At 64.9% G+C, this 57,671-nt stretch carries 42 protein-coding genes and 4 tRNA genes (1 of these 46 cut by a window edge); 30 read left to right on the top strand and 16 right to left on the bottom strand.

Annotated elements, in window-relative coordinates; translation table 11 throughout:
- On the bottom strand, positions 1–997 hold the 5' portion of the coding sequence (ribD, locus tag WH303_RS13340; protein WP_339519070.1) for a bifunctional diaminohydroxyphosphoribosylaminopyrimidine deaminase/5-amino-6-(5-phosphoribosylamino)uracil reductase RibD. The gene continues 128 nt to the left of window position 1, outside the view; only the first 997 of its 1,125 coding nucleotides appear in the window; it begins with the start codon at positions 995–997; its stop codon lies off the left edge, out of view.
- Between the two features lie 208 nt (positions 998–1,205).
- Between ribD and WH303_RS13335 the strand changes: the two genes are divergently transcribed.
- The 6 genes from WH303_RS13335 to WH303_RS13310 are packed head-to-tail and all read left to right on the top strand — an operon-like array spanning position 1,206 to position 8,236.
- Entirely contained in the window at positions 1,206–1,757 is a 552-nt protein-coding gene (locus WH303_RS13335; protein WP_339519068.1) for a GspH/FimT family pseudopilin, read from the top strand.
- Between the two features lie 3 nt (positions 1,758–1,760).
- Positions 1,761–2,459: a type IV pilus modification protein PilV gene (gene pilV / locus WH303_RS13330; RefSeq protein ID WP_339519067.1), complete on the top strand. Its 699-nt coding sequence runs from the start codon at positions 1,761–1,763 to the stop codon at positions 2,457–2,459.
- A gap of 1 nt (position 2,460) precedes the next feature.
- Positions 2,461–3,360, top strand: coding sequence for a PilW family protein (locus tag WH303_RS13325; RefSeq protein ID WP_339519066.1), 900 nt, complete (start codon positions 2,461–2,463; stop codon positions 3,358–3,360).
- The gene (locus tag WH303_RS13320) at positions 3,357–4,148 is read left to right on the top strand and encodes a pilus assembly PilX family protein (protein ID WP_339519065.1); all 792 of its coding nucleotides are present in this window, start codon (positions 3,357–3,359) and stop codon (positions 4,146–4,148) included. Before WH303_RS13325 ends, WH303_RS13320 begins: the two co-directional genes overlap by 4 nt.
- Before the next feature lie 9 nt (positions 4,149–4,157).
- A complete protein-coding gene (locus WH303_RS13315) occupies positions 4,158–7,796 on the top strand; it encodes a pilus assembly protein (RefSeq protein WP_339519064.1) in 3,639 nt (1,212 codons plus the stop codon).
- A gap of 11 nt (positions 7,797–7,807) precedes the next feature.
- Positions 7,808–8,236 carry a type IV pilin protein gene (locus tag WH303_RS13310; protein ID WP_339519063.1) on the top strand — a complete coding sequence of 143 codons (429 nt, stop codon included), beginning with the start codon at positions 7,808–7,810 and terminating at the stop codon, positions 8,234–8,236.
- Positions 8,237–8,280: 44 nt separating this feature from the next.
- Here WH303_RS13310 and WH303_RS13305 read toward each other — a convergent pair whose 3' ends face one another.
- Genes WH303_RS13305 through WH303_RS13295 form a run of 3 tightly spaced genes read right to left on the bottom strand, consistent with a single transcriptional unit; the run spans position 8,281 to position 10,850 of the window.
- Positions 8,281–8,706, bottom strand: coding sequence for an RNA-binding S4 domain-containing protein (locus WH303_RS13305; RefSeq protein WP_239809138.1), 426 nt, complete (start codon positions 8,704–8,706; stop codon positions 8,281–8,283).
- Entirely contained in the window at positions 8,693–10,162 is a 1,470-nt protein-coding gene (locus WH303_RS13300) for a sensor histidine kinase (RefSeq protein WP_339519057.1), read from the bottom strand. The genes WH303_RS13305 and WH303_RS13300 overlap by 14 nt, the downstream gene beginning before the upstream one ends.
- Complete coding sequence (locus WH303_RS13295) at positions 10,152–10,850, bottom strand: response regulator transcription factor (RefSeq protein WP_339519056.1); 699 nt, start codon at positions 10,848–10,850, stop codon at positions 10,152–10,154. The genes WH303_RS13300 and WH303_RS13295 overlap by 11 nt, the downstream gene beginning before the upstream one ends.
- A gap of 134 nt (positions 10,851–10,984) precedes the next feature.
- Between WH303_RS13295 and WH303_RS13290 the strand changes: the two genes are divergently transcribed.
- The 4 genes from WH303_RS13290 (at position 10,985) to WH303_RS13275 (ending at position 15,334) form a co-directional block, all read left to right on the top strand.
- Positions 10,985–11,944 (top strand): Bug family tripartite tricarboxylate transporter substrate binding protein, encoded by a 960-nt coding sequence (locus WH303_RS13290; RefSeq protein ID WP_021026980.1) that lies wholly within the window; start codon positions 10,985–10,987, stop codon positions 11,942–11,944.
- 157 nt (positions 11,945–12,101) lie between these two features.
- Positions 12,102–12,686 (top strand): tripartite tricarboxylate transporter TctB family protein, encoded by a 585-nt coding sequence (locus WH303_RS13285; protein ID WP_021026981.1) that lies wholly within the window; start codon positions 12,102–12,104, stop codon positions 12,684–12,686.
- Positions 12,686–14,200 (top strand): tripartite tricarboxylate transporter permease, encoded by a 1,515-nt coding sequence (locus WH303_RS13280; protein ID WP_339519053.1) that lies wholly within the window; start codon positions 12,686–12,688, stop codon positions 14,198–14,200. The genes WH303_RS13285 and WH303_RS13280 overlap by 1 nt, the downstream gene beginning before the upstream one ends.
- A 192-nt stretch (positions 14,201–14,392) precedes the next feature.
- Positions 14,393–15,334 (top strand): DedA family protein/thiosulfate sulfurtransferase GlpE, encoded by a 942-nt coding sequence (locus WH303_RS13275; RefSeq protein WP_339519051.1) that lies wholly within the window; start codon positions 14,393–14,395, stop codon positions 15,332–15,334.
- Positions 15,335–15,345: 11 nt separating this feature from the next.
- On the opposite strand, the gene WH303_RS13270 is transcribed toward WH303_RS13275, so the two are convergent.
- The 6 genes from WH303_RS13270 to WH303_RS13245 form a co-directional block, all read right to left on the bottom strand.
- Positions 15,346–16,593: a putative Na+/H+ antiporter gene (locus WH303_RS13270; protein ID WP_021026984.1), complete on the bottom strand. Its 1,248-nt coding sequence runs from the start codon at positions 16,591–16,593 to the stop codon at positions 15,346–15,348.
- A gap of 230 nt (positions 16,594–16,823) precedes the next feature.
- The gene (locus WH303_RS13265) at positions 16,824–17,867 is read right to left on the bottom strand and encodes a transporter (RefSeq protein WP_021026985.1); all 1,044 of its coding nucleotides are present in this window, start codon (positions 17,865–17,867) and stop codon (positions 16,824–16,826) included.
- A 101-nt stretch (positions 17,868–17,968) separates the two neighbouring features.
- A complete protein-coding gene (locus WH303_RS13260; protein WP_021026986.1) occupies positions 17,969–18,133 on the bottom strand; it encodes a hypothetical protein in 165 nt (54 codons plus the stop codon).
- A 16-nt stretch (positions 18,134–18,149) separates the two neighbouring features.
- Entirely contained in the window at positions 18,150–19,247 is a 1,098-nt protein-coding gene (locus WH303_RS13255) for a YeeE/YedE thiosulfate transporter family protein (RefSeq protein ID WP_339519048.1), read from the bottom strand.
- A gap of 83 nt (positions 19,248–19,330) precedes the next feature.
- Positions 19,331–20,290: a sulfurtransferase gene (locus tag WH303_RS13250; RefSeq protein ID WP_339519046.1), complete on the bottom strand. Its 960-nt coding sequence runs from the start codon at positions 20,288–20,290 to the stop codon at positions 19,331–19,333.
- A 136-nt stretch (positions 20,291–20,426) separates the two neighbouring features.
- Entirely contained in the window at positions 20,427–20,972 is a 546-nt protein-coding gene (locus WH303_RS13245) for a DUF4256 domain-containing protein (RefSeq protein ID WP_339519044.1), read from the bottom strand.
- Positions 20,973–21,079: 107 nt separating this feature from the next.
- Here WH303_RS13245 and WH303_RS13240 point away from each other — a divergent pair, with 107 nt between their 5' ends.
- On the top strand, positions 21,080–21,970 hold the full coding sequence (locus WH303_RS13240; RefSeq protein ID WP_339519042.1) for a plasmid replication/partition related protein: 891 nt from the start codon (positions 21,080–21,082) through the stop codon (positions 21,968–21,970).
- Positions 21,971–21,982: 12 nt separating this feature from the next.
- On the opposite strand, the gene WH303_RS13235 is transcribed toward WH303_RS13240, so the two are convergent.
- From WH303_RS13235 to hemH, 3 genes are all read right to left on the bottom strand, one after another.
- Entirely contained in the window at positions 21,983–24,814 is a 2,832-nt protein-coding gene (locus WH303_RS13235; RefSeq protein WP_339519040.1) for an AAA family ATPase, read from the bottom strand.
- Positions 24,815–24,906: 92 nt separating this feature from the next.
- Positions 24,907–25,374 carry a GNAT family N-acetyltransferase gene (locus WH303_RS13230; protein ID WP_339519038.1) on the bottom strand — a complete coding sequence of 156 codons (468 nt, stop codon included), beginning with the start codon at positions 25,372–25,374 and terminating at the stop codon, positions 24,907–24,909.
- 46 nt (positions 25,375–25,420) lie between these two features.
- A complete protein-coding gene (gene hemH, locus WH303_RS13225; protein WP_339519036.1) occupies positions 25,421–26,470 on the bottom strand; it encodes a ferrochelatase in 1,050 nt (349 codons plus the stop codon).
- 129 nt (positions 26,471–26,599) lie between these two features.
- Between hemH and WH303_RS13220 the strand changes: the two genes are divergently transcribed.
- From WH303_RS13220 to WH303_RS13205, 4 genes are all read left to right on the top strand, one after another.
- The gene (locus tag WH303_RS13220) at positions 26,600–27,343 is read left to right on the top strand and encodes an HAD-IA family hydrolase (RefSeq protein WP_027011011.1); all 744 of its coding nucleotides are present in this window, start codon (positions 26,600–26,602) and stop codon (positions 27,341–27,343) included.
- A 126-nt stretch (positions 27,344–27,469) separates the two neighbouring features.
- Positions 27,470–28,444, top strand: a complete 975-nt coding sequence (locus tag WH303_RS13215) for a quinone oxidoreductase family protein (RefSeq protein WP_339519034.1) — start codon at positions 27,470–27,472, stop codon at positions 28,442–28,444.
- 105 nt (positions 28,445–28,549) lie between these two features.
- The gene (locus WH303_RS13210) at positions 28,550–33,508 is read left to right on the top strand and encodes an RHS repeat-associated core domain-containing protein (RefSeq protein ID WP_339519033.1); all 4,959 of its coding nucleotides are present in this window, start codon (positions 28,550–28,552) and stop codon (positions 33,506–33,508) included.
- A gap of 1,075 nt (positions 33,509–34,583) precedes the next feature.
- Positions 34,584–35,519: a LysR family transcriptional regulator gene (locus tag WH303_RS13205; RefSeq protein WP_339519031.1), complete on the top strand. Its 936-nt coding sequence runs from the start codon at positions 34,584–34,586 to the stop codon at positions 35,517–35,519.
- A gap of 7 nt (positions 35,520–35,526) precedes the next feature.
- On the opposite strand, the gene hpnE is transcribed toward WH303_RS13205, so the two are convergent.
- Both hpnE and hpnD read right to left on the bottom strand, forming a co-directional pair.
- Positions 35,527–36,843 (bottom strand): hydroxysqualene dehydroxylase HpnE, encoded by a 1,317-nt coding sequence (hpnE, locus tag WH303_RS13200; RefSeq protein ID WP_339519029.1) that lies wholly within the window; start codon positions 36,841–36,843, stop codon positions 35,527–35,529.
- Position 36,844: 1 nt separating this feature from the next.
- Entirely contained in the window at positions 36,845–37,687 is an 843-nt protein-coding gene (hpnD, locus tag WH303_RS13195) for a presqualene diphosphate synthase HpnD (protein ID WP_021027453.1), read from the bottom strand.
- A 578-nt stretch (positions 37,688–38,265) separates the two neighbouring features.
- Here hpnD and WH303_RS13190 point away from each other — a divergent pair.
- From WH303_RS13190 to WH303_RS13170, 5 genes are all read left to right on the top strand, one after another.
- Positions 38,266–38,949, top strand: coding sequence for a response regulator (locus tag WH303_RS13190; RefSeq protein WP_339519025.1), 684 nt, complete (start codon positions 38,266–38,268; stop codon positions 38,947–38,949).
- Entirely contained in the window at positions 38,946–40,283 is a 1,338-nt protein-coding gene (locus tag WH303_RS13185; protein ID WP_339519023.1) for an ATP-binding protein, read from the top strand. The genes WH303_RS13190 and WH303_RS13185 overlap by 4 nt, the downstream gene beginning before the upstream one ends.
- 132 nt (positions 40,284–40,415) lie before the next feature.
- Positions 40,416–41,384 carry a Bug family tripartite tricarboxylate transporter substrate binding protein gene (locus WH303_RS13180; RefSeq protein ID WP_339519021.1) on the top strand — a complete coding sequence of 323 codons (969 nt, stop codon included), beginning with the start codon at positions 40,416–40,418 and terminating at the stop codon, positions 41,382–41,384.
- Positions 41,385–41,391: 7 nt separating this feature from the next.
- The gene (locus WH303_RS13175) at positions 41,392–43,041 is read left to right on the top strand and encodes a thiamine pyrophosphate-binding protein (RefSeq protein ID WP_339519020.1); all 1,650 of its coding nucleotides are present in this window, start codon (positions 41,392–41,394) and stop codon (positions 43,039–43,041) included.
- A 92-nt stretch (positions 43,042–43,133) separates the two neighbouring features.
- Positions 43,134–44,681, top strand: coding sequence for a DegQ family serine endoprotease (locus WH303_RS13170; protein WP_339519018.1), 1,548 nt, complete (start codon positions 43,134–43,136; stop codon positions 44,679–44,681).
- A 164-nt stretch (positions 44,682–44,845) separates the two neighbouring features.
- Here WH303_RS13170 and hpnC read toward each other — a convergent pair whose 3' ends face one another.
- Positions 44,846–45,736, bottom strand: coding sequence for a squalene synthase HpnC (gene hpnC / locus WH303_RS13165; RefSeq protein WP_445228283.1), 891 nt, complete (start codon positions 45,734–45,736; stop codon positions 44,846–44,848).
- A 205-nt stretch (positions 45,737–45,941) separates the two neighbouring features.
- Between hpnC and WH303_RS13160 the strand changes: the two genes are divergently transcribed.
- The 10 genes from WH303_RS13160 to WH303_RS13115 all read left to right on the top strand — a co-directional run bounded on the left by WH303_RS13160 (position 45,942) and on the right by WH303_RS13115 (position 57,669).
- A complete protein-coding gene (locus tag WH303_RS13160) occupies positions 45,942–47,144 on the top strand; it encodes an efflux RND transporter periplasmic adaptor subunit (protein ID WP_339519016.1) in 1,203 nt (400 codons plus the stop codon).
- A 9-nt stretch (positions 47,145–47,153) separates the two neighbouring features.
- Complete coding sequence (locus WH303_RS13155) at positions 47,154–50,399, top strand: efflux RND transporter permease subunit (RefSeq protein WP_339519014.1); 3,246 nt, start codon at positions 47,154–47,156, stop codon at positions 50,397–50,399.
- Between the two features lie 133 nt (positions 50,400–50,532).
- Positions 50,533–50,619 (top strand) — tRNA-Leu (locus tag WH303_RS13150).
- Between the two features lie 490 nt (positions 50,620–51,109).
- Positions 51,110–52,423 (top strand): trigger factor, encoded by a 1,314-nt coding sequence (tig, locus tag WH303_RS13145; RefSeq protein WP_021027444.1) that lies wholly within the window; start codon positions 51,110–51,112, stop codon positions 52,421–52,423.
- A gap of 153 nt (positions 52,424–52,576) precedes the next feature.
- A complete protein-coding gene (gene clpP, locus WH303_RS13140; protein ID WP_021027443.1) occupies positions 52,577–53,185 on the top strand; it encodes an ATP-dependent Clp endopeptidase proteolytic subunit ClpP in 609 nt (202 codons plus the stop codon).
- A 101-nt stretch (positions 53,186–53,286) separates the two neighbouring features.
- Positions 53,287–54,558 (top strand): ATP-dependent Clp protease ATP-binding subunit ClpX, encoded by a 1,272-nt coding sequence (gene clpX / locus WH303_RS13135; protein ID WP_021027442.1) that lies wholly within the window; start codon positions 53,287–53,289, stop codon positions 54,556–54,558.
- A gap of 197 nt (positions 54,559–54,755) precedes the next feature.
- A complete protein-coding gene (gene lon, locus WH303_RS13130) occupies positions 54,756–57,215 on the top strand; it encodes an endopeptidase La (protein WP_021027441.1) in 2,460 nt (819 codons plus the stop codon).
- Positions 57,216–57,353: 138 nt separating this feature from the next.
- Positions 57,354–57,429: transfer RNA gene (locus WH303_RS13125), tRNA-Gly, on the top strand.
- Between the two features lie 40 nt (positions 57,430–57,469).
- Positions 57,470–57,543, top strand: a tRNA-Cys gene (locus WH303_RS13120).
- 50 nt (positions 57,544–57,593) lie between these two features.
- A tRNA-Gly gene (locus WH303_RS13115) sits at positions 57,594–57,669 on the top strand.
- Positions 57,670–57,671 lie beyond the last annotated feature (2 nt).

Raw genomic sequence — 57,671 nt, 5'->3', positions numbered from 1 at the left:
GGCCCTGGCCGAGCAGCTTGGGTGCCAGGTAGAGCAGGCACTCGTCGACGAGGCCTGCCTGCAGCAGCGCGCCATTCAGGATGCCGCCCGCTTCGACATGCAGCTCGTTGACTTCCCGTCTGCCCAGGTCTTGCATCAAGGCCGCCAGGTCGATGCGGGCGTTGGGACCTGCGGAGGCATGACCGGGCAGGCGCACGATGGTGGCGCCCGCCGCTTGCAGCGCTGCCTGGCGCGCGCTGTCTTCGCTGTGGGTGTAGACCAGCACTTCGCGCTCTGCTGCAAAAATGCGGGCCTGCGGGGGGGTGCGCAGCTGGCTGTCCAGCACCACCAGGCGCGGCTGGCGTGGTGTCTCCACATAACGCACATCCAGCGCCGGGTCATCGGCCAGCACGGTGCCCACGCCCGTCAGGATGGCGCAGGCCCGGGCGCGCCAGTGGTGGCCATCGGCCCGGGCGGCTTCGCCAGTGATCCACTGGCTGCTGCCATCGGCCAAGGCGGTTGCGCCATCGAGTGACATGGCGGCCTTGAGCCGCACCCAGGGCTGCTTGCGCACCATGCGGATGAAAAAGCCAATGTTCAATTCGCGTGCGACATCGCCACCGTCTTCCGGCGCACAGACCACGACCTCCACGCCAGCGGCGCGCAGCCGGCCAAAGCCCATGCCCGCGACCAGCGGGTTCGGATCGGTGATGGCGCCCACCACCTTGGCCACACCGGCGGCGGCCAGCGCATCGCAGCAAGGCCCCGTGCGGCCCTGGTGTGCGCAGGGCTCCAGGGTGACATAGGCGGTCGCGCCTGCGGTGCTGTGGCCACGGGCCGCCGCATCACGCAAGGCCATGATTTCCGCGTGCGGCCCCCCCGCGCGCTGGGTGTGGCCCTGGCCGATGACCTGGCCATCGGCGGCAACCAGCACGCAACCGACGCGGGGATTGGGGGAGGTAATGAACAGGGCGCTGGCAGCCAGTTCCAGCGCGGTTTGCAGGTGTTGATCAGTCATGGAGCTTGGTCGCAATAGGGCTGGTACGGAGGGGCAGGGCATGGAGGCTCAGGCCCGCTGGCTGATTATCGGCGCAACACCGCGCCGGCTCTGTATTGGCAATGCTGTCCGCCCAAGCGCATTTAATTTTTAAATCGAAAAAGGCTTTACGCCGCCGGCTGAAGATTAAATAATCAATCGCATGAATTCAATAGTTTTAAATAATTTATTGAAGTATCAACGCGGGCGCGGGCACAGCGGGCTGACCGCGGTCGAGCTGATGGTGGTGGTCAGCGTGCTGGCCATTATCGCGAGCCTGGCCGTGCCCAGTGCGAGCGGGCTGCTGCAGCGCTGGCGTGTGCGGCAGTCGCTGGAGGCCATGCATTCGGCGGTATTTCTGGCGCGCTCCGAAGCGATCAAACGCAGTGGCCTGGTCGCCTTGCAGAGGATTGCCGACAGCGGCCATTGCCAAGCCCAGGCCAGCAGCAGTGACTGGAGCTGTGGCTGGCAGGTCTGTGTGCATGCGCTGGGCCAGCAGCAGTGCGCCGACGATGCGCCGGTGCTGCAGCGCTTTGAAACGCCGCCGGGCCTGCAGGTGCAGCGCAACAGCCTGGGTGAAGGTATCCGCTTTGACCGCTGGGGCATGCCCGTAGCCGGTTTTGCCTTTGCACTGCTCCCGGAGGGGAAAACGGTAGAGCACCCGGCCACCAAGGGCCTGTGCACCAGCCGGGGCGGCCGCGTACGGGTCGTTGACGGCCCCGGCTGCAGCTCCAGGAGCTAAGCCATGCGCATTGCCGTGCCCACCCACCCGCAGGCCTCCCTCTCAGGCGGCATCAGCTTGCTGGAGTCACTGGTGGCCCTGGTGGTGCTGGTTCTGGGCGTATTGGCGATGCTGGCCATGCAGCTGCGCACGCTGGCCGATGTGCAGACCAGTACCCGGCGTGTGCAGGCCATTCGCCTGATCGAAGACCTGGGCGAGCGCATACGCGCCAACCCCCATGCCTGGGACCAGCTGGAGCACTATCTGAGCGATTGGCAGGATGCAGCACCAGCCCCTCAGGCCAGGTCTTGCGCGGCGCAGGCTTGCAGCGCCGCTGAGCTGGCCCAGCATGAGTTGGCGCAGTGGCGCCTGCAGGTGGCGCGCAGCTTGCCGCTGGGGCAATCCCGGATTTTTCTCGCACCCGGCGAAGAGGTGGACGCCAACCGGCGCCAGCTGGGCGTGATGGTCCGCTGGCGCGACAGCACGCATGCCCCGCAAGGTGGCACCGATCCGGCGCTGTACTGGGACCTGGTCGATGCCACCCGCAGTGTCGGCGAGGGCCGGGGCGCGGATGCGGTGGATGAACGCGGCGGCGAGGTGGTCTGCCAGGATGGCGATGGCGATCTGCGCTACAGCTGCCATCTGCAGTACCTGGCCTTGAACGCACGCTGCACAGCAGAGCGCATGGGCAGCGCGCTGCACTACCACTGCGGGGGGACTTGAGATGCCGCATCCCCTCCATCCCCTGTGGGCGTTGGATCGGGTCGGCGGGCGCTGCCGTGCAAGGGGGCGCGGGCAGCTTGGCTTTAGCCTGGTCGAGCTGATGGTGGGTCTGGCGCTGGGCCTGCTGGTGGTGGCTGCGGCCAGTGTGGCCTTGCTGACCTCGCGCAGCCTGGCGGGCACCGTGAGCGACGCCAGCCATCTGCAGCAGCAAGCCAGCTATGCCTTGCGCGTCATCGGCCAGCAGTTGCGCCCATCGGGCAGCCTGTACCTGAACCTGCAGCTGCCCGCCGCTGCGGACCCCTCGCTCAGCGCTGCGTTGACGCCAGCGGCTTTTGAGACCGCAGCCCCCGCGGCGGGCAGCGCCCGTGGCTATGCGCCGCGCGCCGATGCCTTGCGGGGCAGCGATAGCAGCCTGGCGGCCGGCTTGCGGCGCTACAAGCAGCCCGTCTTTGCGCAGTCCGGTCTGGCTGCGCAGGCGCGCAACTGCCTGGGCGGGCCGGTGGATGCCAGTCCCGATCTGCGGCTGGAATCGCACTTCAGTCTGCGTGGTCAGGTGCTGCGCTGTGGCGGCAACGATACCGCTGCATCGCCGCAGCCCTTGGTCGACAACGTGGCGGCCTTTCGCCTGCGCTATTTGCGTATGCAGGCGGCGGGCACGGCGCAACCGCAGCTGCAGTACGTCAATGCGCAGCAGGCCAGCGGCGATTGGTCGCAGGTCGTGGCGGTCGAGGTCTGCCTGGTGCTGTTTGGCCGCCAGTCCGGCCCACTGCCTGCCGTCAGCGGCTACACCGGCTGCGACGGTGAATGGGTGGAGCTGGCCGGCCTGCCCGGCGCGCGCCAAGGGCGCATGCACCGCAGCTTTCGCAACCTGTTTCAGCTGCGCAGCCAGGGCAGCCTATGACAAGCCCCCGCCACGCCCGCTATTGCCAGGGCCGGCATCGCGCCCGGGGCGCAGCTTTGTTGACGGTGCTGGTCTTTGGCATGTTGTCGATGCTGCTGGTCCTGTGGTCGGCGCGCACGGCCTGGTATGGCGAGCTGGTGGCCGGCAACGATGCCGACTACCAGCGGGCGTTTGAGGCCGCAGAGGCCTTGCTGCACGATGCCGAACTGGATATCCGTGGCGAGCGGGCCGATGGCCGGCCCTGTGCCCATGGCGGCCTGCCCCGGGGCGCCTCGGCCCAGGTGTGCCGCCGCGCCGGCACCGCCAGGGTGCCGTTGGAGAACGCCGACTTGCCGGTGTTTTTGGCCCGGCTCAGTGCCCAGCCGCAGCGCTGCATCGAGGCGCTCTGTGCCAAGCGGGTGGGCCGCCAGGATATCTGGAATGCGCCGGCGCCAGGCACGGCTGGCCGGCGCGCGGGTGAGCAGGACCTGTTTGCGCTGCTGCGGGCCGGCACCGGCGCGCGCTATGGCCAGTACACCGGCGCGCAGCTGGGCGATGCAGACCGCCCGGCCCATCCCATCCTGGCGGACCGGACGGCGCCTGACGCCGGCGGCTGGTACTGGATCGAAGTCATTCCCTATATCGACAGCAAGCCCGGGCTGATCAGCAATGCGCCCGCCCACCAGCTGGAGCTCGCAGGGCTCAGCCCGCATGTGGTCTACCGCATCACTGCGGTGGCCTTTGGCAGAAAGCCCGATTCCCTGGTGGTGCTGGAGCAAAGCTACGCCCGCCCCCGGCGCAAAGACTGAGAGGCAGCTATGGATGGCACAAGACCAAGCTGGGTTGTACTGCCCAATTCCGCAAGCCAGCGGCAGGCTGCGCTGCTCAGCCTGGCGCTGCTGCCTGCTGCTGCCTGGCCCTTGGAGCTGGCCACCGCGCCTGCCGGCGGTGCCAGCGCCTGGGTGGCGCCCAATGTCATCGTCTCCATCGATGACTCTGCCGCCATGCAGCGCCGCATGGGTAGCGCCGAGCAAGGTGTTGCCAGCATCACCGCGCCGGATGGCGACGGCCGCTGGGATGCGCGGGCACAGCGCATCGCCGTGCTGCGCCATGCGCTCAAGGATGTGCTGGGCGATGGGCAGCAGCTGCCCGATGGCGCCATTCGCCTGGCCTGGCAGGCGATGTGGAACCATGGCGCTGCGCCTGGTGGCGGGCCCGGTGGCATGGTACAAGGCCAGCGGCGCAGGCCCGGGGCCAGCACGGTCAACAGCCCGCGTTTGGCCACCAACGGCATGCAGGCGCTGCAGGGCCGCCATCGCCAGCAATTTCTGGCCTTTGCCGATTCGCTCCGTACCGGCCACAGCAGTGACCTGCACCACCTGCTCGGCCAGGCCGATGCCTACCTGCGCCGGCCCCTCAGCCCGCAAGGGCCCTGGGCCAGCCAGCCGGGCGCTGCCACCGGCGCCAGCAATACCTACCTGGGCTGCCGCCGCAACTACCACATTGTGCTGGCGGGCAGCCGCTGGGCTGGCCCGGCCACCGGTGGTGCGCAAGACGACCACACCCGTGCCAAGGTCCTGCCCGATGGCCAGGTCTACGGCAGTGGCAGCGCCGCGCAAAGGGCTGCCACCCAGCTCTACAGCGATGCGGTGCCGAGCACCCTGGCCGACTGGGCGTTTCGCAGCTGGGCCGACCCCTTGCAGCGGGCAGGCCTGAGCGGTAGTCTGGCACCTGACTCCGATTACCGCCAGGCACCGCCCCGCGAGCGTTTTGCCGATGGCGGCGGCCAGCCTGCCGTGCTGGAGCGCTACTGGAACCCGCGCTACAACCCTGCCAGCTGGCCGCATCTGCAGACCTATACGGTCGGCATCGGCCTGGATGCCAGCACCTGGCCCGGCGCGCCGCAGATTCTGGCGCCTACGCAGCAACTGCCCTTGGGCTTTGACGGCAGCTTTGCAGCGCTGGCCAAAGGGGATGCCGTTTGGCCCGATATGCAGGCGCAGGGCGAGGGCGTGCGCGCGCTGGATCTGTGGCATGCGGCGCTCAATGGCCGGGGCCGTTTTTATGCGGCGGCCCATGGCCAAGATGTAGCGGCTGCGCTGCGCAGTATCCTGGCCGATATACAGGCCCCGCATGCAGGTGGCGCGCTGGGCGCCGCCACAGCCAGCACAGTGGCCGTCAGCGCCAGCCAGGCCATTGCGCAGGATGCCTTGCTGTTCAGCGCCAGCTACGACCCGGGCCGGGCCTGGTCCGGCGCCATCCAAGCGCAGGCGATTGGCAGTGATGGCCGCTTGCAGCCGGCGCCCGGCTGGGGTGGGCAGACAACGGCGGACAAGCTCGATGCCATCGCCTGGCAGCAGCGCATGGTGCTGACTTGGGGCGATGTGCAGCAGCGCGGCGTGCCTTTTCGCTGGGCGGCCGATGAGAGCCATTGGAGCGCTGCGCACAAGCGGGCCCTGCAAGGCCCTGCCGATGGCGCGCAAGGCCAGGCCAGCGGTGAGCAGCGCCTTAACTACCTGCGTGGCGAGCGCAGGCATGAGGCGCAGCATGGCGGCAGCCTGCGCAACCGGCATTCGCGCCAAGGCGATATTGTGAACTCGCAAATCTGGTACCTGGGCAAGCCTTCGGCCCGCTACCACGAGGCGAGCTATCTGGACTTTGTGCTGCGCCACCAAAACCGCCTGCCGATGCTCTATGTCGGCGGCAATGACGGCATGCTGCACGGCTTCTCGGCCCATACGGGCGAGGAAAAAATAGCCTATGTGCCCCGGGGCGTGATCCCCAGCCTGCAGGGCTTGACCAGCCCGGCCTACGATGGCCAGCACCGCTATTTTGTCGATGGCTCGCCGCTGGCCGGCGATGCCAACCTGGGCAGCGCCAGCAGCCCGCGCTGGCGCAGCTTGTTGGTGGGCACCCTGGGCGCCGGGGGCAAGGGCTATTTTGTGCTCGATGTCACTGAACCGGAGACGGCCTTTGCCGAGGCGCAGGCGGCAGAGCGGGTGCTGATGGACCGCAGCTGGCATGCGACGGAATCTGCGCCGCGCTGCGATGCGGAGACGGGCGCCGCGCTGCAGGCTTGCACACAGCTGGCCGAGGCCTTTGCCGATATCGGCCATATCACCGCCAGCCCGTCCCGCGACGACATCGACCCGCAGCGTACAACGCAGATCGCACAACTGAACAACGGCCGCTGGGCGCTGGTGCTGGGCAATGGCTACAACAGCGCCAACGGCAGACCGGTGCTGCTGATCCAGTACCTCGATGGCGGGCGTGAGCTGCTGCGCTTGGTGGCGACCGGCAATGCATCGGCGCAGGCCTGCAGGCAGCAAACGCCGCCCCAGCCCCATTGCAGCCAGCTGGAGGACAACGGCCTGTCTGCGCCCAGGCTGGTGGATATCAATGGCGATGGCCGTCCCGATGTGGTCTATGCCGGCGACAACCAGGGCAATCTCTGGAAGTTTCTGATCAACGCAGACGATGACCGCGAATGGGGTGTGGCGCAGTGGGGCGCAATGGCGGCCACCACCAGCAACCAGTCGACCATGGGCGTGCCGCTGTACCAAGCGCGCGGGGGCCAGCGCAGCACGCCAGGCCAGCGCACAAAGCCCCAGCCCATCAGCACCGCACCGCTGGTGCGCAGCAATGACCGCCTGCGCAGCCTGCAGCAGGCGGGTGGTCAGCGCCAGGTGCCCGTCGGTGGCTTGGTGGTCGCCTTTGGCACCGGCCGCAATGCCAGCCGCCAGGATCCGCAAGACGACAGCGTGCAGAGCCTGTATGCGGTGCTCGATACCAGCCGCTACAAACGCGTGGGCGAGCGCGGTGAGCGGGTGGCGGTCTGCGCCTCCGTGGCCGATGCGGATTGCCAGTCGGCGCTGGGCGGCGATGCCGATCTGCCCGGGCCGGTGGCGCACAGCCAGCTGCTGCAGCGCCGCATCAGCCCCCGCCCCGTGCAGGCGCGCAGCAGCGACCGCCGCATGTTCTGGCGCACTGACGAAAGCGAAGGCGCCGATGCGCTCGATTGGAGCCGCCACCGGGGCTGGTTCCTGGATTTGCCCGAGGCAGGCGAGCGCCTGCTGCAGCCCCTGCGCTTTTACAGCGGCAGCAACCTGCTGGCGGTGATCAGCGAGGTGCCGGCGCATGCCAGCCATGGCGCCCAGGGCGAGCCCGGCGATGAGCGTTGCGAGCCCGCGCCAGGCACAGCGCAACGCCAGTTTTTCAGCCTGCTCAATAGCATCGATGGCCTGCGGCCGCGCTTGCAGCTGCTCGATACCGATGGCGATGGGCTCTTTGATCCGCAGGCCGATGGCCAGGCCTCGCGCATGTCGCTGGGCGCGGGCCCGCATGCGCTGCTGCGCGTGCGCGATGACGAGGGCCAGCAGCGCATCCGCATCGATGGTGAATCGCTGCGCGACCTGCCCGAAGTTCCGATCCGGCCCACCTGGCGCCAGGCGCGATGAAAGGGGGAACCATGCGAAAACATCTTTTTACGGCGCGCGCAGGTTGGACCTTGGTGGAGCTGATGGTGGTGCTGGCCATCATCGGCATCCTGAGCGCGGTGGCCTGGCCCAGCTACAGCGAATACCTGCGCCGGGGCCACCGCACGGAGGCCCGCACGGGGCTTTTTCAGGCCGCACAGTGGCTGGAGCGTGCCGCGACGGCCAATGGTGTCTATCCGCTGGAGCTGCCCACCCAGCTTAGCTGGCAGGACCTGCCCGACAAGCGCTACACCATCGGCTTTGCCGAAGGCAACAGTGCTGCGCGCTACACCCTGGTGGCAATGCGCCGGCAGGGGCCACAGCAGCGGGACCGCTGCGGCAACTACACGCTGACCCAGGATGGCCGGCAGGGCAATTTGCAGCTGGCGCAGGGCAGCAGTACCGCCGATTGCTGGCGCTGATCTGCTGGCGGCTCAGGTCACCGCATGCGCCCGACGAAGCGCGCCTATTGCGCGCTCCAGCGGTCGTTCCAGCTGCGCAGCTCCTGCATGTCGCGGCGGTCTTTCTTGGTGGGGCGGCCGGCCTGCAGGCTGTTGGCAGGCTCGGGCGCCAGGCGGCGCTGCTCGCTCAGCACTTCGCGCTGGCGGATGCTGTCGGCCGTTTCCTCGTACATCTGCTGGGCCACCGGGGCGGGGCCGCGGGTGGCCGCCATGCCGAGCACGGCAACGGTGCGCGGTGTCTGCGCCTGCAGCAGCTCGACGGTGTCCTGCGCGCGCACTTCCTTGGAGGGTTTGGCGACTGTGCCATTGACCTTCACATGGCCCTTGTGGATGGCCTCGACGGCAATGGCGCGGGTCTTGTAGAAGCGGGCGCACCACAGCCATTTGTCGATGCGCATGGTGGGAGTCTGGTCGGTCTCAGTATGGGCCATCTTCGGCGGGTGGTTGGACATTCGGTTTGAACTCTACTACAGCATCGAAACCTTGGACAAGCCCCTGGTGCAGGCGGTTGTGCAGTGACAGGCGCGCGCCCAGTGCCGTCACGATGGAGTGGCAGATCGCCAGGCCCAGGCCCGAGCCGTCGCGCAGGTTGCCGCTGACAAAGGGCTCGGTCAGGCGCGCCTGCATCTCGGCGCTGACGCCCGGGCCCCAGTCGCTGATGCGCAAGCTAGCCGCCGGGCCTTGTTGCGTCAGCTGCAGCAGCAGCGGTGCGTCGGGCGGCGAATGCTGGATCGCATTGTGCAAAAGGTTGCGCACCAGCTCGCGCAGCATCCAGGGGTGGGCGGCCAGCAGCACCTCGTCGCTTTGCAGCTCGAACTGCAGGTTCTTGTCGGCCAGCAGCGGCGACAGCTCAATCACCATGTCGCGCACGATGGCCGTCAGGTGGGCGGTCTGGGGGTGCTCGGACTGGTGCAGCTGCTCGACCTTGGCGAGCGACAGCATCTGGTTGGCCAGTAAGGTGGCGCGGTCCACCGTGGCGGCAATCTCGCGCAGCGCCTGCTCGGGCTCCACATCGCCGCGCTGGGCCGACTGCACCTGCACCTTGAGCACCGCCAGCGGTGTGCGCAGCTGGTGCGAGGCATCGCGCACAAAGCGCTTTTGGTGCTGCACCAGGTGCGACAGCCGCGCCATCACGCGGTTGGTCGCATCGACCAGCGGCAGCACTTCTGATGGCGTCGCCGCCGGGGTCTTGAGGGGCTGCAAGGCATGGTCGCTGCGCGCATTGAGCTGGTCGCTCAGCTGCAGAATCGGCAAGGTGGCGCGCCGCACCACGGCGACCACCACGGCGGCAATGCAGCCAAACAGCAAGGCCTGCTGCACCAGCGTGCCCCAGAGAATGTCGCGCGCCAGCGATTCGCGGATCTCCAGCGTTTCTGCCACCTGGATCAGGGCCATGCCCCGGCCGGTGGCGCTGGCCACCGGCTGCAGCAAGGCGGCCATGCGCACGGGCATGCCCCGGAACTCGGCATTGTAGAAGTCGACCAGCGCGGCATAGGGCGGCTGCTGGGCAATGCGGCCGCGCCAGATGGGCAGCTCGGCAAAGCCGCCGATGAGCTCGCCGCTCATGTTGGAGACGCGGTAGAACAGCCGCGACTGGTTGTCCGCCTCGAAGGCCTCCAGCGCCGAATAGGGCACGGCGGAGTCGACAATCGCCAGGTCGTCATAACCGGACACGGTCAGCTGCTCACCAATCACCTTGGCTGAAGCGAGCAGGCTCCGGTCGTAAGCGGTGTTGATGGCCTGCAGCGACTGGCGGTAGAGGCTGCTGGTGTTGTAGATGATGAAGACCACCACGGGCAGCAGGATGCCCAGCAGCAGGTTGCGGCGCAGCGAGCGTATGCGCGGCGCCTGGGATCGGCCCGAGGCCTTGCTGCTGTCAGGCACCATCGGCGGCACCGGGCTTGAGCAGGTAGCCCAGGCCGCGCAATGTCATCAGCTGCATATGCGTGGGCGCGAGCTTTTTGCGCAAGCGGTAGGCCACCACTTCCACCGCTTCGAGCTGCACATCGCTCTCGCCGGCAAAGACGGCGCTGAACAAGCGCTCCTTGGTCACGGCCTGGCCCATGGGCTGGCTCAGCACGCGCAAAAAAGCCACCTCGCGTGGTGTCAGCTCAAACAGCGTGCCACGCCAGTAAAACGATTCGGAGGCCTTGTCATAGCGCAGTGCCATGCCGGGGGGCTGCGCAGCCGGTGCAGCGGGCTCGGCCACCAGCGGCTGCGCGCGGCGCACCAGCGCGCGGATGCGCGCTTCGAGCTCGTCCAGGTCAAAGGGCTTGGCCAGGTAGTCATCGGCGCCCGAGTTCAGGCCCAGAATGCGGTCGCCGACGGTGCCGCGTGCGGTCAGGATCAAGGTCGGGGCGGCCAGGCCTTCGCTGCGCGCCTGGGCGATGATCTCCAGCCCGTCCATCGTTGGCAGGCTCAGGTCCAGCACCACCACATCGGGCTCGAGCTTGCGCCAGGCCGGCAGCGCTGCACCGCCATCGGTGATGGGCGTGACCTCCATGCCCCGCCGGCGCAAGGTGCGCTGCAAGGTGGTCTGCATGGTGGGGTCGTCTTCGATCAGCAAGAGGTGCATGGCGGGAGTGTGCACCAATTCCCCAGCGCCTCCGGGCTCGGTGTTTTCCCTAGCTCTGAACAGCCTGGCTGACAGCCATTTGACAGCTAGCGCAGCGATGATTCAGGCACTAACAACACGATCAGGAGACAACCATGCGCCGTGATGCGTTCCTCAAATCTTTGCTGGCCATGGCCGCTGCCGGCGGCCTGCCGATGGTTGCCCAGGCAGCCACCAACGTCAAAATGCTGCTGCCCGCCAACCCCGGCGGCGGCTGGGACACGACAGGCCGCGCGCTGGGCAAGGCGCTGCAGGATGCCGGCGTAGCTGGCTCCGTGACCTATGACAACAAGGGCGGCGCGGCGGGTGCCATCGGCCTGGCGCAGTTCGTCAACGGCAGCAAGGGCGATCCCAACGCGATGATGGTCATGGGCGCGGTCATGCTGGGCGGCATCATCACCGGCAAGCCGCCGGTGGACCTGAACCAGGCCACGCCGCTGGCGCGCCTGACCAGCGAATACAACGTCTTTGTGCTGCCTGCCAACTCGCCTTACAAGAGCATGGCCGAAGTGGTCGCCCAGCTCAAGAAGGATCCTGGCTCGATCAAATGGGGCGGCGGCTCGCGAGGCTCCACCGAGCACATTGCTGCGGCAATGATTGCCCGCGCCGTGGGTGTTGATCCAGCCAAGATCAACTATGTCGCCTTCCGGGGCGGCGGCGAGGCGATTGCTGCGGTGCTGGGTGGCAATGTCACCGTCGGCGGTAGCGGCTTTAGCGAATTTGCCGAGTACATCGCCACCGGCAAGATGCGCCCGATCGCGGTCACCTCGGCCCAGCGCCTCGAAGGCTCGACCGTGCCCACGCTCAAGGAGCAGGGCATCGATGTGGAAATCGGCAACTGGCGCGGCGTCTATGGCGCGCCCGGCATCTCGGCCGACCAGCGCGCGCAGCTGATCGCGATGCTGGAAAAGGCCACCAAGAGCGCCAGCTGGGCTGAGTCGATGAAGAAGAATGACTGGACCTCGGCATGGCTGGCAGGCGACGCCTTCAGCCAGTTCGTCACGGCCGAGTTCGCCAATCTCAAGGACACCATGACCCGCGCAGGCATGGTCTAAGTGCAGCACGCATGGCCCTGGGCGGCCATGCCCCGCGCATTGCGCTCCCCCCCCGTTCAGCTGATGGAGGCACCGGCCTGGCCCGGTGCCCGGCTGGGCTGTTGCCGCCTGATGGGTGGCGAGGGGGAGGCGCCGTCATCTTTTCAGGAGTTTCGACATGAGCAACACCGCAGATTCTTCGGGGCCGGCCGCCAACGGCGCCGCCGCGCCTGCGCCGGAGGCTTTCGAGCATGCGCACACACCGCGCACCACCTCGCAGCTGCTGGTCGGCATAGCGGTCTTGGTGATCGCCGGCCTGCTGTCCTGGGGGGCATTGCACATCCCCTCGCAGGCGGGCTACAGCGGCGTGGGGCCGGATTTTCTGCCCTGGCTGTCAGCCAGCGTGCTGGGCCTGTGCGGCATCTGGCTGTGCTGGGAGGCGCTGACCGGCGGCTATCACCACCTCGACGCGCCCGATGGCGCCCAGCATGGTGACTGGGGTGCGCTCACCTGGGTGTGCGCAGGGCTGCTGAGCAGCGCGGCGCTGATCACCACCTTGGGCTTCATCCTCAGCTGCAGCCTGTGCTATGTGCTGGCCACGCAAGGCCTGCGCCGCGCCACCGGCCAAACGCAGGCGGGCTCGTTCAAGACCATGGGCAAGGACCTGGTGACGGGTCTGCTGATTTCTGCGCCCGTGTTCTGGGCCTTTACCCAATTCCTGGCAATCAACCTGCCTGGACTGACCGAGACAGGGTGGCTGTGATGGAAATTTTCAATGCACTGATTCAAGGCTTCATGACGGCGGCCACGCCGGTGAACCTGCTCTGGGCGCTGGTGGGCTGCGCCCTGGGCACGGCCGTGGGTGTGCTGCCGGGCATTGGCCCTGCCGTGGCGGTGGCCATGCTGCTGCCGATCACCGCCAAGGTCGAGGTGACCGCCTCGATGATCTTCTTTGCCGGTATCTACTACGGCGCCATGTATGGCGGCTCGACCACCTCGATCCTGCTCAACACCCCGGGTGAGACGGCGAGCATGGTGACGGCGATGGAGGGCAACAAGATGGCCAAGAGCGGGCGCGCTGGTGCGGCGCTGGCGACCTCGGCCATCGGCTCCTTTGTGGCCGGCACGATTGCGACCGTGGTCGTGACCCTGTTTGCGCCCACCGTGGCCGAGTTTGCCGTGCGCCTGGGCCCGCCCGAGTACTTCATGCTGATGGTGCTGGCCTTCACCACCGTGAGCGCGGTGCTGGGCAAGAGCAGCCTGCGCGGCTTGACCGCCTTGTTCCTGGGCCTGGCCATCGGCTGCATCGGCATGGACCAGATCACCGGCGCAGCGCGCTACACCATGGGCAAGCCCGAGCTGCTCGACGGCATCGACATCGTGCTGGTGGCCGTCGGCCTGTTCGCCGTGGCCGAGGTGCTGTACTTTGCGCTCTACGAAGCCAAGACCCGCGATACGCAAAACACCATGGGCCGTGTGCACATGACGCGCCGCGACTGGAAGCGCTCGGTGCCCGCCTGGATCCGTGGCACGGTCATCGGTACGCCCTTTGGCTGCATCCCTGCGGGCGGCACCGAGATCCCGACCTTTCTGAGCTATGCGGCCGAGAAAAAGCTGGCCAAGGGCGATGACAAGGCCGAGTTCGGCACGAGTGGCGCCATCGAAGGCGTGGCCGGCCCAGAAGCCGCCAACAACGCCACGGTGACGGCGGCACTGATTCCGCTGCTGACCCTGGGCATTCCGACCAGCAACACCACGGCTGTGCTGCTGGGCGCATTCCAGAACTATGGCATCAACCCCGGCCCCCAGCTCTTTACCAGCTCGGCGGCGCTGGTGTGGGCGCTGATTGCCTCGCTCTACATCGGCAATGTGATGCTGCTGGTGCTGAACCTGCCGATGGTGGGCATGTGGGTCAAGCTGCTGAAGATCCCCAAGCCGCAACTCTATGCCGGTATCCTGATTTTCGCCACCGTCGGCGCCTATGGCATGCGCCAGAGCACCTTTGACCTGTTCCTGCTCTTGGGCATTGGCGTGCTGGGTGTGGTGATGCGGCGCTTTGACTTCCCCACCGCACCGGTGGTCGTCGGCATGATCCTGGGCCCGTTGGCCGAGGCGCAGATGCGCAACGCCGTCGCCATTGGCGAGGGCAGTTGGACCATCTTCCTGCAGCGCCCCATGTCGCTGACCCTGATCATCATCGTGCTGGCGGTGCTGATTGTCCCCCGGGTTCTGAAGTGGATGGGCAACAAAAAGGCGCTGCAGGCCGCAGCGGCTTGATGCCCAGACCTGGCAAAGCATCCTTCTCTTGGCACCCTGCGGGGTGCCTTTTTTATGGTGTTCGCGGCGCTAGCGTTCTAAAGCTGCAACACTGTATTGCCCATTTGCGGGCTAGGCAGCCGCCTGCCCATGGCCTAGTATCGACAGATCAAAAACTGGCGCTGCCCCGGCAGCGATGAATGGCTTGTTTCCATGGATCTGATTGTCGCCCTGGTGCGCGAATACGGTATTGGTATCGTCTTTCTCAATGTGCTGATCGAGCAATTGGGCGCGCCCATCCCTGCCTATCCGGTGCTGATGGTGACCGGCGCCATCCATGGCCATTCGCTGGCGCAGCAGCTGCTGCTGATTGCGGTGGCCGTGCTGGCGGCGCTGATCGCCGATGGCGTCTGGTATGCCATGGGGCGGCGCTATGGCCGGCGCGTGCTCGCCAGGGTGTGCAAGGTCTCGCTCTCGCCCGATTCCTGCGTGCAGAACACCGAATCGCTCTACGGCCGCTGGGGCGCCAAGTCGCTGCTGATTGCCAAGTTTGTGCCCGGCTTTGCGTCGATTGCCAGTGCGCTGGCAGGGGCCGTGGGCACGACGCCCGCCCGTTTTGTGCTGTTCGATGGCCTGGGCGCGCTGCTGTGGGTGGGCTCGGCGGTGCTGCTGGGGGGGCTGTTCAGCTCCACGGTCGAGGACCTGCTGGCGGTGCTCGCGCAACTGGGCCAGTGGGGCTTGCTGCTGCTGGGGCTGGCGTTTGCCATTTTCATCGCGCGCCGCTGGTGGAGCCGGCGCCAGGTGATCCGCTCGCTGCGCATGGAGCGGCTCACGGTCGATGAACTCAATGACCTGCTGGGCGGCAGCGATCTGCCCGTCATTCTCGATGTGCGTGCCGGCACGGCGTTCGAGGCATCGCATATCCCCGGCGCGCATTCCTACGACCCGCATGCCAAGGGCGCGCGGCTGCCAGCCATTGATCCCGAGGCCTCGGTGATCATCTACTGCGCTTGCCCCAATGAGGTATCGGCTGCCCGCATTGCCCAGCTGCTGCGCCGCGCCGGCATCCAGCGGGTGCGGCCGCTGCTGGGCGGCATCGATGCCTGGATCGATGCGGGCTACCAGGTGCATGGCAGCAGCGCTGCGCCCGCTTGATCAGCAGCGATTTATAGGCAGAGGAAGGCCAGCGCCGCAATGGCGGTGGGCAACAAGGCGCCCAGCAACAGGCCACCAATGCTGATGGTCGCGTTGCTGAAACCGTGCTTGAGCAGCGCCACACCGGCAGGGTTGGGCGCATTGGCAATCACCGTCAGGCCCCCGCCGGCGACGGCACCGGCCATCAGCATGTACTTGGCCGCATCGCTCATGCCTTCGATCTGCGAGCCCAGGTAGGTGAGGGCGGCGTTGTCGGTGATGGCGGTCAGCCCCAGTGCACCAAAGAACAGCGCGAGCGGCGCCATGCTGGCCACCAGCGGCTGCAGCCACCAGCTTTGCAGGCCGCCCAGCACCACCAGGCCCGCCAGGAAAAAGCCCACCAGCAGCGCTTCCTTGAGGATCAGCGGGCTCTGGTACCGGGCATAGGCATGGGTGTAGCCGAGAAACAGCAGAAATACGCCGAGGAACAGCACCGGGTGGTGGGCCAGCACGACCACCGCTGCCAGCAAGGCCGCATGCACGGCCACCACACCCAGCGGCATGGTCGCTTGCGCATCCTCGCTTTGCGGTGCTGTCGCCAGATGGCCGCGCATGCACCAGGTGGCGATGCTGGCGTTGACCAGCACGGCAATCACCGCTTTCCAGCCAAACTGGCTCAGCATAAAGGCGCTGTCCCAGCCCCAGGTAGCGGCCACCATCAGCACCGGCGGCGCCGCATAAGAGGTGAGCGTGCCGCCAATCGAGATATTGACGAAGAGCACGCCCAGCGCCAGGTACTTGAGGCGGGTGGGCATGCGCGGGGTGAAGACCAGCGGCGCCAGGGTCAGTGCGGCAATGGTCATCGCGGCCGGCTCGGTGATCAGCGAGCCCATCAGCGGCACGGCAGCCAGGCCCAGCCAGGCCAGGCTCAGGGCCGTCGGCAGCGGCGTGGCGCTGGCCACAGCCGCCAGCGTGCGCTGCACCGTCATCACGATGGGGCGGGACGCGGCCATGACCATGACAACAAAGACGAAGAGGGGCTCGGTGTAGTTGCGCGACTCGGCGTAGTCCACCGCCTGGGCCGGCCCGCTGGCCAAGGCCATGACGCCTATCAGCACCATGGCCCAGAAGCCAAAGACAATCTCGACCTCGCCCAGCAGATGGAAAACGCCGGCATGGCGCGGGTAGCGGTGCGACAGGCGCTCGAACTGCTTGGCAAGAAAGGTATGGGCCAGCGCGATGGCAAAAATGCCAGCCGCCAGGTGCTCAATGGCAAACATGGTGTGCTCCGGTGCGAAGCATGCAGCCGTTTGCAGGCCGTTGGGCGCGCACGGGGGTGTCAGCGCCCCGCAGGCTAAACGGTGCAGGCAACAGGGTTCCAGCGAGGCGGCCCGACCTTCGCTCACAACCTGCCGCTACACCCTATGTGACGACACCCAAGCCTTCCATTTTACAAAAAAATAATCAGTGATGGGTTTTCAATGTCTTTTTGCAGACGCTCAGCAGGCTCTCAGGCCGGCGGGTTGCGGCGCTTGCTGCGCAGCCACCAGGCCGCGATCAGTGAGAACAGCACGATGACCCCCACCAGCAGCCAAAAGCCCAGCGGATCCTGGCTGAGTGGGATACCGCCCACATTCATGCCGAACAGGCCGGCCATCATGTTCACCGGCAGGGCCAGCACGGTGATCATCGTCAAGGTGTAGAGCGAGCGGTTGGTGTCTTCGTTGATGCCGGCGGCAATCTCTTCCTGCAAGAGCTTGATGCGCTCTTCGAGCGACTGCATGTCGCGCAGGAAGACGGAAAACTCTTCGCTGGCGGCGCGCAGCGCATGCAGGTCCTCGTCCAGCATCCACTGCGGGGGCATCTGCAGCAGGCGGAACATCGCCGAGGGCTCGGGCGCGAGCAGGCGCTTTAAGCGCACCAGCAGGCGGCGCAGCGCGCCCAGCTGGCGCGGCTGCATGCGCGTGCGCCCGCCCAGCATGGTGTCCTCGATCTGGTCGACGCGGTGGGTCACATCGCGCACGATGCGCACCAGCACATCGGCTTGGGCGCGCAGCAGGCGCTCCAGCAACTGCGGGCTGGAGCCGGGCGTGTCGCCCTGGCGAATCTGCTGGCGCAGCGCATCGACCGAGCGCAGCGGATGGGCGCGGGCCGATATCACCCATTGGGGCGAGGCCTGGATCCACATCGTGTGGATGTCGCTGGACTCGAACTGAAAGTCGAAATCGATGTCGTTGATGACGGCGAGCAGCGCATCGTCCATGCGCTCGATGCGGGTCGAGGCCAGACCATCGCGCAGCGCCTCGAAGTACTGCTCATCGAGGGCCGCATACTGCTGCAGCCAGCGCAGGCAGTGGGCATGGGAGAGGTTGAAATGCAGCCAGACAAAGCCGGTGCTGCTGGGCGGTGCGGCCAGCCAGGCCTGCGCTTGCTCGGCGTTCAGCGCCGTGGCGGGGCCGTTGCCGTCAAAGGCATAGCCCCAGATCAGGCCGCTGTTGTCATGGGGGGAGACCAGCGGGGCCGTATCAGGCGCGCGCGGCAGGGGTTCAGTCAAGATAGCACTCCGGGGACGGGCGGATGCCCCGCGCCAAACCCCGTATTTTTGGCAGCTACCGTGACTGTTTCATGACAAAGCCATGACGCGCGCTGGCGTGCTCAGTCGGGCATCGAGCAGTGGCCGCCGCTGGCATGCTGGCCCGAGCCTGCGGCGATCAGCGGTGCCTCGTAGCGCAGGTCCACCGGCTGGCTGTGGACGTAATCCCAGGCGATGAAGGCGACCAGCAGCAGCCAGAAGCTGCTGCGCAAAAGTGTGGTGTTCATATGCGGCTCCTCGCGCTTAAAAACCAAAATGGCGGCGAATGCGCAGCCCGAAGATCGTGCCGGCAAAGGCCAGCGGCACCCAGATCCAGCCATGGATGCTGCCGGTGCTGATGCCAGACAGCATCGCGCCCACATTGCAGCCAAAGGCCAGGCGCGAGCTATAGCCCAGCACCAGGCCAGCGACCAGGGCCACCAGCCACTGCGTGCCGGTCAGCGCCTTGGCGGCAGCCGGCTTGCCCGCCGCAATCCACAGCGCACCGGCCAGAATGCCGATGTTGGTGATGCTGGTGATGTCCAGCAGTACGGTCTCGTGCAGGCGCTGGGCATTGCCCGGCTGGATCCAGAACCAGTTGCCTGCCAGGTCCACCATGCCGGTGCCGTTCGCTACCTTGGCGGCCCAGAGGCCAAAGCCATAAACGACGCCCCAGGGCTGGCCGGCAATCACCAGGTTCAGGGTCGCGAAGATGGCCAGGCCAATGGCGCCCATCACCCACTTACGCTGCCACAGGCCAGGCATGCTGCGCTGCTGCGCGGCATGGGCCTTGGCGCAATAGGCCTGGACCGCAAAGCCGATCACGGCCAGCGCCGCCAAGGTGGCAAGCAGCGCAGGCAGCCAGCCCCAGGTGCTGACCAGGCCGACTGCCGGCATGCGGCCCAGGTCCAGCCACCAGCCCAGGTGCAGCGACCCTAAAAAGCTGCCAATCGCAAACATCGGCAGGATGGCCGTGTTCATCGGGATGCCCATGCCCGCCTTGTACAAGGTGCCGCTGCCGCAGCCATCAGCAATCTGCATGCACAGGCCAAAGACAAAGGCCCCCACCAGCAGGCTGATGCTGGGTGGGCCCAGCGCGGCCGTCAGCTCCGGGTAGTGGCCCAGCAGTGGCATGGCCATGGCAGCGGCCAGTGCCAGCAGCAGCAGCTGGCCAAACATGCCGCGCGGGTCCTTGTCCTCGACCAGCATGCGCCAGCCGGTGGTAAAGCCAAAGCGCTGGCCGGCCAGGATGGCACCCAGGCCGATACCGACCAGGAACAGCGCCGCCTGGCGCAGCGATACCGACCACAGCAGCCAGCCGAAAAAGGCCGCCATCAGGATCGACAGGGGAAGTCGTTTCATCACGATCACCGTTGAGAGTCAATACAACAAAAAGCTGCCAGCGCTTCTGCAGAAGTGCTGGCAGCCAAAGAACCGGGTCCGGCTTATTTGAACTTGCGCTGCCACCATTGCTTGGCGTCATAGGCCAGCGATTCGGCGCGGCCGGGCTGGTTCTCCATCGCCGGGGCATCGGGCTGCTGGGTCCAGTCCACCATCGAGCCAGCATACAGCTTGACATTGGGCAGGCTGGCCATCTCGCTCAGGCCAAACCAGTCGGTGGCGGCCCAGTGGCCGGTATTGCAGAAAGCAACGGTGTCCTGGCCGTCCTTGCGGCTGACCTTCTGCGCAATCTGCCGTGCGGTGGCCGGGTCGACAAACTGGGCCGTGCCTTTGACAAACCACTGGTTGAAATCGAGCTGCTGCGCGCCGGGCAGGGTGCCCGAGAGCTTGGCCGCTGGCGCGCGGGTCTTGCCTTGGTAGAAGGCATCGGGGCGGGAATCGACCAGCGCAGCATTGCTCAGGTCGACATGGGAGCGCACCTGGTCGCGTGTGGCGATCAGGCTCTCGTCCAGCACGGGCTGGTAGCTGCTGGCCTGCACCTGGGGCGCCTCGGTGCTGATGGGCTTGCCCTCGGCCACCCAGGTCTTCATGCCGCCGTTGACGATGGACAGATCCTTGAGACCCAGCACCTTCAGGCTCCAGTAGACACGCGCCATCGCGCCAAAATCGGTGGCATCGGCGCCGGTCGATACCACGACGGCATGCGTGGCCGGGGTCAGGCCCAGCGACTGCACCAAGGCCGTGAGCTTGGGCAGATCGGGCAGCTCACCGGGGTTGGTGGCCGGGCCGCGCCACTTGCCATAGGGCGCATTGAGCGCGCCGGGAATATGGCCTTCGGCATAAAGCTTGGGCTCGCGGATATCGATAACGACGGGCGCGGCCGCGCTTTGCTGGGCGCTGGCCAGCTCGGCCGGGCTCAAAAGGGGCTGGGCGGCATGGGCTGCCGTGAGGCAACTGCTGGCAAACAGGGCGCTGGCCACAGCCAGCTGGCGAAAGGTTGTCATGGCAATAGCGTGTAGAGGCAAATCAATGGGCTCTATTGTCCCGCGATTGCAGTCCGCAAGCACGCTATGCGCGGATTGAATATATCGCGGTAAGGTTATATGCCCCCAGGGAATATGGAGTGCCGAGAGAGGATTTCTATACCCAGAGCCCGGCGCGAAAGCCGCGCGCTGCGTAATAGGACTGCACGCCATTGTGGTACGTGAACACGCGCCCATAGCGCCGGTCGCCAAACAGCGCGCCGCCCAGGCGGCGCATCTCGTCGGGCGTGGCCAGCCAGCTGGAGGTCTTGCCGTCAAAAGCGCCCAGGGTCTGCAGATGGCGGTACTGCGCCTCGTTCAGCAGCTGCACACCCATCGCGTCGGCCATGCCCTGCGCACTGCCTGCGGGCTTGTTTTCCTTGCGCGCGGCCAGCGCCTCTTCGTCAAAGCAGAGGCTGCGGCGCCCCGTGGGGCTTTCAGCGGCACAATCGGCAAACAGCAGCTGGCCGCTGGCGCCATCCTGCAAGATCACATCGGGCTCGCCGCCGGTGGCCTCCATCTGGGCCAGCGCTTGGTGGGCGGCCGTGTTCTTGTCCAGGCGCTTTAGCACCAGCGCCCAGTCCAGCTCGGGGTGGCGCGGCATATGGGCCTCAAAGCGCGCTTGCAGCACGGCGATCAATGCCTGCAGTTCGGTCTTGTTCATGGCTGTCAAATCCTTGTCAAGCGGCTGCCACTTTTGCGCACTTCTACAATCGGCGCAAGCTTTTTTTAAGGATTACCAGCGGCGGCACCCTGCCGCCGCTCTGCATTATGGATATTGTTGTCAACGAAGAACTCAAGGCCTACATCGACCCACTGACCCCGGACGAGCATGCCTCGTTGGAGCGCAGCATCCTGGCCGAAGGCTGCCGCGATGCGCTGGTGCTCTGGGGCAATGTGCTGGTCGACGGCCACAACCGCTACGGCATCTGCCAAAAGCATGGCCTGCCTTTCAACACGGTACAGAACACCCAGTTCCAGTCGATGCAGGATGTCTACCTGTGGATGATCGACCAGCACCTGGGGCGCCGCAGTGTTTCTGATTTTCAGCGTGGCGTGCTGGCGCTGCGCAAGCGCGAGATTCTGGAGCACCGCAAGCTGGAGAAGGCCCACCCGGTGCCTGCGCAGCCCGCCGAAGGCGAGGCGCCAGCGCTCAGCAATGCCGATGAGGCTTTCTCGCCGGTCGATGCGGCCGAGCTGGAAAAGGTAGCGACGCGCGAGGCGATTGCCAAGGCGGCCCGCTTGTCGAGCAGCCAGGTCGCGCAGATCGAGAAAATCCAGAAAAGCGCCGCACCTGCGCTGGTCGAGGCCTTGAAGGCCGGCGATATCTCCATCAATGCAGCCGCTGTGGTGGCCACCTTGCCGCATGAAGCGCAGCAGGCCGCTGCCCAGGGCGGCAAGGATGGCTTGAAGCAGGTGGTCAAACAGGTGCGCGAGTCCAAGCGCAAGCCCAAGGAAGAGGCCCCCGAAGCCGAAGAACCCGCCAGCGCCCCCTCGGCCGCGCATGGCGCCGAGGCGGTGGATGCTGCGCTGGACAAGGCCCAGCAGCAGATCAGCGACCTGCGCGCCCGGGTGCAGGCGCTGGAGCTGGAAAACGCCCAGCTGCGCCTGCAGCTGGCGGCAGCCTCGTCGCAGGATCTGCCCGTTCCCGACGAAGCCTGAACGGCTTAGCCGTCAATCCAGCGGCGGGCGCTTGGCGGCTTTGGGCAGCAGCCGCTGGCGGGAGCGCTGGGCGCGGGGCCGCGCCGCATCGGCACGCTGGCAGGCCAGGCGGTACTGCAGCAGGCTGGCCTCGGCCGCCTGCACCACCGCAATAGGCAGGCGCTGCGCCTCAGGCATGGGGTGCAGGGCGCCCGTAGCGGGCAGGTTGCACTGGTCCATCAGCAGCGCCAGGCCCTGGCCCACATGCTCGGCCGTGTAGACATGGAACTGCCCGGCCTCCACCGCCTGCACCACGCGCTCGGCCAGCATCAGATGGCGCTGGTTGCGCGCCGGGATCAGCACGCCATGGCTGCCATCCAGGCCTTGCGCGGCGCAGAGGTCAAACCAGCCTTCGATCTTTTCATTGAGGCCGCCCACCGGCAGCACCTCGCCGTGCTGGTTGAGCGCGCCGGTGACGGCAATGCTCTGGCGCAGCGGCAGGCCCGATAGCGATGACAGCAGCGCATAGAGCTCGGCGCAGCTGGCCGAGTCGCCTTCGACACCGCTGTATTCCTGCTCGAACACCACCGAGGCATTGAGCGCCAGCGGCGCCAGGTGGCCAAACAAGGCCGTCAGATAGCCCTGCAAAATCAGCACGCCCTTGTCATGAATGGGGCCGGACATGGCGACCTCGCGCTCGATGTTCATCACCCCTTCCTGGCCGGCATGGGTGCGCGCGCTGATGCGCACCGGCAGGCCAAAACGGTGGTCACCGGTGTCGATCTGCGACATGCCATTGATCTGGCCGACCTGGCTGCCGACAAAGGAGATCAGATGCTCGCCGTCGGTGATCGCGGCATGCAGGTCCTGCTCCATCGCGTTGTGGCGCAGGCGCTGGGCAGCCAACGCGGCCTCCACATCGGCGGCCTGTACCAGGCGCTCCTGGCCTGGTTGCTGGCCGGATTGCCGGGCGCGCTGAGCGCTTTCCAGCAGCAAGGCTTCGAGCTGGTTCAAGCGGCCGCTTTGGCGCTGCTGGTCATCGGCCTCACGGTGGGATTGCTCCAGCAGCCGGGCGACTGCGCCGGCGTCGCAGTGCGGCATCTGGTAGAGCTTGCAGCGCTGCGCCATCAGTGCGGCGGTGGCGCGGTAAGTAGCGGTCGAAGCCTGGAACTGGTCGGCAAAATCGACCTTGACGCGAAAGCGCCGGGCCATGTCCGGGTCGCTCTCCTGCAGCTGGTAATAGGCCTCTTCGGAGCCGACCAGCACCAGCTTGAAGTTCAGCGCCAAGAGCTCGGGCAGCATCGCGCCGCTGCTGCTGGGGCCTTGGGCGGCATGGGCATCTTCAATGCGCAGCTGGCGCGTGCGCAGCACCCGGCGCAGCGCCTGCCAACTGTCTTCGTCGCCCAGCAGATCGCGCAGGTGCAGCATCAAAAAGCCGCCATCGGCGCGCAGCACGCTGCCCGCGCGGATGCAGGAGAAATCGCTGCGGCGCTCGTCGTCTTCCGGCGGGTCGATGGTGCCAAACAGGTTGCGCAGGCTGGGCTGGTCTTCCAGCACCACGGGGGCATGGGCCTCGCCATGGTGGTCCACGATCAGGTTGAGCTGGCTGAGCGCGCGCAGCGCCTTGCGCTTGGCCTCCAGCAGGGCGCGGGCATCGTCGCGTGCGTCCTGGCTTTCGCCTTCGCCCTCGATGCTGTCGGTCTGGTCGAGCAGCGCATCGGCATCCTGCGCAATGCTGCCCGGCACCCACAGCGCCATGTTCTTGAGCCACTCGGCCTGCATCTGCGACAGCCAGCGCTGCAAGGTGGCCCCATGCTCGGCGCTGGGCGTCAGGCCTTCGAGCACCTGCGCCGATGCGGCCTGCCACAGCGGCGTGGCCAACGATTGGTAGAACAGATTGAGCGCCGCATCGCGCGCCATCTGCGCTTGCCGCACCAGGCCACGGAACTGCGCCAGCTGCACGCGCAGTTGGTATTCCAGGTCTTCGGCAGGTGCCGTGGCACTGGGGGCCTCTGCGCCATCCTCGCCTTCTTGCTCTGCGCCTTCGCCAGGCGACAGCAGCAGGGCCGGGTCGGCGTCGGTGTCGGTGTCGGCTGGGGGCTGAGAGTCGCTTTGCAGCGCTGGCGGCAGCTGATCGGTGTCAGCGGCAGACGGCTGCTGCAGCCGCTCTGCGGCAGTCAACGCGGCAGGCGCATCGGCAGCGGGCTGTCCGGCGTCCGGGCATCCGGCGTCCGGGCCCCCGGCATCGCCTTGGCCGGCGGCGCCGCTGTCCTGGCTCTCGACCACCAGCTGACCCTCTTCACGGCGAATGCGCAGGCCGGCGCTCTGGGCCCAGTCGTGCAGCGTGCCAAAGGCGGCCTCTTCGGCCTGGCGGGCCTGGTTGTAGAGCTGCTCGATCTGGCTGCGGTGCTGCGCCTGCTGCACCGCCTTGTCGAGCTGCTCGGGCAGCTTGTCCACCATGGCCTCGATGCGGCGGCGCAGGCTGCGGCCCTGGCCAGCGGGCAGGCGCAGCGCCTGGGGGCGCTCGGGCACGGCGAAGTTGTGCACAAAGGCGATATCTTGCGCAGCGGGGCGGCGCTGTGCCTCGGCATGCATGGCCTGGCGCAGCAGCGAGGTGCGGCCGCTGCCTTCTTCGCCCAGCACAAACAGGTGGTAGTCGGGCGGGTCCATCGCCAGGCCAAACTCGGCTGCTGCCTGGGCGCGCTGCTGGCCGATCCAGGAGAAGGGCTCCTGCACCAGTTCGGCCGTGCTGGCAAAGCCCAGCTGGGCCGGGTCAATGCGCAGGCGCAGCTCGTGGGCCTGCAGCAGCTCGGCGCAGAGCAAGGAGGCGGCAGATCGGGAAGGGGTCAATGGCGTGTCGGACAAGGGAATCTTTTTTTGGAGGGCCGCAGGCGCGCGGGGCGGCAGGGGCCTTGTGGTGGGTCAATGGGGGTGTCTGGGCAAGGCGCAGTGCAGGGTTACAGCGCCAGCCGCATGATGTGCTGCGGCCCATAGCCGCCGCCCAGGTACAGCTCGCCGGTGTCTGCAAAACCGCACTGGCGGTACAGCGGGATGGCGGCGGCGTTCTTGCAGTTCACCGTCAGGAACACGGCCGTGGCGGCCATGCCTTGCGCCTGCAGGTAGGCGGGCAGCGCCTGCAGGCTGCGCTTGGCCAGGCCCATGCCCTGAAAGCGCTGGTCGACAAAGAAGCTGCGCAGGCCCAGGCTGTCCGCCGAGGCAAAGGGATAGTGCTGCGCGTAGTCCTGGTCGATCAGGAAAAAGCCGGCGATCTGCTCGCCATGGCCGATCAGGTGGGCGCTGAGCCCCGGGTGGAGCTCGGCCAGCGTCTGGGCCATTGGCGCGACATAGGGCTGCTGCGCCTCGTGCAGGGACAGGGCCAGCACGCGCTCGCGCTGCTCGGGCCGGTAAGGGGTGAGGAGGATCATAGGGTACGGTCTCGGGCAGCGTGGGGCGGGCTTTGTGCGGCTGGGCTCAGCGCGGCTGGGGCGGCGGGGCGCTGGTGTCCCAGCCTTGCAGGTGCTGCAGGGCCAGCTCGCGCAGCGCCTGGATCCAGCGGGGCTGGTCGTTCAAACAGGCAATGTAGTCGAACTGCTGGCCGCCTGCATGGACAAAGGCTTCGCGCACCTCCTGGTTGATCTCTTCGAGCGTCTCCAGGCAATCGGCGGGAAAGCCCGGGCACATCACCTGCACATGGCGCAGGCCTTGCTGGGCCAGCGCGATCAGGCTGGGCTCGGTATAGGGCTCCAGCCATTTGGCCTTGCCAAAGCGCGACTGGAAGGTGAGCAGGTACTCGCTCTCGGCCAGGCCCAGCTCGGCGGCCAGCAGGCGGGCTGTCTCCTGCGATTGCTGCTGGTAGGGATCGCCCAGGCGCACATTGCGCTCGGGGATGCCATGGAAGCTCATCACCAGCTTGGGCGCGCGGCCGTCGATCTGCCACTGCTTGCGCACGCTCTGGGCCAGCGCCTGGATATAGCCCGGGTCGCGCTGGTAGCTGCGCACAAAGCGGATCTCGGGGATGTCGCGCGCGCTGGCGCACCAGGCGTTGACGGCATCGACCACGCTGGCCGTGGTGGTGGCCGAGTACTGCGGATAGAGCGGCAGCACCAGCACACGGCGCACGCCCTCGGCCTTGAAGGCGTTGAGCTGGCTGGCGATCGAGGGGTTGCCGTAGCGCATGGCTGGCCGCACCAGCACCTGGTGGCCTGCTTCGCCCAAGGTGCCGCGCAGCAGCTTGGCCTGCTTGTCGGTCCAGACGGCCAGCGGCGAGCCCTCGGGCATCCAGACGCTGCGGTACTTGGCAGCCGACTTGGCCGGCCGGGTGCGCAAAATGACGCCATGCAGTATCGGCTTCCAGACCAGCGGCGGGATCTCGACGACGCGCTGGTCGCTCAGAAACTCGGCCAGGTAGCGGCGCGTGGCCGCTGTGGTGGGCGCATCCGGTGTGCCCAGGTTGCACAGCAGGATGCCGGTTCGGTCAGGGAGGGGTTGGCCAAGAGGCTCGGGTCGAAAGCGTGAAACCATGGCTGGGATTGTCGCAGCTTGGCAGCGGGCCACCGTGCATACCCCTGGGCGCAGCGGGCCCGCGCGCACTTGTCGGGCAGCGGACGGCTGCGCGGCGCCGGGCGGCCGCGATCCGCTATGCTGGGCGCCATGCTCGATCTCTCCCGAATCCGTGCCATCAGCCTTGACCTGGATGACACCCTCTGGCCCGTGCTGCCCACCTTGAAGGCGGCCGAGGCCGCACAGCACGCATTTTTGCTGGACCATGCCCCTGCCACGGCGGCGCTGCTGCAGGACCCGGCCGAGGCCCAGCGCATCCGCCAGTCGGTGCGCGATGACTTTGTGCACCTGGCGCATGACATGACGCATTTCCGCCAGCAGTTCATCCGCCGTGCGCTGCAGCAAAGCGGTGGCGATGAAGCGCTGGTCGAGGCGGTTTTTGCCCAGTTCTTTGCCGCCCGCAACCGGGTGACCTGGTTTGCCGAGGTCGAGGATGCGCTGGCCTGGCTGTCCTCGCGCTACCCGCTGGTCGCCGTCTCCAACGGCAATGCCCAGCTGGACCTGGTGGGCCTGTCGCCCTGGTTTGTGGCCAGCACCAGTGCGCGCGAGGTCGGGGTGGCCAAGCCCGATCCGCGCATTTTTGCCGCTGCTGCCGAGCGCGCCGGCATCGATCTGCCCGCTTTCTTGCATGTGGGCGACGACGCCGAGCTGGATGTGCAGGGCGCGCTGGCCTGCGGCATGCAGGCCGCCTGGGTGCAGCGCCAGGAGCTGGACCACCACCAGCGCAGCGAAGCAGGCCTGGCCTTGCGCTGGCCCTTGAGCAGCCCCCCGCCCCAGGCGCTGGTGCGCAATCTCAGCGAGCTCTGTGGTCTGCTGGGACGGCCCGCTGCCTGATCGCTGGGTAGCGCCAGCGCGGTGATTGCTGCATCCACTGCAGCTATCTACTGTATGGCGCACTATTTATCTGTAGCCATGCAGTCTCTAAGCTGGCGCCATCGACAAAACCGCAAGGAGTGATGCATGGCGCAAGTGATTCGTTTGGCAGCAGCCGGTGGCCCGGAATGCATGCAGCTGCAGCAGCTGGAGCTGGCCGCACCCGGCCCGGGGGAGGTCCTGCTCGCGCAGGAGGCGGTGGGCGTGAACCCGCTTGATGTGCTGCAGCGCAAGGGCCTGGCGCCCATCCCGCTGCCATCGGGCCTGGGGCTGGAAGGCGCGGGCACCGTGCTGGCGCTGGGCGCTGGGGTGAGCCAGCTGGCGGTGGGCGACCGGGTGGCCTATGCCACGGGGCCCTTGGGTGCCTATGCCAGCGAGCGCCTCTACCCGGCCGAGCGCCTGGTCAAGCTGCCCGATAGCATCAGCGCCGAGCAGGCCGCTGCCGTGCTGTTCAAAGGCATTACCGCGCAGTACCTGCTGACGAGCACCTATGCGGTCGGCCCGGGCACCGTTGTGCTGCTCTATGGCGCATCGGGCGGTGTGGGCCAGCTGATGGCCTCCTGGGCCAAGCACCTGGGCGCCACCGTCATCGGCGTGGTCTCCAAAGCGCAAAGCCAGGCACGCGCGCTGGCCGCCGGTTGCGACCAGGCACTGGTGTTCGATCCCCAGACCCTGGCCGCGCAGCTGCGCGAGGCCACCGGCGGCCGCATGGCCGATGTGGTCTATGACGGCCTGGGCAAGCTGTCCTTTGCCGCATCGCTGGACTGCCTGCGTCCCCGGGGCCTGATGGTGTCCTTTGGCGCCACGACCGGCGCGCCGCCCGCCGTGGACATGGCCACGCTCAACGCCAAGGGCTCGCTCTATATCACCCGCCCCTCACTAGCCGCGCACACTGCCACGGCGGCCGAGTACCAGCAGCGCGCCGCTGCCGTGCTGCAGGCGGTAGCGCAGGGCATCCTCCAACCGGCCATTGGGCGCCGCTATGCGCTCGCCGACGTGGCTGCCGCCCATGCTGATCTGGAGGCGGGGCAGACGCAGGGGGCGGTGGTGCTGCTGCCTTGAAGTAGACCTGTTGCACAGCGTCCAATCAGCAACAGCCAAGTTCCATCGAAAAGTTGTATATGGTAGATTTAAACTATCCACCATCACTTTTCGATTGGAACTTGCATGTCAGGAAAACCCGCCGCCCGCATCGATGACAAGGTCAAATACGCACGCATCGTCACGGGCTCGCGCACGGTCCTGATCGGCACCCAGGGCGGGGTGGCTTGCTCGGTATGCCCAAGCGGCACAGCAGTCGGCAACCCCGTCAACCCGCAGCTAGGCGCCAAGGTTCTGTCCGGTGCTTCTGACCTCGACTTTGCGCTGCCCGGCGCCATGCCTCTGGTCTGGCAGCGCCAGTACAGCAGCTACGTCAATGCCGAGCAAGGCGGCTACTGCGGCATGCTCGGTTACGGCTGGGGCCTGCCGATGGAGCTGCGCCTCTCCATGCAGGCAAGCGCCACCTTGCTGCACGACAGCCAGGGCCGAACCATCACCTTTGATGCGCTGGCGCCGGGCGAATCGATCTACAGCGCGAGCGAAGATATCTGGCTGCTGCGCTCAGGCATGCACGCCGGTGGGCTCTCGCAGGAATTGGCCGCGATGACGGGGGCTGCAAGATTCAGTGCAGAGGCACCGCACGACACAAACGTAAACACAAACGCAAACGCAAACGCAAACGCAAAGCAGCTCCCGGGCCAAGCCCCGCTGTGGTGGCAAGGCCGCTTTGCTTGGATTGGGCGCGATATGGCTTGCAGTGATCTGCTGGTCTCTGCCTCGACAGGCAACGGCGACACCGTCTGGGTGTTTGCGCCGGCCAACTGGCAGCAGATCGAGGCAGCACGTGCGGCTAGGCAGGCGCAGCAAACTGCTGGCAAACCCCTGACCACTCACACCTCCGAGCCCGAGCCAGACCCGAACTGGGTCCTGCTGGGCAAGATAGACCGCCTGGACCGCAAGCAGCGCTACCACTGGTCAAAGGTGCTGGGCCAGGAGCGCATAACGGGCATTGACGACGGTGTAGGCCGCCACTACGAACTGCACTACACGCAGGCGATTACCGCGCAGGATGCCCAGCATTACAGGCACAAAGAGGGCGCACAAGACAGCCACTTCTTCTGGCAGGCCGACAGCGGTGTGCGCCTGACCCGCATCCGCCTCGCCCGCGACCCCGCTGTCACCGATCAAACGGAACCCATCACCCTGGTGCACTACAGCTACAGCGCCCAGGGTGACTTGCTTGAGGTGCAAGACCGCCACGGCCAGGTCACCCGTCGCTTTGCCTGGCGCAACCATTTGATGGTCTTTCACCAAGAGCGCAGCGGCCCCGAACACCACTACGCCTACGACCGTTATGAACCGGGCGGCCAGGCCATTGCCCAGCGTAACCAGGAGGGCCTGGACTACCAGTTTGCCTACCAAACCCTGCCCGAAGCGAACGGCCAGCCGCGCAGAGCCTGCGTGGTCACCGACAGCCTGGGCCGCATTGACACCTACATCTTCCAAGGCGAAGCGGGCCTGGCGCGCCTCGTAGAACACCAAAGGGCTGATGGCAGCACGGTGCAGCGCAGCTACAACCAGTTTGGCCACCTGACCAGTGTGACCGACCCGCTGGGCCGCAGAGTCAGCATGCAGGTGAGCCCCCTGGGCCAGCTCCTGTCCAGCCAGGGCCCGGGCGGGGCGCGCAGCAGCCAGCGCTTTGATGACGCCACTGGCCGGCTGCAAAGCAGCACCGATGCGGCGGGCCGCACCACCCACTACGCCTACGACCACTACGGCCGCATGACGCAGGTGACACTGCCCGATGGCAGCACCGAGCACTACCACTACCCGGCCATCACAGATGCGAGCGGCGCCCAGGCAGACCTGGCCACGCGCCTTAACGCAGACAAGCCCCATCGCATCACCGATGCCAAGGGAGGCGACAAACACCTTACCTACACCCGCACAGGGCAAACGGCCAGCTACACCGACTGCTCGGGCCACAGCACGCGCTACGCGTACAACCGCTGGGGCCAGACCCTGGCTGTTAGCAACGCTCTGGCTGAGCGGGTGCGCTACCACTACAACGCGCAAGACCAGCTGCAGGCGGTGCAGTACCCCGATGGCAGCACGGAGCACTACCAGTACGACGCACAGGGCCAGGTCGTGGAGGTCAAAGCGGGCCACCTTCAAGAACGAGGCAGACAAGCAAGCGAAAGCAATATGCCGGTAGTGCCCAGCACCACCGCAGCCGCTGTCAGCATGCAGTACGACCTCTGGGGCCGCCTGGTGCAGCGCAGCCATGCAGGTCAGCACCTGGCCTTTGCCTACGATGCCGCCGGGCGCCTCACCCAGCTCACCAACGAGAACGGCGAGCACACCAGCTTTGCCTGGGATGCGATGGACCGCCTCACCCAGGAGGCCGGGTTTGACGCCCGCGTGCAAAGCTACCAGTACGATGCAGCTGGGCAGCTCACCGAGTCCAGCGACGGCTGGGCCGCAGAGCAGGGCTTGGCATCACACACTAGCCGCTACGAGTGGACCCTCAACGGCCAGCTCGCTGCCCGCCATCTGCCTGCCAGCGACCGGACTCCTGCGGCGACCCACCGCTATGAATGGGGCAAGACTGGAGAGCTGCTGCAGGCGAGCGTCTGGCACCAAGGGGATGGCCAAGTTGGCAGCAAAGATGCACTGCAAAGCCAGGCGTTGATTGAACGCGATGCAGCAGGCCGGGTCATTGGCGAAGTGCAGCGCCTGTACAAAGCCCAAGCTACCAACCAAAGAAGCCATCCCTTTGCAGCGCCCGAGATTGAGTTCGAGCACCGCATCAGCCACAAGCTCGACGCCATGGGCAACCGCCTATCGAGCCAATTGCCCGGCCTGGGCGAAGTCGGCTACCTGCTCTACGGCCCAGGCCATGTGCACGGCATCACCTGGCAGGGCGAAGCCCTTATCGATATCGAGCGCGATGTGCTGCACCGCGAGACCAGGCGCCAGCTGCTCACCGACATCCCCCACCCAGCGCCGGGGAACAGCCGCAAGCCGCTGGCGCGCCAGCTAGGCTGGGACACCGCAGGGCGCTTGACCCACATGCAGTGGAGCGGCCTGGAGCAAGACGCAAGCCTGCCAGATATGCTGGACCAACTGCCTGGAGCCACATCCACCCATATCTACAGCGGATCCAACCCCACTCGCCCGCCGCAAACCGTGCTGGGCGCATTAACCGCCAAGCACTACCACTACGACAGCCTGGGCCAAATGGTCGGCATCCAAAGCCCCGCAGGCATAAGCCGCTTTGCCTACGATGCAGCAGGGCGCCTCACAGGCGCAGACACCCCGCATGCCGGAGCCCAGCGCTGGCAGTTTGACCCCGCAGGCAACCGCCTGCCCATCGCTGGCCCCCAGAGCAAACCCGCGCCGACAGAGGCCATCACCGGCGAGCTCAACGAAACCGACCGCCTGCGTGCCCAGCAGCGCGCCAGCGCCCAGGCCAACCCCATCACCCCAGAGCAGCTGCTGCGCCCTGACTTCAACCCCTTGCAGGCCAGCCAAGACCCAGCCAGCCACCAACCGCTACCGAGAACCCAACGCTGGGTCGGCAACCGCGTGGCCTATTACGAAAACAGCGAAGACAAAAGCAGCCAGGGCGCCAAAACCCACTACCGCTACGACAGCCGAGGCAACCGAGTCCAAAGCCTGGATGAGACCACAGGCCGCCAGATGGACCTGCACTGGGACACAGGCAACCAGCTCGTGCAGGTACATGTGCAAGAAGGCGGCAAACACCACCTGCAGCACTACCGCTACGACGCGTTTGGCAGGCGCCTGGCCAAATACAACCATCCGGCCAACGCATCAACCAGCCAAGAAAGCGGCACCGACTACTTCGGCTGGGATGGTGACCGGCTCGTACACACCGAGCGGTTCAACACCACCAATAACCAAGACAGCAACGGCGCACCACAGCCCGAAATCATCCACACCATCTATGAGCCAGGCAGCTTCACACCCCTCATCCAACTGCGACGGGCCACCAAGGCCCCGCCAGATCTGGCCGACCAGCTGCTATCCAACACCCAGCCCGGCCTGGTGCAAGACGCCTTGCGCGGCGTGCTCTCCGATATCAAAGCGATGAATGCCTCGATGCAGCACAACATCGCCATCCAGGCGATGCCCCCAGATGTGCAGCGCTTTATGTTCGAGCAGTTCCAGGAGTTGGAGCAGACGGTGACCAGCCAGCGCGAGGAAGCGGCGCAAAGCATCAAGATACGGCATTACCTGTGCGACCACCTGGGAACGCCCCATGCTTTGATCCGGGAAGACACCCGGGTGGAGTGGGAGGTGCAACTGGATGCCTGGGGCAATGTGCGGGTGGAGCATAACCCCAGCGGGCTGTACCAGCCGATCAGGCTGCCGGGGCAGCATGCGGATGGGGATACGGGGCTTTATTACAACCGGTATCGGTATTATGAGTCGGAGCTTGGAGACTACATTAATCAAGATCCAATCGGATTGGTTGGAGGGCTAAATAAAAAATCCTATGTAGAAGGTAACCCCTTAACCTATCGCGATCCGGTTGGACTTATTAGGTGGGCAGATGTAGGCGCTAACGCGGCTGGTGTAGTCGGTTCTGGCGCTGGAGTTTTTCTGGGGGCAGCATTATTTGCTTTCCCGAGTGGTGTCTCCCAAGTCGCCGGAGCTGCAGTGTTCTCTAAATCGATATACGGATTTGGAACAAGCATGTATGGGCTTACTAGAGCATTTAGTGATGATGCTTCTTACGATATGCCAAGTAAATATCAAACTCTGCCAAGAGTAGTGGCTACGTCGATCAGTTGCAGCCCAAATGCAGAGCGCTACGCAGATGCAGCTGAGCTTGCACTCGACTTGGCAGCTGGGAGGCTGCCCGCAGGCTTCAAAAACAACCCTAGTGGCTACTTAAGAAACTCGGTGGGGTATCCGCAAATAGATAGTAGTAATTTCACGTCGCCTGCAACTTATTCGGCTATTTCATCCCCGGAATTGAATACATTCTCGAACTTACTTCAAGTATCTCAGTCATTTCTATATATCAAAGATGCAGTAAATGCGAATTCAAATTAAAATTCTCCTGATTGTTTTTTATTTAATAATGAGTTTTAATATCTGTATTAATATTCTAGATTTAAAAGATAAATCTATAGCGATTTTTTTCTTTGTCGCGCTGCAATTGTCCATGGTATATGAGCATGGATACAAAGTTTTTATGAAAAATCAAAGCAGCAAGATTTTATTTCTAATAATATATATTATTCCATTAATGGTGACTTTGTACATTTCTATATTAGCCTATGTTTGAATAAAATAGGGTGGCTCACGCTCCGGGTAAGTGCGTGCATATTTTGAAGTAGCATAAAACTTAGGGGTGGCTAATGAAACTATATGCAATAATAGGTGATTTGGCATTTTGTTTATTTATTTGCGCTAATGTCATTGAATCTCGAGGGGAACTCATTGGAATTATTTTTTAATCATTCTGCAGATGTGTATGATATATGAGCATGGCTATAAAATATTCTTCAAAGATGGATATAGGAAGATATTTTACATAAGTTATCTTTTACCTTTCTTGCTGACGGTGTTTGTTGTTTTTACATATTTTAATAAAGCTTCATAAATTAGTTCGTTTTTCGTGCTTCCTCATGTGAAACTATATATGAATCTAAATAAAAGGATTGTATATTCGTGGCGATTTCAGACTTAGTGGTGAGCTTGGGAAGCTGAAAGATGAGAATTCTTCCGATGGTGATTTATTTGCTTTCATCTATGTATATTTTCTGAAGTATTTATAATTGTCAATATCAGTAATCCTAAATGCTTTTTAGATTGTCTTGTTATTTTACTTGCCATATAATCATGGATATAATATTTATTATATAAACGGGATGAAAATAGTGTTTTTAATAAATTACATCATTTCTTCTATTTTAGTTTTTTATATATTTTTTAGAAGTGAACTGTAGCGATGCGTCTAAAATGATTGTTGCATTCGGTTGAGTGGCGAAGATAGCAGCTTGCGAATAATCCGATGCACATAGGTCGCTGACACGCAAAGTGTCGAGAACATCACTCCGAACCAATGGCGCGCATGCAGATCTCTGCCCTATAGTCCTGCCAATGCCCACTCCGCCCCACCACCATGCCCCTGCTCGACAGCCAACACGCCGATGAACTCAGCGCCTTGCTGGCGGTGTTTGATGCCGGCTCGTTTGTTGCAGCGGCCGCGCAGCTGCAGCGCCACCCGACGGTGCTGTCGCGCCGGCTGAGTGCGCTGGAGGCACGGCTGGGGATTCGGTTGCTGGAGCGGTCCACGCGCCAACTGCGGTTTACCAGCGAGGGCCAGCATTTTGTGGCCCAGGTGCGCGAGGCCATGGCCTTGCTGGACCAGGCCCAGCGCCAGGCCAGCGAGGCCGCAGCTGTTGTGTGTGGGTCGCTGCGGCTGTCGCTACCGGCCAGCATGGGGCGGCGCTGGCTCAGCCCCATGGTGGCGGGGTTTGCCAAGGCCCACCCGCAGGTGGTGCTGGATGTGGAGTATGCCGAGCGCTTTGTCGACATCATTGGCGAGCGTTTTGATGCGGCGATCCGCATCGGCTCGCTGGCCGACAGCAGCCTGGTGGCGACCCGGCTGTGTGACCACCGGCGCCTGGTCTGTGCCGCGCCCAGCTACCTGGCCGCGCAAGGCTGGCCGCAAACGCCGCAGGACCTGGCCAGCCACCGCTGTCTGGGCTTTACCGGGCTGCGCAGCTACCCGCAGTGGCAGTTCTCGCGCGTGGGGGAATCCTGCACGGTCAGCATCCGCGCCAGCATGGTGAGCAATGACAACGAGGCCTTGCTGGTCGCCGCGCGCCAAGGGCTGGGCATCATGGCGGGTGGCGACTGGTTGCTGGGCCCCGAGGTGGCAGCGGGCCATCTGCAGGAGGTGCTGCCGCAGTGGCAGCTGCAGGCCGATGCCGGCATCTACCTGGTGCGGCCTTCCAGCCAGTGGCGCAGTGCCGCATCCAGCGCCTGGCGCGACTGGGTGATGGCGCATTTTGCGCAGGGCGCTCCCTGGCGCCAGCCAGAAGGCGCTGCTTGAGGAAGGGTCAGGCCAGCGCGTGGGCGGCGGCGATGCCGCTGCGCACGGCGCCTTCCAAGGTCGCGGGGTAGGGCCCGTCGATATAGTCGCCGCAGGCCAGCAGACCGGGTGCAATCAGCATGCCGGGGCGCTGCAGGCCAGGCGTGCAGGCAAAGGTGGCGCGCTTTTCCACAATGGTTTTGAGGGGCTGCAAGGCCAGGCCCAACTGGGCCTGCGCCTGGGCGATGACCTGCTGCTCGATCTCGGCGCGGTCGCCATGGCTGGTGCTGATGACAAAGGCCAAGAGGCCCGCCGGGTCGCCCAGCTGGGCGCGGTCAAACACAAACTGCGCGGGCTGCTGGGGGCTGCTCTCCAGCGCCAGCCAGGGCGCGGCCAGGCTGTGGCCTTGGGCGTTGGGGGCCGGGTTCCAGGCGTAGACGGTGGCAATGGCGGTGTGTGCCAGGCGCTGGGCGTCGTCCGCCCAGGCCTGGGCCTCTGCCTGCTCGGGCGCTGATGAATCTGCAAAGGCCGCTTGCACCAGACGCGCGGCCTCCCAGGCCGGGCAGGCCAGCAGCACCTGGTCATAGCGCTGTCCGTTGACCCGCCAGCCGGAATCGGACCTGGCCAGCTGCTGCACCCGCCCGCTCAGGTGGCAGTCATGGCCCCGGGCTTGCAGCCAGCTGGCGGCGGCATCGGGGAAGAGCCGGCCCAGGTCCACCAGCGGCAGCCAGAAATGCGAGCCTTTGTGTGTGGCAAACAGGCTGTCTTGCAGCACGCGCAGAAAGACCTGGCCGCTGGCCTGGTGCAGGGGCGTGTTCAGCGCCGAGATGCACAGCGGGTCAAAAAACTCCGCCAGCAGGCGCTGGGGCAGACCGGCGCAGAGATCGGCCACGCTGGCCTGCGGTGCGCAGCGAAAACCCTGGCGTTGCCAGGCGGCAGCGCGGCGCAGCAGTTGCAGGCGTTCGACCAGTGACCAGCCCCTGGCCGTGGCAATGCCGATCAGCGCATCCCAGGGCGGCGCAGTATCGGGAAACTGAATGCCCCGGCCATCGGGGTAGCGCATGGCCAGTGGCCGCTTGATAAAGGACGCATCGGTGCTGACGCCCACGCGCTCCATCAGCGCGCGGCAGGCGGTGTAGGCGCCAATCAGAATGTGCTGGCCGTTGTCGACGGTGATCTCGTCGCCGCCGGGCAAGGCCAAGGCCAGGCCGCGCGCGCGGCCGCCCCAGTGGGCGGAGGATTCCCAGACCGTGACCTGGTGGGCGCTGACCGCGGCGAGCTCAACGGCGGCGGCCATGCCAGCCCAGCCGCCGCCGATCACGGCGATACGTTGGCTGCGGGCCACGTTACATGCGGCCCAGTGCTTGCATGCGCCAGGCCAGCCAGAGCTTGCGCAGAGGGGTCAGGCTCACGCGCTGGTGCAGCACCTGGAACTTGTCCTGCTCGATCTCGCGCAGCAAGGTGCGGTAGATGCTGGCCATCATCAGCCCGGGCTTTTGCGCGCGGTAATCGGCCTGCGGCAGCAGGGCCAGCGCCTCGTCATAGAGCTGGTGGGCGCGCTGGGCCTGAAAGCGCATCAGCGCTTCGAAGCGCTCCGAGTACTTGCGGTTGAGAATCTCATGCGCCTTGACATCGAACTGCTGGAGCTCATTGACGGGCAGGTAGATGCGGCCGCGCATCGCGTCCTCGCCCACATCGCGGATGATGTTGGTGAGCTGGAACGCCAGGCCCAGCTTGTGGGCGTACTGCGTGGTTTGCGGGCTGGTCTGGCCAAAGATGCGGGCCGCCACCTCGCCCACCACGCCTGCCACCAGGTGGCAGTAGCGCTGCAGGCCGGGAAAATCCAGATAACGGGTTTGCTCCAGGTCCATCTGGCAGCCCTCGATCACCGCCAGCAGGTGCTCGGCCTGGATGGAGAAGGCGCTGGCATGGGGCATCAGCGCCTGCATCACCGGGTGGCTGGGCTGGCCGGCAAAGCTCTTGCGCACTTCGCTCTGCCACCAGGCCAGCTTGGTGGCCGCCACGCCCGGGTCGCTCACCTCGTCGACGACATCGTCGACCTCTCTGCAAAAGGCGTAGAAGGCGGTGATCGCTGCACGCCGGTCTTTAGGCAGGAAGAGAAAGGCATAGTAAAAGCTGCTGCCTGAGGCTGCGGCCTTGTTTTGAACATACTGCTGGGGCGTGGTCATAAGCGCCGTATTGTCCCATGGGCCGGAGGCCCGGGAGGATTACCCCAGCGACAGAGATGCAAGTCATCACGGCGCCTTGCCAGGCTCCTCTGCATGACCGCGCAAACCGGGCTGCACTGCCCCGATGGCGGGGGTGAGCGCTTGCACAGCTTTGTTGACAATGCCTGCTGGGGTGACTGGGGCTGCTGATCAAAGGAAAAAATATAAATAAATTCAAAGATCTTTGGTGTTATGGCATGCAGGCGTCGGTCGACGGGAGGGCGTATCGAAGTCTTTTGTTGCAATAGTTGTTGGGTATTGACATGTCGCCCTCCATATAATCGCGGTCGCCATTGAGCACAAGGGGAGATACATGCCGCCCGGGCACCAGGACCAAAGCCAACAACAAGTCCGGGTTTCCACACTGACGGCGGCATGTGCGGAGGGACGCTGCAGGCACCACGATTGACGGGGTGCCTGTGGCGGATCTTTCTGTCGTGGATCTAGCGGGTACGGGCTGAACACCATTGAGGGGTTCAGCCCGTTTTCCTTCTGGGCCTCTGAGCCATCGCGTGACGGGCCGCTTGCATAATGCTGCCATGCGCATACTCCTGGTAGAAGATGATCAGATGATTGGCGAAGTGGTGCTCGATGCACTGCGTGCCGAATCCTGGGCGGTCGATTGGGTCAAAGACGGGGCGATGGCGCAGACGGCGCTGGCGACGGCCGGCTACGACCTGGTGCTGCTGGACCTGGGCCTGCCCAAGGTGGACGGGCTGCAGGTGCTGAGCGAGATGCGCGCGCGCCAGGTCCGCATTCCGGTGCTGGTGGCCACCGCGCGTGATGCCATTGCCGAGCGGGTGGCGGGGCTCGACGCCGGTGCCGACGACTACATCATCAAACCCTATGACCTCGATGAGCTGCTGGCGCGTATCCGGGCGCTGCTGCGCCGTGCCAGCGGCCGGGCCGAACCCGAGTACTGCTGGGGCCAGGTGCGCCTGGTGCCCGCCTCGCGCGAGGCCTTTGTGGCCGGCCAGCCGGTGCAGCTGTCGGCCCGTGAATGGGCGGTGCTCGAGCCCTTGATCGCCCGGCCCGGCCGCGTGCTCTCCCGCGCGCAGCTGGAAGAAAAGCTCTACTCCTGGCGCGATGACATCAGCAGCAATGCGGTTGAAGTCTACATCCACGGCGTGCGCAAAAAGCTGGGCGCCGATCTGATCCAGAATGTGCGCGGCCTGGGCTACCTGGTGCCGGTCGAGTCGCTGCCAAGCGGGGTGGCACCTTGAGCCATGCGCTGTGGACGGGGCGGCCTTTTTCGCTGCGCGCGCGGCTCATCTGGGCGCTGCTGGCTGTGGTGGTGGTGGCTGCGGGCCTGCAGGCTGTCAGCATCTACCGCACGGCGCGGGCGGAGACCGAGGCGCTGTTCGATGTGCAGATGCAGCGCATTGCGCTGGCGCTGTCGGCGGGCTTGGCGTCCGAAGTTGCGTCTGATGCGCTGGCCGATCCGCAGGCCAAGGCGCAGGACATGATCGTGCAGATCTGGCGCTCCGACGGCATCATGCTCTACCGCTCCAGCAACTCGCGCTTGCTGCCCCAGGTCGCCGTGCTGGGTTTCAGCGATGCGCGGGCGCATGGCGTGGCCTTTCGCATCTATGCGCTGCAGACGCCGACCCAGGTGATCCAGGTGGCGCAAGAGGCCGCATCGCGCGGCCAGATGGCCGGCAATGTGGCCCTGCGCTCCATCGTGCCGGTGCTGCTGCTGGCCCCGCTGATCATGTTGGTGGTGTGGTGGGTGGTGGCCCATACCTTGGCGCCGTTGGCGCGCACCCGCGAGCAGCTGGCGGCGCGCCAGGCCGATGATTTGTCTCCGCTGGCCGATGCCGATCTGCCGCTGGAAGTGCAGCCCCTGGTGCAGGAGATGAACCTGCTGCTGGCGCGCTTGCAGGCGGCCTTTGATGCGCTGCAGCGCTTTGTGGGCGACGCCGCCCATGAGCTGCGTACACCGCTGGCGGCGCTGCGGCTGCAGGTGCAGGGCCTGGCCCGCGCGCCCGATGATGCCGCGCGCCGTGTGGCCAGCGAGCGGGTGATGGCAGGCATTGACCGGGCCACGCGCATGGTCGAGCAGCTGCTGCACCTGGCCCGCCAGGAGGCCGGGCAGATGCAGGCAGCGCCTGCGCAGCCAGTCGCGGTGGCTGCGCTGTGCGGGATGGCGGTCGATGAGCTGCAGCCGCTGGCCCAGCAGGCCGGCTTGACCTTGCAGCACCAGCTGGACGAGACCCTGGAGCCCGTGCAGGGCCAGGCCGATGCGCTCGGCCTGCTGCTGCGCAATCTGCTGGAAAACGCGCTGCGCTACACCCCCGCAGGTGGCCAGGTACTGTGCCGCTGGTACGCCGATGCCGAAGGCCAGCGTGTGCTCAGCGTTGAAGACAGCGGGCCCGGTATCGCCCCCGAAGAGCGCGAGCGGGTGCTGGACCGCTTCTACCGCGTGCCCGGCACCGCTGCGCATGGCAGCGGGCTGGGGCTGGCCATTGTCAGCGCGGTGGCACGCCAGCACGGTGCGCAGCTGGTTCTGGATGCGTCTCCCAGCTTGGGTGGCCTGCGGGTGCGGGTGATTTTCTGAGCCCACACGGCGCAAACTGATTCGTTGTAAATATCAGCTTATTCAATCTGCGAACTTCTAGGGTTAGCAGGGGGAGGGGGCTATCGGTAGCTAAGGGATAAAGGAGCGCACAAGAACCTTTAGGAGACCGGCATGAACCCGTGGAGCATCGCGCTCAGCGCAGCGCTGTTGGGGGTGTGGGGCGCTGCAGCGCAGGCCCAGCCCAAGGCCTATCCGCAGCAGCCCATCAAGCTGGTGGTGGGTTATTCACCGGGCGGCTCGGTCGATATCGTGGCGCGGCAGTACGGGCAAAAGCTCTCCGAGCTGCTGGGCCAGAGCGTGATTGTCGAGAACAAGGCGGGCGCCAGCGGCACCCTGGCCGCCAATGCGGTCAAAAACGCAGCGCCCAATGGCTACACCCTGTACTTTGTGGCCAGCCCCACGATCAGCATCACGCCGGCGGTGACCAGCACCAGCTTTGACCCGGTGGCCGATTTTTCGCCGATCGGGTCGGTCGTCAAGTACACCAATGTGCTGCTGGTGGGCGCGCAGTCGCCGTTCAAATCGCTGCAGGAGCTGCTGGCCTTTGGCAAGGCCCATCCCGGCCAGCTGACGTATGCCTCAGCGGGCAATGGCTCGTCCAACCACCTCTCGGGTGTGCTGCTGGCCAAGTACGCGGGCATCACGATGACGCATGTGCCTTTCAAGGGCAATGCGCCGGCCATGGCCGAGCTGATGGCCAACCGCGTCTCCATCCTGTTTGACCTGAACACGACGGCGGTCACCCAGGTGCAGGGCGGCAGCGTGCGCGCGCTGGCGCTGACATCGCCGCAGCGCAACCCGCAGCTGCCCCAGACGCCGACGATGGCCGAGTCCGGCTACCCCGACTTCAATTTCGAAGGCTGGATTGGCCTCTTGGCACCGGCTAAGACCGCGCCCGAGGTGGTTGAGGCGCTGGCCCAGGCCAACCAGAAAATCCTGGCCGATGCCCGCTTTGTCGCCGATATGGAGCGCTCGGGCTATGCGATCGACCCGGTCAGCACCGCTGATCTGAAAAAACGCATTGCCAGTGACTACGCCTTCTTCAAGCCATTGGCCCCGGACGTTCAGGCCAGCCAGTAACACCACCATGTCACACACCTTCAATATCGGCGACCTGGTCGCCCAGTTCCTGCACGCCATCGGTACCGAGCTAGTCTTTGGCATCATCTCCGTGCACAACATCCCCATCATGGACGGCATCGCGCGCCAGGGCGGCATCCGTGTGGTGATGACGCGCGGCGAGATGGGCGCGTCGCATATGGCCGATGGCTATGCCCGGCGCAGCGGCAAGCTGGGCGTGCTGGTCTCCAGCACCGGGCCGGGCGCGGCCAATACCGTGTCGGGCTTGCTGGAGGCCTCGTTTGCCTCCAGCCCGCTTTTGCATATCACCGGCCAGGTGCCGCGCAAGTTTCTGGGGCGCGACACCGGCGCCACCCACAATGTGCGCGACCAGCTGGGCATGCTGCAATCGGTCTGCAAGGCCAGCTACCGCATTGAGCGGGCCGAAGACGCGCTGCGCATCTTGCAGCAGGCAGCCAGCGAGGCGCTGACGGCGCCGATGGGGCCGGTCAGCATCGAGATTCCGATCGATGTGCAAAAGCAGCCTATGCCGCAGGCCGATGCGGGCACAAGCCTGGCGCTGCCGCCCCTGCCCGCGCGCCCCCGGGCCAGCGATGCCGAGATTGCGCAGCTGGCCGAGCGCGTGCGGGCTGCGCGGCGGCCCATGCTCTGGGTGGGGCGCGGCGCCATCGATGGCGGCGCAGCGCTGCAGCAGCTGCTGGACAGGGGCTTTGGCATGGCATCGAGCTGGGCCGGGCGCGGCATCGTGCCCGAGGACCACCCTTGCAATCTGGGCGGCCTCAACGGCACCGGCGCGCCGGAGGTGATTGACTTCTACAAGACCGTGGATCTGATGCTCGTGGTGGGCTCGCGGCTGCGCGGCCAGGAGACCGTGGACCAAAGCCTGGCCTTGCCCGGCCTGCGGGTGCAGATCGACCTGGACCCCGCCGCCGAAGGGCGCAGCTATGACTGCGCGCAGTTTGTCTGTGGCGATGCCCGCGATGTGCTCGAACGCCTGGTGGTGGCGCTGGGCAATTACCAGGCCGAGCCCGGCTACCGCGCGCAATTTGCCGGTATGAAGCAGCGCGCGCGCCAGGCCTTTGCCGCCACGCTGGGGCCCTATGCCGGCTTTGCCGAGCAGCTCAGAAGCCAGCTGCCGCGCAATGCCGTCTGGGCCCGTGATATCACCGTGGCCAACTCGACCTGGGGCAACCGTTTGTTCGAGGTCTATGGCCCCCGCGATGCCATGCACCCGGTGGGCGCCGGCATTGGCCAGGGCCTGCCGCTGGGGATCGGCGCGGCCTTTGCCGCTGAAGGTGCCAAGACCGTGGTGCTGAGCGGCGATGCCGGCTTCATGATGAATGTCTGCGAGCTCTGGACCGCGATGCAGGAGCGGCTGGACATGCTGTTCATCGTCATGAATGACGCCGGCTACGGCGTCATCAAGCACATGCAGGATGCGAACTTTGGCGGCCGGCGCGTCTATGGCGATCTGGCACCGCCGGACTTTGCGCTGCTGGCCCAGTCGGCCGGCATCGCCTACCGCAAGCTCAGCCAGGCCCATGGCTTGGCAGAGGCGGTGGCGCAGCTGGCGAGCCAACCCGGGCTGGCATTGCTGGAGGTCGATATGCTGGCCATTGGCGAGGCACCGCCGTATTTCCCCTACCAAAAGTCTTGAGGCCGAAAGTGATGCGCGTCTAAGTTTCCTCTAAGTCTGGGCAGGCACATTAGCTCCATCGGCCTCATGCAAGTGGTATTCAGGAGTACAAAATGTCTGTTCCTTCTTTTCAACTCGGTTCGCGCAAACTGGTAGCTGCCTTGCTGACGGCAGGGGTGTTGGGCGGCGTGGGTGCCTCTGCGCTGCAGCATGTGCAGTGGAGCGCCCATGCCCAGGGCGCGCCTGCGGTCATGGCGCAAGCGGCGCCGGCTTCCGCGCCCATGGTGAGCCTGCCCAATTTCAGCGCCATCACCCAGCAGGCCGGGCCTGCAGTGGTCAATATCAGTGTGCGCGGCACGCGCAAGGTCTCGGACGATGAGGACGACGGTGACGATGCCGATGCCGCACCCTCGGCCAACCGGGGCCAGCAGATCGACCCCAATGACCCGATGCTGCAGTTCTTCCGCCAGTTCGGCTTTGGCGTGCCCCAGCAAGGCATGCCGCGCGGCTTTGGCCGCCAGGTGCCGCAAGAGGTGCCGATGGCCGGCGAAGGCTCGGGCTTTATCATCAGCCCCGATGGCACCATCCTGACCAATGCCCACGTGGTCAAGGGCGCCAAGACGGTGACGGTCAAGCTCACCGACCGGCGCGAGTTCAAGGCCAAGGTGCTGGGCTCGGACCCCAAGACCGATATCGCCGTCATCAAGATCGACGCCAAGGATTTGCCCGTTGCCAAGATCGGTGACTCCAAGGCCATCCAGCAAGGCGAATGGGTGCTGGCCATTGGCTCGCCCTTTGGCTTCGAGAACTCGGTGACCGCCGGTGTCGTCAGTGCCAAGGGCCGCGCGCTGCCCGATGACAGCTCGGTGCCCTTTATCCAGACCGATGTGGCGATCAACCCCGGCAATTCCGGTGGCCCGCTGATCAATGCGCGGGGCGAGGTGGTCGGCATCAACTCGCAGATCTACAGCAAGAGCGGCGGCTACCAGGGCCTGTCCTTTGCGATCCCGATCGACCTGGCGGTCAACATCAAGGACCAGATCGTCTCGCACGGCAAGGTCGACCATGCGCGCCTGGGGGTCGTGATCCAGGAGGTCAACCAGGCCTTTGCCGATTCCTTCAGGCTGCCCAAGCCCGAAGGCGCCTTGGTGGCCAGTGTGGAAAAGGGCGGCCCTGCCGACAAGGCCGGCCTGCAGCCCGGCGATGTGATCACCGGCTACAACGGCCAGGCGATTGTCTCGTCCAACGACCTGCCTGCGGCCATTGCCACAGCGCGCCCAGGCACCCAGGCCGAGCTGCAAGTCTGGCGCGGCGGCAAGGCCACCACCTTGCAGGCCACCCTGGGCGGCAATGTCAGCAAGGGCGAGCAGGTGGCGGGCAATGAGAAGGTCGGTAAGGGCAAGCTGGGCCTGGCGCTGCGCGAGCTGACGCCCCAGGAAAAGCAGGCCAGCGGCAGCCAGCAGGGCTTGATCGTTGAGCAAGCGGCCGGGCCTGCAGCGCTGGCCGGCGTGCAACCCGGTGACGTGGTGCTGTCCGTCAACGGTGCGGCGGTGAACGGGATTGAGGATCTGCGCAAGCAGGTCGCCCAGTCCGACAAGTCGGTGGCGCTGCTGATCGAGCGCAATGGCCAGAAGATTTTTGTACCCGTGCAGCTGGGTTAAGAAAGGCTAGACCATGTCAAACACATTCCCCACTTGGGCAAAGGATGGCTGAGCACTGAGCCGCCTGGCCGCAAGGCCCGTAAACACTCTCCTCGGGGGTTCCCATAACCCCTTTAGGCCGGATCGCAGGATTCGGCCTTTTTTTTGTTCGGGCGGATAGCGGCTTACATGCGCCAGGCGCGCCACAGCATCAGCGGCACATCGCCCTTGCCAATGGTGCGGCGCTGCCACAGGCTCTGGCCTTGCAGCGCCTCTACTTTGTCCAGAATGCGCAAGCCCCCTTGCACGACCAGGCGCAGTTCCCAGCCGGCGCGGCCGGGCACGCGGTGCACCAGCGGCGCGCCTTCTTCCATCAGGCGGCGCGCCCAGGCGGCTTGCTGCATCACCAGCTGGCGCAGCGCCGGGCTGTCCTGGCGCTGCTGCATGGCGGCCGTGGTGATACCGGCGGCCTGGCAGTCGGCATCATTGAGGTAGTAGCGGCCGCGCAGAATATCCACGCTCAAGTCCTGCCAGAAGTTGATCAGCTGCAGCGCGCTGCAGATGGCGTCGCTCTGGGCGAGGGACGGGGCATCGTTCACGCCATACAGATGCAGCAGCAAGCGGCCCACTGGGTTGGCCGAGCGGCGGCAGTAGTCGAGCAGCTCGCTGCGGTCGGCATAGCGCGCGCCTTGGGCGGTCTTGTCGATGTCCTGCATAAAGGCACTGATCAAATCATCGAGCAGCGCCACCGGCAGCTGCCACTGTTGGATGGCTGCCTGCAGCGGCGCAAACACGGCCTGCCAGCGCTCCTGCGGCGGTTTGCCCTGGGCGATATGGGCGAGCGCATCGCGGTAGGCCTGCAGCTCGGCCAGGCGGGCGGGGGCATCGGCGTCGCCCTCGTCGGCAATGTCATCGGCCGTGCGCGCAAAGTGGTAGATGGCGGCAATGGGCGGGCGCAGCGCCGGTGGGCACAGCCAGGAGGCCACCGGAAAATTCTCGTAGTGGGTGACGGGCGTGGCCACGGCCGGCGTTGACGAGCCGATAGGCGCAGAAGGGGAGGGCGTGGAATCTTTCACAGCGCCGATGCTAGCGCATCCCACAGGGTGTGGCTGCCAAGCATTGACAGCCGGGAGCGAACTGTCTAGATTAGTGACCGTTTGGTCATTAAGGGCCTTCGGCACAGCGCGCGTCCGGGTGTTGTGCTGAGGGTCCTTGGTTCGTTCCCCTCTTTTTCATCTGCCGGGCCAGGGTCATCTTGGCCTCACCGCCCGCATGCACACCATGTTCCTACCTCTTCGAGCGCCCAGTGCGCGTGCCGCAGTGCTGCTGCTGTCCATCGCCACCTTGGCGGCCTGTTCACGCCAGGAATCCCCGCCCGAGCCGATCCGGGCGGTCAAGCTGCAAACGGTGGGCGCGGCGCCGCTGCAGGCGCAGACGGCGTTTGCCGGTGATATCCGCGCCCGCACCGAGGCGCAGCTGGGCTTTCGGGTGGCCGGCAAGGTGCTCAGCCGCAACGTGGAGCTGGGCCAGGCCATCAAGCCCGGGCAGTTGCTGGCGCAGTTGGATGGCGCCGATTACGCGCTGGCCGCGCAAGGCGCGCAGGCCCAGGTGCAGGCAGCGACCACGCAGCGTGACTTGGAAGCGGCGAACTACCGCCGCTTCAAGGAACTGCGGGACAAGAATTTCATCAGCGCTGCGGAGATGGAGCGCCATGCGGCAGCGCTGAAATCGGCCCAGGCCCAGCTCGACCAGGCCAAGGCCAATGCGGCCAGCCAAAGCAACCAGACGGCCTATACCCGCCTGGTGTCCGATGTGGCGGGCGTCGTGACCGCCGTGAATGTGGAGCCCGGCCAGGTCGTGTCTGCCGGCACCCCGGTGCTGCGGGTGGCCAAGGATGGCGCGCGCGATGCCGTGTTTGCCGTGCCCGAGGACCGCATTGCCCAGCTCAAGCCCGGCCAGCCGGTGCAGGTCAAGGTCTGGCCCGAGGAGCAGTTGCTGGGCGCCCATATCCGCGAGGTAGCGGCCAGCGCCGATGCTGCCACGCGCACCTACCAGGTCAAGGCCTCGCTGGATGCGGCGCCCAATGATGTGCTGCCCAAGCTGGGCGCCACCGTGACCGTGGTGCCGCCCGAGCGCCCTGCCGGTGCGGACAAGGCGAGCGAGGTGATCAAGCTGCCTTTGTCGGCGCTGTGGGACAAGGGCGGCAGCAGCCAGGTCTGGGTGTTTGACCCGGCCAGCTCCACCGTGCAAGCCCAGGCAGTGGCCGTGGCGCGCATGGACGGCAATGACGCCGTGATCCAAAGCGGTCTGCAGGCGGGGCAGCAGGTGGTGATTGCCGGCGTGCATGTGCTCAATGCTGGCCAGAAGGTGACGGTGTTCCAGTCCAAGTACGCCGCTGCAGCGCCTGCGCAAACGCAGCCCGATGCACCGGTGGTCAATGCACCCGCTGCTGCGGATGCTGCGGCTCCTGCAGCCAAGCAGTAAGAGGTGGCCATGCAAACACCTCCGAACACGCCGCAAGGCGCTGCAACGCCCGCGTCGGCCCCCGAGCCCGATGGCGAAAAGCACAGCAGCAGCAAGGGCTTCAACCTCTCGCGCTGGGCGCTGCAGCATGTGCCGCTGACGCGCTACCTGCTGATCATGCTGCTGGTGCTGGGCATCGGCGCGTATTTTCAGCTGGGCCAGGACGAGGACCCGCCGTTCACCTTCCGTGCGATGGTGGTCTCGGCCGCATGGCCGGGGGCCACCGCGCAGCAGATGGCCGAGCAGGTGACCGACAAGGTCGAGCGCACCTTGCAGGACGTGCCCAATGCCGACAAGATCGTCAGCTACTCCAAGCCCGGCGAGATGCTGGTCATCCTGAACCTGCGCGAAGACACGCGCCCGCAGGATGTGCCGCAGACCTGGCTGGCCGTGCGCAAAAAGGTGGGCGATATGCGCGCCAGCTTGCCCCAGGGTGTGCTCGGCCCCTTCTACAACGATGACTTTGGCGATGTCTACGGCGTGATCTATGCGCTGCAGGGCGAGGGCTATAGCTACGCCGAACTCAAGGAATATGCCGACAGCGTGCGCCAGAGCCTGCTGCGGGTGAAGGATGTCGCCAAGGTCGAACTCTTTGGCGTGCAGGACGAGAAGCTCTATATCGAGATCTCGCGCAGCAAGCTGGCCCAACTGGGGCTGGACATGAACCAGGTCATTGCCCAGCTCGGCCAGCAAAATGCGGTGCAAAGCGGTGGCGAGGTGCAGGCCGGCGCCGACCGGGTGCAGGTCGAGGTGACGGGCGAGTTCCGCCAGCTCGACGACGTCAAGGCCATGCCGATCCGGGGGCCCAACGGCAACCAGCTCAAGCTGGGCGATATCGCCGATATCTACCGCAGCTACCTGGACCCGGCCAAGACCAAGGTGCATTTCCAGGGCCAGCCCACGGTGGCCCTGGGCATCTCGATGCGCAAGGGTGGCGATGTGATTGCGCTGGGCAAGCACCTGCATGAGGCGGTGGACAAGATTGTGCCCACCTTGCCGGCCGGCCTGAGCCTGGAGAACGTGCAGGACCAGCCCAAGGCCGTGTCCACTTCGGTCAACGAGTTTGTGCGCGTGCTGATCGAGGCGGTGGTGATTGTGCTGGCCGTGAGCTTTGTGAGCCTGGGCATGCATATCCGCAAGGGCAAGGACCCGCTGTGGCGCCGCATCACCCTGGATCCGCGCCCCGGGCTGGTGGTGGGCATCACCATTCCGCTGGTGCTTTGCGCCACCTTCCTGGCGATGTGGTACTGGGGCATTGGCCTGCACAAGGTCTCGCTGGGCTCGCTGATCATTGCGCTGGGCCTGTTGGTGGACGACGCCATCATTGCGGTCGAGATGATGGTGCGCAAGATGGAAGAGGGCTATGACAAGCTGAGCGCGGCCACTGCCGCCTATGACATCACCGCCAAGCCGATGCTGACGGGCACCTTGATCACGGCAGCGGGCTTTATGCCGATTGGCATCGCCAAGTCCACCACCGGCGAGTACACCTTTGCGATCTTTGCGGTGACCGTGATTGCGCTGGTCATCAGCTGGGTGGCCTCGGTCTACTTTGTGCCTTACCTGGGCACCGTGTTCCTGAAGAAGCCCAGGCATGCGCCGCAAGAGAGTGAGGGTGGTGAGGGCGGCGAGCATGCGATGTTCGACACCCCCTTCTACAACCGCTTCCGCCGCACTGTCTCCTGGTGCGTGGAGCACCGCTGGCTGACGATTGGCGCCACGGTGCTGGTGTTTGCGCTGGGCCTGTTTGGCATGAGCCGGGTCCAGCAGCAGTTCTTCCCCGATTCCAACCGCACCGAGATCCTGATGGATGTCTGGCTGCCGGAGGGATCGAGCATGGCCGCCAACGAAGAGGTGACGCGGCGCATCGAGCAGCGCATGCAGGCGCAGGACGGCATCGAGTCCGTCACCTCCTGGATCGGCTCGGGCGTGCCGCGCTTTTACCTGCCGCTGGACCAGATCTTCCCGCAGTCCAATGTGTCGCAGCTGATCCTGCTGCCCCACAACCTGGCCGATCGCGACAGCCTGATGAAGCGGCTGCCGACCTTGCTGGCCCAGGAGTTCCCGGAGGTGCGCGCCCGCGTCAAGCTGCTGCCCAGCGGCCCGCCGGTGCCCTACCCGGTGCAGTTCCGCGTGATGGGCCAGGACCCCCAACTGCTGCGCACGCTGGCGAGCGAAGTGCGTGCCAAGCTGGAGGCATCGCCCGATATGCGCGGTGTGAACGACAACTGGAACGAGTCCATCAAGGTGCTGCGCCTGGAGGTGGACCAGAGCAAGGCGCGTGCGCTGGGTGTGAGCAACCAGAGCATTGCCCAGGCCACGCGCACCCAGCTGTCGGGCAACACCATTGGCCAGTTCCGCGAAGGCGACAAGCTGATCGACATGGTGCTGCGCCAGCCGGTGGACGAGCGCCAGGCCGTGACCGACGTGGGCAATGCCTATGTGGCCTCGAGCAGTGGTCAGGCCATCTTGCTGTCGCAGATTGCCAAGCCCAGCTTTGTCTGGGAGCCGGGCATTCTCTGGCGCCAGGGGCGGGAGTATGCGATCACCGTACAAGGCGATGTGGCTGCCGGCCTGCAAGGCCCAACCGTCACGCAAAAGCTCTGGCCCGATCTGCAAAAGCTGCAGCAGGGCTGGGCCGACAAGGGCCTGAACCAGTACCGCATCGAGATTGCCGGTGCGGTGGAGGAGAGCGCCAAGGGCTCGGACTCGATCATGGCAGGCATGCCGATCATGGTGTTCATTGTCTTTACCCTGTTGATGCTGCAGCTGCACAGCTTCAGCCGCTCGGTGCTGGTCTATATCACCGGCTTCCTGGGCATCGCGGGCGTGACGGCGGCCTTGCTGCTGCTGAACCGGCCCTTTGGCTTTGTCGCCTTGCTGGGCGTGATCGCACTGATGGGCATGATCCAGCGCAACTCGGTGATCCTGATCGACCAGATCGAGGCCAACCATGCGGCGGGCCTCTCGACCTGGGATGCGATTGTCGAGGCCGCCACCCACCGGCTGCGCCCAATTGCACTGACCGCCGCTGCTGCCGTGCTGGCGATGATTCCGCTCTCGCGCAGCATCTTCTGGGGGCCGATGGCTGTGGCCATCATGGGAGGCCTGGTCGTTGCCACGGTGCTGACCTTGCTGGCGCTGCCGGCGATGTATGCGGCCTGGTTCCGCGTGAAGAAGGAGCACAGCGAGGTGCCACTGTCGGCGGCGGTTTGAGCGGCCTGCGATGCCAGGCCATGGCGCGGGCAGTTTTTGCCCCGGTTTGCCCAAGGCGCCAATGGCTTGCATTAGAATCTTGGATTGACCTAAAACAGGCGGGTTGGCTCACAAGCTGGCTGCAGCCGCAACCGCGCGGGTGGCGAAATTGGTAGACGCACCAGGTTTAGGTCCTGACGCCAGCAATGGTGTGGGGGTTCGAGTCCCCCCCCGCGCACCAAAATTTAATAGCAGAAGGTATAAGCGCCGTCTGCTTTTTTGCTGAATGTGAGCCGAATTTCCCGCAGGAGATTCGGCTTTTTTCTTGGTGATTTGCATTGGCGGCTGCCCGCATCCGGGTTCTGACCCTGCAGCAAGACGGTATTGGCAGCCAAGAAAAGAGCTGGCTTTATATATAATGTTCGGTTTCGGTCGATGGCGCCTTGCGCTGCACCGCTTTCGTGACAACGCTGGTTTTTGCCGCGTCACGCCAGGTGTTGCTTGCTACTGAATGCGCTGTCATCGTTTGATTTTTGGGTGTGCTGGGCTTAGGGCCAGTCGCCTATCTACTGGGACCCCAGGTTGTAAAACGGTGCCAATCCCCGTTGATGCCATCCCCGATGTGACACGGACAGTCCTCGCATCGGACGCAAGCTTTGCCGCTTGCAGGCTGGCTTGAATGGCGTTTGCACACCGTGGCCGGAAGGGTTCGTGCCTAACTAGGATTAACCATGGCAGTGAATGTTGAAACCCTTGAAAAGCTCGAGCGCAAAATTTCGCTGAGCTTGCCTCTCGCATCCGTGCAAACCGAAGTGGACAGCCGCCTCAAGCGCCTGGCCCGCACCGTGAAGATGGACGGCTTCCGTCCAGGTAAGGTGCCGATGAACGTGGTGGCACAGCGCTATGGCTATTCCGTGCAGTACGAAGTGCTCAACGAGAAGGTCGGCGAGGCATTTGCCAAGGCCGCCAACGAAGCCGAGCTGCGCGTGGCCGGTCAGCCCAAGATCACTGAAAAAGAAGGCGCACCTGAGGGTGAGCTGGCATTTGACGCCGTGTTCGAAGTGTTCCCCGAAGTCAAGATCGGTGACCTGGCTTCCGCTGAAGTCGAGAAGCTGGCTGCCGACGTGGACGACGCTGCCATCGAAAAGACCATCGACATCCTGCGCAAGCAGCGTCGCACTTTCGCCCAGCGCCCAGCCGACACGGCTGCCGTGGACGGCGACCGCGTGACCGTGGACTTCGAAGGCAAGATCGACGGCGAACCCTTTGCTGGCGGCAAGGCTGAAGCCTTCCAGTTCCTGATCGGCGAAGGCCAGATGCTCAAGGAATTCGAAGACGCCGTGCGCGGCATGAAGACCGGCGAATCCAAGACTTTCCCCCTGGCATTCCCAGAGGACTACCACGGCAAGGAAGTGGCTGGCAAGACCGCCGACTTCCTGGTGACCGTCAAGAAGGTGGAAGCGGCCAACCTGCCCGAAGTGAACGAAGCACTGGCCAAGTCCCTGGGCATTGCTGACGGCTCCGTCGAAGGCCTGCGCGCTGACATCAAGAAGAACCTGGAGCGTGAAGTCAAGTTCCGCGTTCAGTCGCGCAACAAGCAAGCCGTGATGGAAGCCCTGGTGTCCAAGGCTGAACTGGACCTGCCCAAGGCGAGCATCGACGCCGAAGTCGGCCGTCTGCTCGAAGGCGCCCGTGAAGAGCTCAAGCAACGCGGCATCAAGGACGCTGAAAAGGCGGAAATCCCTGCTGACGTGTTCCTGCCCCAAGCCGAGCGCCGCGTGCGCCTGGGCCTGGTGGTGGCCGAGCTGGTCAAGGCCAACAAGCTGGAAGCCACGCCTGAGCAAATCAAGGCCCACATCGACGAGCTGGCATCGAGCTACGAGAAGCCAGAAGACGTCGTGCGTTGGTACTTTGGTGACCGCCAGCGTCTGGCCGAAGTCGAAGCCGTTGTGATCGAAAACAACGTGACCGAATTCGTGCTGGGCAAGGCCAAGGTCAGCGACAAGACCGTGTCCTTCGACGAACTGATGGGTCAACAAGGCTGATAGCCAGGTGCGCTGGGCGGCCATGGCCGCCAGCGCTTGCCAGCCAAAATCAGGGGCTTGTGCTTTTGGGCGCAGGCCCCATTTTATTGGGGTACAGTTAGCGCAGTCATAGTGCATTGACGCTAGCTTCCACCAATCCTGAACGGAGATGTAATGAGCGCACAAGATATTCAGAACTTGGGTTTGATCCCGATGGTGATCGAGCAATCGGGCCGTGGTGAGCGCTCGTTTGACATTTACTCGCGCCTGCTCAAGGACCGCGTGATTTTTCTGGTCGGTGAAGTCAATGACCAGACCGCCAACCTGGTGGTGGCCCAGCTGCTGTTCCTGGAAAGCGAAAACCCCGACAAGGAGATTTCGCTCTACATCAACTCGCCTGGCGGCAGCGTGACGGCCGGCATGGCCATCTATGACACGATGCAGTTCATCAAGCCGCAGGTCTCGACCATGTGCCTGGGCTTTGCTGCCAGCATGGGCGCTTTCCTGCTGGCCGCTGGCGAGAAGGGTAAGCGCTACTCGCTGCCCAACTCCAAGATCATGATCCACCAGGTGCTGGGCGGCGCCCGTGGCCAGGCCACGGACATCGAAATCCATGCCCGCGACATCATCCGCACCAAGGAGCAGATGAACCGCATCCTGGCAGACCGCACCGGCCAGCCTTATGACAAGGTCAAGGCCGATACCGAGCGCGACTACTTCATGACGGCACCAGAAGCCCAGGAGTACGGTTTGGTCGATACTGTGGTAGAAAAGCGCCCATAAGTAGGCTTTTCCGGTGAAGCGGCCGCAACCCTACCGGTTGAGGCCGCTTTGTAGTTGGTTATCATTGTTTCCACATAGATTCGATTGAAGGCATTGCCCCCATGGCCGAGAAAAAAGGCTCATCCAGCGAAAAAACCCTGTACTGCTCCTTCTGCGGCAAGAGCCAGCACGAGGTGAAGAAACTCATTGCCGGACCGTCCGTGTTCATCTGCGATGAGTGCATCAACCTCTGCAATGACATCGTGCGCGACGAAGTGGCAGCAGAAGGCAAGGAGGGCGAGAAGGCCAAGGGCAATGATCTGCCGACACCGGCCGAGATCAAGGCCACCCTGGACAACTATGTCATCGGTCAGGATCCCGCCAAACGCACCCTGGCCGTGGCGGTGTACAACCACTACAAGCGCCTGGCGCACAAGGACAAGGCCGGCAAGGACGATGTGGAGCTGGCCAAGAGCAATATCTTGCTGATCGGCCCCACCGGCTCTGGCAAGACCTTGCTCGCCCAGACCCTGGCCCGCCAGCTGAACGTGCCCTTTGTGATGGCTGACGCCACCACGTTGACGGAAGCGGGCTATGTCGGCGAGGACGTCGAGAACATCGTGCAAAAGCTGCTGCAAAGCTGCAACTACGATGTGGAGCGGGCCCAGCGCGGCATTGTCTACATCGACGAAATCGACAAGATCACCCGCAAGGCTGACAACCCCTCGATCACCCGCGACGTATCGGGCGAAGGCGTGCAGCAGGCGCTGCTCAAGCTGATCGAAGGCACGATGGCCTCGATCCCGCCCCAGGGCGGCCGCAAGCACCCGAACCAGGATTTCCTGCAGGTCGACACGACCAATATCCTGTTCATCTGCGGCGGCGCCTTTGCCGGGCTGGAGAAGGTCATCGAGAACCGCTCCGAGGCCTCGGGCATCGGTTTTGGTGCCACCGTCAAGAGCAAGCAGCAGCGCTCTATCTCCGAGGCCTTCCGCGACATCGAGCCCGAAGACCTGATCAAGTTCGGCATCATCCCCGAGCTGGTGGGGCGTCTGCCGGTGGTCACTGCGCTGGCCGAGCTGTCGGAAGACGCGCTGGTGCAGATCCTGACCCAGCCCAAGAATGCGCTGGTCAAGCAGTACAACAAGCTGCTGGGCATGGAAGGCGTGGAGCTGGAAGTGCGCCCGGATGCCTTGACCGCCATTGCCAAGAAGGCGCTGGCCCGCAAGACCGGCGCCCGGGGGCTGCGCTCGATACTGGAGCAGTCGCTGATGACGACCATGTTTGACCTGCCCACCACCGACAACGTGGCCAAGGTCGTGGTCGAAGAGGCGACGATCAACGAAGGCAAGCCGCCCCTCCTGGTGTACCGGGAAGCGGCGAAAAAGGCCTGACAGGCTGCGATGGCAGAGACCGCTGGGGCTCTGCCATCGGTGTTTTACGAGGACCGCTTGGCGCCGCCGGGCTGTGTCCCATGGGCTTGAGGGTGCATTTGCTGGCCTGCACCCGCCCTGGCCCCTGGTTTTTCATGGCCAAGGGTTGAAATATCGCTTTTACGAATCATCTTCGTACAAGTTTCAAAAGGATTTTCATGTCCGACAACCAAACCCAATCCTCCCACCCCCTGGAATTGCCCATGCTCCCGCTGCGGGACGTGGTCGTTTTTCCGCACATGGTGATCCCGCTGTTCGTCGGCCGCCCCAAGAGCATCAAGGCGCTGGAGACGGCGATGGAAGGCGACCGCAAGATCATGCTGGTGGCCCAGAAGACGGCCGCCAAGGACGATCCGACGGTCAACGACATGTTCAGCGTCGGCTGCGTCTCGACCATCCTGCAGATGCTCAAGCTGCCCGATGGCACCGTCAAGGTGCTGGTCGAAGGCGTGCAGCGTGCCCAGGTGCAGGAAATCGCCGAAGGCGAGGACTACTTCACCGCGCAGATCGTGCCCGTGGAGCCCGGCGACAGCGCCGACAAGGCCAGCGAGATCGAGGCGCTGCGCCGCGCTGTGATGCAGCAGTTTGACCAGTACGTCAAGCTCAACAAGAAGATCCCATCCGAGATCCTGACCTCCATCTCCGGCATCGATGACGCAGGCCGCCTGGCCGACACCATCGCTGCCCACCTGCCGCTCAAGCTCGAGAACAAGCAGGCCGTGCTGGAGCTGCAAAAGGTGCAGGACCGCCTGGAAAACCTCTACGACCAGCTCGAGCGCGAAGTCGACATCCTCAATGTCGACAAGAAGATCCGTGGCCGCGTCAAAAAGCAGATGGAAAAGAGCCAGCGCGACTTCTACCTGAACGAGCAGGTCAAGGCCATCCAGAAGGAGCTGGGCGAGGGCGAAGACGGCGCCGACCTGGAAGACCTGGAAAAGAAGATCAAGCTGGCCAAGATGACGCAGGATGCGCGCAAGAAGGCCGAGGGCGAGCTCAAGAAGCTCAAGCTGATGTCGCCGATGTCGGCCGAGGCCTCGGTGGTGCGCAACTACATCGAAACGCTGGTGAACCTGCCCTGGGGCAAGAAGACCAAGGTCAAGAAGGACCTGGTCGTCGCCGAGGATGTGCTCAACGAAGACCACTATGGCCTCGACAAGGTCAAGGACCGCATTCTTGAGTACCTCGCGGTGCAGCAGCGCGTGGACAAGGTCAAGGCACCCATCCTGTGCCTGGTCGGCCCTCCTGGCGTAGGCAAGACCTCGCTGGGCCAGTCGATCGCCAAGGCCACCGGGCGCAAGTATGTGCGCATGGCGCTGGGCGGCATGCGTGATGAGGCCGAGATCCGGGGTCACCGCCGTACCTACATCGGCGCGATGCCGGGCAAGGTGCTGCAGAACCTGTCCAAGGTCGGCACGCGCAATCCGCTGTTCCTGCTCGATGAAATCGACAAGCTGGGCATGGACTTCCGCGGTGACCCATCCAGCGCGCTGCTCGAGGTGCTCGACCCCGAGCAGAACAGCAAGTTTGGCGACCACTATGTGGAAGTCGACTTCGACCTCAGCGATGTGATGTTTGTCGCTACCTCGAACTCGATGAACATCCCGCCCGCCTTGCTGGACCGGATGGAAGTGATCCGCCTGGCCGGTTACACCGAGGACGAGAAGACCAATATCGCGATGCGCTACCTGCTGCCCAAGCAGATCGAGAACAACGGCGTCAAGGCCGGTGAGCTCGAGCTGCGCGAGGACGCCGTGCGCGACATCGTGCGCTACTACACCCGCGAAGCCGGTGTGCGTTCGCTCGAGCGTGAGCTGTCCAAGATCTGCCGCAAGGTGGTCAAGAACATCCAGCTGGGCAAGGCACAGGCACCGGTGCAGGTGACGGCCGACAACCTGCCCGACTACCTGGGTGTGCGCAAGTTCAGCTATGGCCATGCCGAGCAGAAGAACCAGGTCGGCCAGGTCGTGGGCCTGGCCTGGACCGAGGTGGGCGGCGATCTGCTGACCATTGAAGCGGCTGCCATGCCTGGCAAGGGCGTCATCAACCGCACCGGCTCGCTGGGCGATGTGATGAAGGAATCGGTCGAAGCGGCCCGCACCGTGGTGCGCAGCCGGGCCCGTTCGCTGGGCATCCGCGATGACGTGTTCGAAAAGCGCGACATCCACATCCACGTGCCCGATGGCGCCACCCCCAAGGATGGCCCCAGCGCTGGTGCCGCGATGACGACGGCGCTGGTGTCGGTGCTGACCGGCATCCCCGTGCGTGCCGATGTGGCGATGACCGGCGAGATCACCTTGCGCGGTGAAGTCACCGCCATCGGTGGCTTGAAGGAAAAGCTGCTGGCTGCGCTGCGCGGTGGCATCAAGACTGTGATGATCCCGGAAGAGAACGTCAAGGACCTTGCCGAGATCCCCGACAACGTCAAGAGCGGTCTGGAGATCGTGCCGGTGCGCTGGATCGACAAGGTGCTGGAAGTGGCGCTGGAAGTCAAACCCACGCCCTTGAGCGACAGCGATGCGCCTGCCGCCGAGCCGGTGCCCGTGGTGCCTGCCGTGGCTGTGGCAGCGACTGCCGCCAAGGCGGCACCTGCGCGCCGCTCGCGTGCGGTCAAGCACTGATCGGCTGCTGCTCTGCACGGAAAACCGGCCCGTCATCAAAAACGGGCCGGTTTGCCAAAAAGACCAAAAAATATGCGTTACAATGCATACCATCGCGGAGCCCGGTATATAATAGCGGACTTCCGGTAAAGCGGATACGCGGGAATAGCTCAGTTGGTAGAGCGATACCTTGCCAAGGTATAGGTCGACGGTTCGAACCCGTTTTCCCGCTCCAAATTGGCTGTGTTGATGGTTTCAGCATGGCAACAATCCATGGCGCGATAGCAAAGCGGTTATGCCCCGGATTGCAAATCCGGTTAGACCAGTTCGACTCTGGTTCGCGCCTCCAGGACATGCTTGTCAGTACGTTTTGGGTTCGTGGTGAAACGAACAATGTATGCGGGAATAGCTCAGTTGGTAGAGCGATACCTTGCCAAGGTATAGGTCGACGGTTCGAACCCGTTTTCCCGCTCCATA

Source organism: Comamonas sp. MYb69 (genome assembly GCF_037479315.1).
Classification (GTDB): domain Bacteria; phylum Pseudomonadota; class Gammaproteobacteria; order Burkholderiales; family Burkholderiaceae_C; genus Comamonas.
The sequence above is the reverse complement of the archived record's forward strand: the minus strand, read 5'-3'. Positions and strand labels throughout refer to the sequence as shown.

Coding starts and splice junctions, on each gene's coding strand:
- pilV (WP_339519067.1), top strand. CDS start 1,761: ATGCGCATTGCCGTGCCCACCCACCCGCAGGCCTCCCTCTCAGGCGGC.
- WH303_RS13325 (WP_339519066.1), top strand. CDS start 2,461: ATGCCGCATCCCCTCCATCCCCTGTGGGCGTTGGATCGGGTCGGCGGG.
- WH303_RS13320 (WP_339519065.1), top strand. CDS start 3,357: ATGACAAGCCCCCGCCACGCCCGCTATTGCCAGGGCCGGCATCGCGCC.
- WH303_RS13315 (WP_339519064.1), top strand. CDS start 4,158: ATGGATGGCACAAGACCAAGCTGGGTTGTACTGCCCAATTCCGCAAGC.
- WH303_RS13310 (WP_339519063.1), top strand. CDS start 7,808: ATGCGAAAACATCTTTTTACGGCGCGCGCAGGTTGGACCTTGGTGGAG.
- WH303_RS13305 (WP_239809138.1), bottom strand. CDS start 8,706: ATGGCCCATACTGAGACCGACCAGACTCCCACCATGCGCATCGACAAA.
- WH303_RS13300 (WP_339519057.1), bottom strand. CDS start 10,162: ATGGTGCCTGACAGCAGCAAGGCCTCGGGCCGATCCCAGGCGCCGCGC.
- WH303_RS13295 (WP_339519056.1), bottom strand. CDS start 10,850: ATGCACCTCTTGCTGATCGAAGACGACCCCACCATGCAGACCACCTTG.
- WH303_RS13290 (WP_021026980.1), top strand. CDS start 10,985: ATGCGCCGTGATGCGTTCCTCAAATCTTTGCTGGCCATGGCCGCTGCC.
- WH303_RS13285 (WP_021026981.1), top strand. CDS start 12,102: ATGAGCAACACCGCAGATTCTTCGGGGCCGGCCGCCAACGGCGCCGCC.
- WH303_RS13280 (WP_339519053.1), top strand. CDS start 12,686: ATGGAAATTTTCAATGCACTGATTCAAGGCTTCATGACGGCGGCCACG.
- WH303_RS13275 (WP_339519051.1), top strand. CDS start 14,393: ATGGATCTGATTGTCGCCCTGGTGCGCGAATACGGTATTGGTATCGTC.
- WH303_RS13270 (WP_021026984.1), bottom strand. CDS start 16,593: ATGTTTGCCATTGAGCACCTGGCGGCTGGCATTTTTGCCATCGCGCTG.
- WH303_RS13260 (WP_021026986.1), bottom strand. CDS start 18,133: ATGAACACCACACTTTTGCGCAGCAGCTTCTGGCTGCTGCTGGTCGCC.
- WH303_RS13255 (WP_339519048.1), bottom strand. CDS start 19,247: ATGAAACGACTTCCCCTGTCGATCCTGATGGCGGCCTTTTTCGGCTGG.
- WH303_RS13250 (WP_339519046.1), bottom strand. CDS start 20,290: ATGACAACCTTTCGCCAGCTGGCTGTGGCCAGCGCCCTGTTTGCCAGC.
- WH303_RS13245 (WP_339519044.1), bottom strand. CDS start 20,972: ATGAACAAGACCGAACTGCAGGCATTGATCGCCGTGCTGCAAGCGCGC.
- WH303_RS13240 (WP_339519042.1), top strand. CDS start 21,080: ATGGATATTGTTGTCAACGAAGAACTCAAGGCCTACATCGACCCACTG.
- WH303_RS13230 (WP_339519038.1), bottom strand. CDS start 25,374: ATGATCCTCCTCACCCCTTACCGGCCCGAGCAGCGCGAGCGCGTGCTG.
- hemH (WP_339519036.1), bottom strand. CDS start 26,470: ATGGTTTCACGCTTTCGACCCGAGCCTCTTGGCCAACCCCTCCCTGAC.
- WH303_RS13220 (WP_027011011.1), top strand. CDS start 26,600: ATGCTCGATCTCTCCCGAATCCGTGCCATCAGCCTTGACCTGGATGAC.
- WH303_RS13215 (WP_339519034.1), top strand. CDS start 27,470: ATGGCGCAAGTGATTCGTTTGGCAGCAGCCGGTGGCCCGGAATGCATG.
- WH303_RS13210 (WP_339519033.1), top strand. CDS start 28,550: ATGTCAGGAAAACCCGCCGCCCGCATCGATGACAAGGTCAAATACGCA.
- WH303_RS13205 (WP_339519031.1), top strand. CDS start 34,584: ATGCCCCTGCTCGACAGCCAACACGCCGATGAACTCAGCGCCTTGCTG.
- hpnD (WP_021027453.1), bottom strand. CDS start 37,687: ATGACCACGCCCCAGCAGTATGTTCAAAACAAGGCCGCAGCCTCAGGC.
- WH303_RS13190 (WP_339519025.1), top strand. CDS start 38,266: ATGCGCATACTCCTGGTAGAAGATGATCAGATGATTGGCGAAGTGGTG.
- WH303_RS13180 (WP_339519021.1), top strand. CDS start 40,416: ATGAACCCGTGGAGCATCGCGCTCAGCGCAGCGCTGTTGGGGGTGTGG.
- WH303_RS13175 (WP_339519020.1), top strand. CDS start 41,392: ATGTCACACACCTTCAATATCGGCGACCTGGTCGCCCAGTTCCTGCAC.
- WH303_RS13170 (WP_339519018.1), top strand. CDS start 43,134: ATGTCTGTTCCTTCTTTTCAACTCGGTTCGCGCAAACTGGTAGCTGCC.
- WH303_RS13160 (WP_339519016.1), top strand. CDS start 45,942: ATGTTCCTACCTCTTCGAGCGCCCAGTGCGCGTGCCGCAGTGCTGCTG.
- WH303_RS13155 (WP_339519014.1), top strand. CDS start 47,154: ATGCAAACACCTCCGAACACGCCGCAAGGCGCTGCAACGCCCGCGTCG.
- tig (WP_021027444.1), top strand. CDS start 51,110: ATGGCAGTGAATGTTGAAACCCTTGAAAAGCTCGAGCGCAAAATTTCG.
- clpP (WP_021027443.1), top strand. CDS start 52,577: ATGAGCGCACAAGATATTCAGAACTTGGGTTTGATCCCGATGGTGATC.
- clpX (WP_021027442.1), top strand. CDS start 53,287: ATGGCCGAGAAAAAAGGCTCATCCAGCGAAAAAACCCTGTACTGCTCC.
- lon (WP_021027441.1), top strand. CDS start 54,756: ATGTCCGACAACCAAACCCAATCCTCCCACCCCCTGGAATTGCCCATG.